The sequence below is a fragment of the Pedobacter sp. BAL39 genome, from assembly GCF_000170795.1.
In the GTDB taxonomy this organism is placed as follows: Bacteria; Bacteroidota; Bacteroidia; order Sphingobacteriales; family Sphingobacteriaceae; genus Pedobacter.
Genome location: NZ_ABCM01000017.1, coordinates 1 through 57,671, shown reverse-complemented (window position 1 = coordinate 57,671; position 57,671 = coordinate 1). Strand labels below are relative to the sequence as shown.

At 46.3% G+C, this 57,671-nt stretch carries 49 protein-coding genes and 2 tRNA genes (1 of these 51 running past the window's edge); 24 read left to right on the top strand and 27 right to left on the bottom strand.

What is annotated here, in order from left to right; translation table 11 throughout:
• Positions 1 to 258, top strand: partial view of a trimeric intracellular cation channel family protein gene (locus PBAL39_RS18765; RefSeq protein WP_008244440.1) — the 3' portion only. 354 nt of this gene lie to the left of the window's left edge; 258 of the gene's 612 nt are visible here — the last part of the coding sequence; its start codon lies beyond the left edge, outside the window; its stop codon occupies positions 256 to 258.
• Here the strand turns inward: PBAL39_RS18765 and PBAL39_RS18760 are convergent.
• From PBAL39_RS18760 to carA, 6 genes are all read right to left on the bottom strand, one after another.
• Complete coding sequence (locus tag PBAL39_RS18760) at positions 255 to 554, bottom strand: septum formation initiator family protein (RefSeq protein WP_039867122.1); 300 nt, start codon at positions 552 to 554, stop codon at positions 255 to 257. The two genes, PBAL39_RS18765 and PBAL39_RS18760, sit on opposite strands and share 4 nt — an antisense overlap.
• Positions 555 to 1,045: 491 nt before the next feature.
• Positions 1,046 to 2,308 (bottom strand): hypothetical protein, encoded by a 1,263-nt coding sequence (locus PBAL39_RS18755; protein ID WP_039867096.1) that lies wholly within the window; start codon positions 2,306 to 2,308, stop codon positions 1,046 to 1,048.
• A gap of 722 nt (positions 2,309 to 3,030) precedes the next feature.
• Positions 3,031 to 4,326: a phosphopyruvate hydratase gene (gene eno, locus PBAL39_RS18745; RefSeq protein ID WP_008244433.1), complete on the bottom strand. Its 1,296-nt coding sequence runs from the start codon at positions 4,324 to 4,326 to the stop codon at positions 3,031 to 3,033.
• Between the two features lie 144 nt (positions 4,327 to 4,470).
• The gene (locus PBAL39_RS18740) at positions 4,471 to 5,562 is read right to left on the bottom strand and encodes an ABC transporter permease (protein WP_008244432.1); all 1,092 of its coding nucleotides are present in this window, start codon (positions 5,560 to 5,562) and stop codon (positions 4,471 to 4,473) included.
• Between the two features lie 9 nt (positions 5,563 to 5,571).
• Entirely contained in the window at positions 5,572 to 6,342 is a 771-nt protein-coding gene (locus tag PBAL39_RS18735) for an ABC transporter ATP-binding protein (RefSeq protein WP_008244431.1), read from the bottom strand.
• Between the two features lie 97 nt (positions 6,343 to 6,439).
• Entirely contained in the window at positions 6,440 to 7,552 is a 1,113-nt protein-coding gene (gene carA / locus PBAL39_RS18730) for a glutamine-hydrolyzing carbamoyl-phosphate synthase small subunit (RefSeq protein ID WP_008244430.1), read from the bottom strand.
• Between the two features lie 350 nt (positions 7,553 to 7,902).
• On the opposite strand from carA, the gene panB reads away from it, so the two are divergent.
• Together panB and PBAL39_RS18715 are read left to right on the top strand one after the other, a co-directional pair.
• Entirely contained in the window at positions 7,903 to 8,718 is an 816-nt protein-coding gene (gene panB, locus PBAL39_RS18720; RefSeq protein WP_008244429.1) for a 3-methyl-2-oxobutanoate hydroxymethyltransferase, read from the top strand.
• An 82-nt stretch (positions 8,719 to 8,800) separates the two neighbouring features.
• Entirely contained in the window at positions 8,801 to 9,487 is a 687-nt protein-coding gene (locus PBAL39_RS18715; RefSeq protein WP_008244428.1) for an RluA family pseudouridine synthase, read from the top strand.
• Positions 9,488 to 9,524: 37 nt separating this feature from the next.
• Here PBAL39_RS18715 and PBAL39_RS18710 read toward each other — a convergent pair whose 3' ends face one another.
• The 9 genes from PBAL39_RS18710 to PBAL39_RS18670 form a co-directional block, all read right to left on the bottom strand.
• On the bottom strand, positions 9,525 to 10,016 hold the full coding sequence (locus tag PBAL39_RS18710; RefSeq protein ID WP_008244427.1) for a hypothetical protein: 492 nt from the start codon (positions 10,014 to 10,016) through the stop codon (positions 9,525 to 9,527).
• 148 nt (positions 10,017 to 10,164) lie between these two features.
• Positions 10,165 to 11,607: a glycoside hydrolase family 30 beta sandwich domain-containing protein gene (locus PBAL39_RS18705; RefSeq protein WP_008244426.1), complete on the bottom strand. Its 1,443-nt coding sequence runs from the start codon at positions 11,605 to 11,607 to the stop codon at positions 10,165 to 10,167.
• A gap of 82 nt (positions 11,608 to 11,689) precedes the next feature.
• Positions 11,690 to 13,990, bottom strand: a complete 2,301-nt coding sequence (locus tag PBAL39_RS18700) for a glycoside hydrolase family 3 N-terminal domain-containing protein (protein WP_008244425.1) — start codon at positions 13,988 to 13,990, stop codon at positions 11,690 to 11,692.
• Positions 13,991 to 14,052: 62 nt separating this feature from the next.
• Positions 14,053 to 15,477 carry a RagB/SusD family nutrient uptake outer membrane protein gene (locus PBAL39_RS18695; protein ID WP_008244424.1) on the bottom strand — a complete coding sequence of 475 codons (1,425 nt, stop codon included), beginning with the start codon at positions 15,475 to 15,477 and terminating at the stop codon, positions 14,053 to 14,055.
• A gap of 12 nt (positions 15,478 to 15,489) precedes the next feature.
• Positions 15,490 to 18,399, bottom strand: a complete 2,910-nt coding sequence (locus tag PBAL39_RS18690) for a TonB-dependent receptor (protein WP_008244423.1) — start codon at positions 18,397 to 18,399, stop codon at positions 15,490 to 15,492.
• Between the two features lie 325 nt (positions 18,400 to 18,724).
• The gene (locus tag PBAL39_RS18685; protein ID WP_232282982.1) at positions 18,725 to 20,611 is read right to left on the bottom strand and encodes a 7TM diverse intracellular signaling domain-containing protein; all 1,887 of its coding nucleotides are present in this window, start codon (positions 20,609 to 20,611) and stop codon (positions 18,725 to 18,727) included.
• 71 nt (positions 20,612 to 20,682) lie between these two features.
• Positions 20,683 to 21,534 carry a methylated-DNA--[protein]-cysteine S-methyltransferase gene (locus PBAL39_RS18680; protein ID WP_008244421.1) on the bottom strand — a complete coding sequence of 284 codons (852 nt, stop codon included), beginning with the start codon at positions 21,532 to 21,534 and terminating at the stop codon, positions 20,683 to 20,685.
• 132 nt (positions 21,535 to 21,666) lie between these two features.
• Complete coding sequence (locus PBAL39_RS18675; protein ID WP_008244420.1) at positions 21,667 to 23,979, bottom strand: hypothetical protein; 2,313 nt, start codon at positions 23,977 to 23,979, stop codon at positions 21,667 to 21,669.
• Entirely contained in the window at positions 23,909 to 24,952 is a 1,044-nt protein-coding gene (locus PBAL39_RS18670; RefSeq protein WP_008244419.1) for a hypothetical protein, read from the bottom strand. Before PBAL39_RS18670 ends, PBAL39_RS18675 begins: the two co-directional genes overlap by 71 nt.
• Before the next feature lie 123 nt (positions 24,953 to 25,075).
• Here PBAL39_RS18670 and PBAL39_RS18665 point away from each other — a divergent pair, with 123 nt between their 5' ends.
• Both PBAL39_RS18665 and PBAL39_RS18660 read left to right on the top strand, forming a co-directional pair.
• Positions 25,076 to 25,486: an Rrf2 family transcriptional regulator gene (locus PBAL39_RS18665; RefSeq protein WP_008244412.1), complete on the top strand. Its 411-nt coding sequence runs from the start codon at positions 25,076 to 25,078 to the stop codon at positions 25,484 to 25,486.
• 53 nt (positions 25,487 to 25,539) lie between these two features.
• Positions 25,540 to 26,190, top strand: coding sequence for an NAD(P)-dependent oxidoreductase (locus PBAL39_RS18660; protein ID WP_008244411.1), 651 nt, complete (start codon positions 25,540 to 25,542; stop codon positions 26,188 to 26,190).
• Positions 26,191 to 26,231: 41 nt separating this feature from the next.
• Here the strand turns inward: PBAL39_RS18660 and PBAL39_RS18655 are convergent, their stop codons facing one another.
• Positions 26,232 to 26,633: a hypothetical protein gene (locus tag PBAL39_RS18655; protein ID WP_039867091.1), complete on the bottom strand. Its 402-nt coding sequence runs from the start codon at positions 26,631 to 26,633 to the stop codon at positions 26,232 to 26,234.
• 234 nt (positions 26,634 to 26,867) lie between these two features.
• Here PBAL39_RS18655 and PBAL39_RS18650 point away from each other — a divergent pair, with 234 nt between their 5' ends.
• Positions 26,868 to 27,197: a single-stranded DNA-binding protein gene (locus PBAL39_RS18650; RefSeq protein WP_039867121.1), complete on the top strand. Its 330-nt coding sequence runs from the start codon at positions 26,868 to 26,870 to the stop codon at positions 27,195 to 27,197.
• A 7-nt stretch (positions 27,198 to 27,204) separates the two neighbouring features.
• Here PBAL39_RS18650 and PBAL39_RS18645 read toward each other — a convergent pair whose 3' ends face one another.
• Positions 27,205 to 29,259 (bottom strand): TonB-dependent receptor, encoded by a 2,055-nt coding sequence (locus tag PBAL39_RS18645; protein WP_050784365.1) that lies wholly within the window; start codon positions 29,257 to 29,259, stop codon positions 27,205 to 27,207.
• Between the two features lie 133 nt (positions 29,260 to 29,392).
• Complete coding sequence (locus PBAL39_RS18640; protein ID WP_008244406.1) at positions 29,393 to 30,628, bottom strand: isocitrate dehydrogenase (NADP(+)); 1,236 nt, start codon at positions 30,626 to 30,628, stop codon at positions 29,393 to 29,395.
• A 129-nt stretch (positions 30,629 to 30,757) separates the two neighbouring features.
• Between PBAL39_RS18640 and PBAL39_RS18635 the strand changes: the two genes are divergently transcribed.
• Positions 30,758 to 31,153 (top strand): hypothetical protein, encoded by a 396-nt coding sequence (locus PBAL39_RS18635; protein WP_008244404.1) that lies wholly within the window; start codon positions 30,758 to 30,760, stop codon positions 31,151 to 31,153.
• Between the two features lie 69 nt (positions 31,154 to 31,222).
• Here the strand turns inward: PBAL39_RS18635 and PBAL39_RS18630 are convergent, their stop codons facing one another.
• Entirely contained in the window at positions 31,223 to 33,097 is a 1,875-nt protein-coding gene (locus tag PBAL39_RS18630; RefSeq protein ID WP_008244400.1) for a DNA polymerase III subunit gamma/tau, read from the bottom strand.
• Positions 33,098 to 33,196: 99 nt separating this feature from the next.
• On the opposite strand from PBAL39_RS18630, the gene PBAL39_RS18625 reads away from it, so the two are divergent.
• The 4 genes from PBAL39_RS18625 to rplI all read left to right on the top strand — a co-directional run bounded on the left by PBAL39_RS18625 (position 33,197) and on the right by rplI (position 35,598).
• A complete protein-coding gene (locus PBAL39_RS18625) occupies positions 33,197 to 34,438 on the top strand; it encodes an outer membrane beta-barrel protein (RefSeq protein ID WP_008244397.1) in 1,242 nt (413 codons plus the stop codon).
• Between the two features lie 80 nt (positions 34,439 to 34,518).
• The gene (gene rpsF, locus PBAL39_RS18620; RefSeq protein WP_008244394.1) at positions 34,519 to 34,881 is read left to right on the top strand and encodes a 30S ribosomal protein S6; all 363 of its coding nucleotides are present in this window, start codon (positions 34,519 to 34,521) and stop codon (positions 34,879 to 34,881) included.
• Positions 34,881 to 35,144 carry a 30S ribosomal protein S18 gene (gene rpsR / locus PBAL39_RS18615; protein WP_008244392.1) on the top strand — a complete coding sequence of 88 codons (264 nt, stop codon included), beginning with the start codon at positions 34,881 to 34,883 and terminating at the stop codon, positions 35,142 to 35,144. The genes rpsF and rpsR overlap by 1 nt, the downstream gene beginning before the upstream one ends.
• 10 nt (positions 35,145 to 35,154) lie before the next feature.
• Complete coding sequence (gene rplI, locus PBAL39_RS18610) at positions 35,155 to 35,598, top strand: 50S ribosomal protein L9 (RefSeq protein ID WP_008244390.1); 444 nt, start codon at positions 35,155 to 35,157, stop codon at positions 35,596 to 35,598.
• Positions 35,599 to 35,734: 136 nt separating this feature from the next.
• Here rplI and PBAL39_RS18605 read toward each other — a convergent pair whose 3' ends face one another.
• Positions 35,735 to 36,028, bottom strand: a complete 294-nt coding sequence (locus PBAL39_RS18605; RefSeq protein ID WP_008244389.1) for a hypothetical protein — start codon at positions 36,026 to 36,028, stop codon at positions 35,735 to 35,737.
• Between the two features lie 118 nt (positions 36,029 to 36,146).
• Between PBAL39_RS18605 and mtgA the strand changes: the two genes are divergently transcribed.
• The 7 genes from mtgA to PBAL39_RS18570 all read left to right on the top strand — a co-directional run bounded on the left by mtgA (position 36,147) and on the right by PBAL39_RS18570 (position 45,393).
• Positions 36,147 to 36,875, top strand: coding sequence for a monofunctional biosynthetic peptidoglycan transglycosylase (mtgA, locus tag PBAL39_RS18600; protein WP_008244387.1), 729 nt, complete (start codon positions 36,147 to 36,149; stop codon positions 36,873 to 36,875).
• A gap of 49 nt (positions 36,876 to 36,924) precedes the next feature.
• Positions 36,925 to 37,476 (top strand): RNA polymerase sigma factor, encoded by a 552-nt coding sequence (locus PBAL39_RS18595; RefSeq protein WP_008244384.1) that lies wholly within the window; start codon positions 36,925 to 36,927, stop codon positions 37,474 to 37,476.
• A gap of 77 nt (positions 37,477 to 37,553) precedes the next feature.
• Complete coding sequence (locus tag PBAL39_RS18590; protein ID WP_008244383.1) at positions 37,554 to 38,642, top strand: FecR family protein; 1,089 nt, start codon at positions 37,554 to 37,556, stop codon at positions 38,640 to 38,642.
• A gap of 77 nt (positions 38,643 to 38,719) precedes the next feature.
• Positions 38,720 to 42,085 carry a TonB-dependent receptor gene (locus PBAL39_RS18585; RefSeq protein ID WP_232282981.1) on the top strand — a complete coding sequence of 1,122 codons (3,366 nt, stop codon included), beginning with the start codon at positions 38,720 to 38,722 and terminating at the stop codon, positions 42,083 to 42,085.
• Between the two features lie 11 nt (positions 42,086 to 42,096).
• Entirely contained in the window at positions 42,097 to 43,497 is a 1,401-nt protein-coding gene (locus tag PBAL39_RS18580; protein WP_008244381.1) for a RagB/SusD family nutrient uptake outer membrane protein, read from the top strand.
• A gap of 4 nt (positions 43,498 to 43,501) precedes the next feature.
• Entirely contained in the window at positions 43,502 to 44,533 is a 1,032-nt protein-coding gene (locus PBAL39_RS18575; RefSeq protein ID WP_157274108.1) for an isoaspartyl peptidase/L-asparaginase family protein, read from the top strand.
• 5 nt (positions 44,534 to 44,538) lie between these two features.
• Positions 44,539 to 45,393: a cyanophycinase gene (locus tag PBAL39_RS18570; protein WP_157274107.1), complete on the top strand. Its 855-nt coding sequence runs from the start codon at positions 44,539 to 44,541 to the stop codon at positions 45,391 to 45,393.
• Positions 45,394 to 45,415: 22 nt separating this feature from the next.
• Here the strand turns inward: PBAL39_RS18570 and PBAL39_RS18565 are convergent, their stop codons facing one another.
• The gene (locus tag PBAL39_RS18565; RefSeq protein ID WP_008244378.1) at positions 45,416 to 45,895 is read right to left on the bottom strand and encodes a hypothetical protein; all 480 of its coding nucleotides are present in this window, start codon (positions 45,893 to 45,895) and stop codon (positions 45,416 to 45,418) included.
• A gap of 111 nt (positions 45,896 to 46,006) precedes the next feature.
• Between PBAL39_RS18565 and PBAL39_RS18560 the strand changes: the two genes are divergently transcribed.
• Complete coding sequence (locus PBAL39_RS18560; protein ID WP_232282980.1) at positions 46,007 to 46,426, top strand: hypothetical protein; 420 nt, start codon at positions 46,007 to 46,009, stop codon at positions 46,424 to 46,426.
• Here PBAL39_RS18560 and PBAL39_RS18555 read toward each other — a convergent pair.
• Genes PBAL39_RS18555 through PBAL39_RS18545 form a run of 3 tightly spaced genes read right to left on the bottom strand, consistent with a single transcriptional unit; the run spans position 46,398 to position 49,305 of the window.
• A complete protein-coding gene (locus PBAL39_RS18555) occupies positions 46,398 to 47,189 on the bottom strand; it encodes an MBL fold metallo-hydrolase (protein WP_008244373.1) in 792 nt (263 codons plus the stop codon). The genes PBAL39_RS18560 and PBAL39_RS18555 overlap by 29 nt on opposite strands.
• Entirely contained in the window at positions 47,179 to 47,979 is an 801-nt protein-coding gene (locus tag PBAL39_RS18550; protein WP_008244371.1) for a (Fe-S)-binding protein, read from the bottom strand. The genes PBAL39_RS18555 and PBAL39_RS18550 overlap by 11 nt, the downstream gene beginning before the upstream one ends.
• A 30-nt stretch (positions 47,980 to 48,009) precedes the next feature.
• Complete coding sequence (locus PBAL39_RS18545) at positions 48,010 to 49,305, bottom strand: 4Fe-4S dicluster domain-containing protein (protein WP_008244369.1); 1,296 nt, start codon at positions 49,303 to 49,305, stop codon at positions 48,010 to 48,012.
• A 193-nt stretch (positions 49,306 to 49,498) separates the two neighbouring features.
• Here PBAL39_RS18545 and PBAL39_RS18540 point away from each other — a divergent pair.
• A tRNA-Phe gene (locus PBAL39_RS18540) sits at positions 49,499 to 49,574 on the top strand.
• Between the two features lie 64 nt (positions 49,575 to 49,638).
• Here the strand turns inward: PBAL39_RS18540 and PBAL39_RS18535 are convergent.
• The 3 genes from PBAL39_RS18535 to prpB are packed head-to-tail and all read right to left on the bottom strand — an operon-like array spanning position 49,639 to position 53,166.
• Positions 49,639 to 51,090, bottom strand: a complete 1,452-nt coding sequence (locus tag PBAL39_RS18535) for a bifunctional 2-methylcitrate dehydratase/aconitate hydratase (protein ID WP_008244368.1) — start codon at positions 51,088 to 51,090, stop codon at positions 49,639 to 49,641.
• Positions 51,091 to 51,119: 29 nt separating this feature from the next.
• The gene (gene prpC, locus PBAL39_RS18530) at positions 51,120 to 52,274 is read right to left on the bottom strand and encodes a 2-methylcitrate synthase (RefSeq protein ID WP_008244367.1); all 1,155 of its coding nucleotides are present in this window, start codon (positions 52,272 to 52,274) and stop codon (positions 51,120 to 51,122) included.
• Positions 52,267 to 53,166 carry a methylisocitrate lyase gene (prpB, locus tag PBAL39_RS18525; RefSeq protein ID WP_008244366.1) on the bottom strand — a complete coding sequence of 300 codons (900 nt, stop codon included), beginning with the start codon at positions 53,164 to 53,166 and terminating at the stop codon, positions 52,267 to 52,269. Before prpB ends, prpC begins: the two co-directional genes overlap by 8 nt.
• Before the next feature lie 361 nt (positions 53,167 to 53,527).
• Between prpB and PBAL39_RS18520 the strand changes: the two genes are divergently transcribed.
• The 4 genes from PBAL39_RS18520 (at position 53,528) to PBAL39_RS18505 (ending at position 57,559) form a co-directional block, all read left to right on the top strand.
• Positions 53,528 to 53,603: transfer RNA gene (locus PBAL39_RS18520), tRNA-Phe, on the top strand.
• Positions 53,604 to 53,986: 383 nt separating this feature from the next.
• Positions 53,987 to 55,285, top strand: a complete 1,299-nt coding sequence (locus tag PBAL39_RS18515; RefSeq protein WP_039867083.1) for a paraquat-inducible protein A — start codon at positions 53,987 to 53,989, stop codon at positions 55,283 to 55,285.
• A gap of 37 nt (positions 55,286 to 55,322) precedes the next feature.
• The gene (locus PBAL39_RS18510; protein WP_008244364.1) at positions 55,323 to 56,636 is read left to right on the top strand and encodes a paraquat-inducible protein A; all 1,314 of its coding nucleotides are present in this window, start codon (positions 55,323 to 55,325) and stop codon (positions 56,634 to 56,636) included.
• A gap of 77 nt (positions 56,637 to 56,713) precedes the next feature.
• Entirely contained in the window at positions 56,714 to 57,559 is an 846-nt protein-coding gene (locus tag PBAL39_RS18505; protein ID WP_008244363.1) for an alpha/beta hydrolase family protein, read from the top strand.
• Positions 57,560 to 57,671 lie beyond the last annotated feature (112 nt).

Sequence of the window (57,671 nt, the reverse complement as noted above, 5' to 3'; positions counted from 1 at the left end):
GGCATCTGCATCGCTCTGGGTACCATCACCGGGTGCTTTGGTGGTATCATCCGCGATACGCTGCTGAATACAATTCCCCTCATCTTCAGAAAGGAAATCTATGCCACGGCCTGCATCCTGGGTGGGATACTTTACTTTTTACTGAAATCGTTTAATTTGACAGAAGAGATCAATACCATTATCGTAATTGCCTTCATCTTCGTCCTGAGGATTATCGCAGTGCGCTTCAAACTGGCACTACCTAAGTTCGGATATTAGTCTTTCGGGGCTTCCTTCACGATTACGAAAACATCCTCATTGTCTTTCTTCATGAAGTATTTTTCACGCGCAAACTTCTCTGCTGTGTTGAGGTTCGAATTCAGCTCATTCAGGTCTTTTTTAACCTGGGCCGTCTCCTTCTCATAGAAGTCCTTCTCTTCCTGCAGCTTGTTCACCACAGACCTGTACTCGTATTGAGAAATCATGTCGTTCTTATCGAAGAATAACATCCATACAATAAAAGCTGCCACAGAGAGGAAGTATTTATTGCGTATGAGTTCCAGCAGACGTTCCATACCAACAAAGATATCAAAAATATCTTCCATTCGTCCCCAAATCTTTGAAGGAAAGATTTGCACGTCCTCATGTAAGATATTTTCTCATGACCAAACCCCACAGCATTTTCAATAGCGCGGCGTGAATGCAGGGTTAGTGTAATGTGAGGAAAAGATAGATACTCTCTTACTGCCAAACCCACAGCATTTTCAATAGCGCGGCGTGAATGCAGGGTTAGTGTAATGTGAGGAAAAGATAGATACTCTCTTACTGCCAAACCCACAGCATTTTCAATAGCGCGGCGTGAATGCAGGGTTAGTGTAATGTGAGGAAAAGATAGATACTCTCTTACTGCCAAACCCACATCATTTTCAACAGCGCGGTGTGAATGCAGGGTTAGAATGGTAATGTGAGATAAATAGATATTTTCTCATGACCAAACCCTAGAGCATTTTCAACAGCGCGGTGTGAACAGCATTGATGTGGAGACGTAATAACAGGTCGTCAGGTTTTAGGCGGCGGGTTTTCCGCGGTTTTTATGATTAAATGAATCCAATAATTTATCTGGAATTCGTTGTGCAGATGTAGTTACGCTTATTGTCGGCATTATTGGGAAACCGTCTGGTTTGACAATATTTAGCAGGTTGGCCTGCATTATAACGGTACAAGCTATGTTTTGAGCTGCAGAAGGTTTTATCGATGCTTTGGAGTCGCTGACGAGGTTTTTCAATTCGGCAAGTTGAACCTGTAATTCCTTTACTTGCTGCTGCAAGGCTTCGTTTTGCTGCTGCTGTATTTCCAGATACTGAAGCAGTTGATCCTGAGAGGTTAAGCAAGGAGCAGGCACCTCGTTATTAGACTTTTTCTTTGAGGTCTTCTTTTTAGCATGCGCTATTTTTTTAGTCTTGGCATTCTTTTGATCTGACTTTATAACGATGGGGTTTTGTTTCTTTTTTGTTTTCTTCTTTATCGGTGGATGCGCGCCGTCTTCAAAAGCAAAATTTGTTGTCATCCATTTTTTAGGCTTGTCCTTAAATTCACCTGGATTAATACTGAAATCACAGATCATGGCCGGACAGAAAGATTTGTTGTTCAGATATACCTGCAGATTGGAATGTTGCGTATGAAAATGTAATGCCATGCTGGTTACGCAGAAACAGCCTTCTGGAATGTCGTAAGACCATTCCGTAGATGGAAAACTCTGCTGATGTCTGTCTATATTGAAAGTCTCAGTCATGTCTCCATCCATCATACACTCGTCTTTTGTCTTTAGCGAGGCAATGTATACCGATATAATGATGGTGCAGGAATCTGCCTCACGGGGGAATTTAAGCGTTTTGTTGACCGCAAATTCCGGTATCCTGACTAGGAGTTTGCCATTCTGAAGGCTTACTTCAGGCATAGCCAGGAAGTTCTCCCTCATCGGAGAATTTTGATTCATTTCAAAGCCTTCTATTGGTTTAAAAGCATCGGGCTGAAAATGAAAGTCTCCCGTCGATGCATCCCGATGTTTTCTCAAAATTGCACAGGTTTCTTTATTCATTCGATTCACCGCTGTTCCATCCTGAATAAAATGAATCTCGCGCATGTTATCCCGCAGATTTGCACCGAACGAACTGGCTATACCAAATACCGTCGCCGCATTTTTTGTCGCATCGGTTTGCCTGATGTCGCCTTTCATTACTCGAGCCTTCACCACAGCCTTGCCTCGCCATCTACTAAAGGTGACAGGCCCCACCGCACCTACAATTGTTTTGTTCTCTAGCCTTCCCATATACTTAAGGTTTTAGATTAATATAGAGTACTCTTTGAGCGAATATACAGAGATTTTTGAATAAATCAATAGTAATTAGATTTAAAATTTATGTTGACTCCACCTTTTCTCATAAATATCTGTTCTCAACGCGTTATTAAGGTGGACTCAATGTGGACTTATCTGCTCTTTTATATAACAATGGGCTAGTTTCGGTCTTGTTCATGTCGGCTGTTTATACCTTATACCAGGTATTTAGGGTAATAATTGTTGCACCTGACGAGGTATTAGTGAATAAGATTTACATGGTCCCGGACCTTAAAATAGTGCTGGACATTGACCTCACAAAGTGGTGTGGCATAGACACCTGTAAATTCATTGAAACAGATAATACGACGCGTTTTCCGGACAACTTATGTTTAAAATGAATAAAGGAGCTGGATAGTCTGAGGTCACAACCTGTGACCTTAAAACAAGAATTTGGCGGAACATGCTATATGGCCTGAAATGCTGATGGCACATGAAGATGCTTTCATTAGGGTAGAAGAAAATGAAAAACCGTCAATGAAACATGATCATAAAAGAAGTAAAAGGTAACGCTGTCACAATATCTGACCTGTTGATACACTCGCTATTGCTGAATTTTTGGGCATAAAAAAACCAATGCTCTTTAAGGACATGCAAATCTTTCTTCAAAGATTTGAGGACGAAAAGAGTATTGGTTTTTTTAGAACTTAAACTTCTTATTTTTTGTAGAATTTGAAGTCTTTTCCAATGAAACGTGCAGCAGAACCAAGTTCTTCTTCAATACGTAACAATTGGTTGTATTTTGCGATCCTGTCAGAACGTGACGCTGAACCAGTTTTGATCTGACCACAGTTTAAAGCAACCGCTAAATCAGCAATCGTAGTATCTTCAGTCTCACCACTTCTGTGACTCATTACCGAAGTATAACCGTTAGTCTGTGCCAGGCTTACTGCGTTGATGGTTTCAGTAAGAGAACCGATCTGGTTTACTTTTACCAGGATAGAGTTTGCAGTAGCTTCGTTGATGCCTTTCTGAAGACGTGTTACGTTAGTTACGAACAAATCATCACCAACCAACTGTACTTTATCACCAACTCTGTCAGTTAATAATTTCCAGCCTTCCCAGTCGTTCTCATCCATACCATCTTCGATAGAGATGATCGGATATTTCTCAGTTAACTGAGCCAGGTATTCTGCTTGTTCAGCGCTGGTGCGGATGGCACCTTTTTCGCCTTCGAATTTAGTATAGTCGTATTTTCCGTCTTTGTAGAATTCAGAAGAAGCACAGTCAAATGCCAGACAGATTTGCTCACCTGGTTTGTAACCTGCTTTTTCAATTGCTTTCAGGATAGTTTCTACTGCATCTTCAGTACCATCAAAAGTTGGGGCAAAACCACCTTCATCACCTACAGCAGTAGAAAGACCGCGGTCATGCAGGATTGCTTTCAGGTTATGGAACACTTCGGTACCCCATCTTAATGCTTCAGAGAAGGAAGAAGCACCAACAGGCATGATCATGAATTCCTGGAATGCGATAGGGGCATCAGAGTGAGAACCACCATTTACGATGTTCATCATCGGGATAGGAAGGATGTTTGCGTTCACACCACCGATGTAGCGGTATAAAGGCTGACGGCTTTCCTGTGCTGCTGCTTTAGCTACTGCCAGTGAAACACCAAGAATGGCATTCGCACCCAGGTTTCCTTTATTTTCAGTTCCGTCAAGTTTGATCATCAATTGGTCGATTGCATTTTGTTCAAATACATCCACACCTTTCAACTCGTCAGCAATTTTATCATTTACATTGGCAACGGCTTTCAAAACACCTTTTCCCATGTATACAGATTTGTCGTTGTCGCGAAGCTCTACTGCTTCGTGCATACCTGTAGAAGCACCAGAAGGTACTGCTGCACGGCCAAGAACGCCATTCTCTGTAATTACATCTACTTCAATTGTTGGATTACCACGGGAGTCAAGGATCTGCCTTGCTTGAACATCAATTATTAAACTCATTTTAATTGGTTTTGATTTGTAAATAAGCCTTAGTGTAAAAACTACAATTACTAAGGCGATAATTCAAAGGTATAATAAATTTTAAATTATAGGGTTTGATCGTCTATTTTTTTAGCCTGTGCCTTCATTAAGAAATAGTTAAGCCTATTCCCACTTGAAAACTTTCACGGCTACGGCATATACACCTATGCCCCAGATGACCATGATCACTATTTGCTGTTTCACATCCCAAAGACCTGCGCCTTCAAAGGCAACCTTTCTCATCGCATCGTTCAGGTAGGTGAGTGGCAAAGCCCTGCTGATGGGCTGTAACCATGCCGGAAAGGCATCAATAGAGAAAAATGTGCCTGACAAAAGAAACTGGGGCAGGGTGATGATGTTGGATATCGGCGGGATGGTACTTTCACTTTTGGCAATGCCGGAGACCACAAAACCGAAGCCCATGAACACAATCAGCCCGATTGTAGAGAGAATGAGCATGTTCAGTATCGTGATGATGCCGTGGATGAGGGTAAAATGAAAGAAATAGTGACCTACGACAATAATGAATACTGCGCCCAGTAACGCAAAGCCTATTCTTGCAATTCCTTCTCCGAAAACAATGCTGGATCTTCTCACCGGAGTGGCAAAAAAGCGTTTGATGACCAGGTTCTGGCGCAGACTGAAAAAGATAAAGGCAGTTCCGAATACACCTGTGCTCAATAGGGAGAAACCAAGTTGTCCTGGTAAGATAAAATCGATCCTGCGGTAGATCCTGCCCTGCACAGTGCTTTCGTTGAGTTGAGCCACTGTTGGCATCACGTCTTTTGCATTGAGGGTGTAGAAAAGGTTGTTGAGTACTGATTTCAGGATATTGCCCTTGTCTACTGATGCTGATGTATATTTTACGCTGGTCAGGAAGGCCGGTTTTCCCGATGGATTCTTTTGTATGTCAATCTGGGCGTCGATGTTGCCCTTCTGCAGTGCTGCATTGATCTCTTCGGATGTTTTATCCCTGAGCAGGTGGATGACACTGCTGGCTTCCAGTGCTGAGATGACCGGATTCCGCAGGTCTGAACCCGGCGCAATCGCCACGTCAACCTTGATGCCGCTCCCGCCAAGAAAGCCGAATACGAGAATAAATATCAAAGGAAAGGCCAGTGTAAAAACCACTGCAGACGGACTGCGCATGATGGACCTGAAACTTGCCTTCGCAAGGGCCAGTGTGGCCTTGTTATGATTGTAGGATGTGCTCATTGCTGTTTTTTAATTGTCTTCCCGCCATTCCTTCCCGGTGAGGTTGATGAATACATCTTCCAGGTTGGCTTTCTTTACTTCTTTTTTTCTCTCAAAACCGCTGCTGACCAGTTGGTCAATGAGGTTATCCGGTGTATCCAGTGCGATGATCTGTCCGCGCTCTACGAAGGCTACTCGGTCGCACAATTGCTCCGCTTCATCCATGTAATGGGTGGTAATCACTACGGTAGTACCTTGGTTGCGGATGTCGATGATCAGGTCCCATAGGTTGCGTCGTGCCTGAGGGTCAAGGCCAGTGGTCGGCTCGTCCAGGAAAATGATCTTTGGTGAATTGATAAGTGTGGTGGCAATGGAAAAACGTTGTTTCTGTCCGCCGGAAAGCGCTTTGTATTTTGCTTTTGCCTTGTCCTGAAGGTTTACCTTGGCCAGCATTTCCATCGGTTTGATGTCTACACCGTATAGGCCCGAGAACAGTTCCATCAGCTCTACCAGGTTGAGGTTGGGATAATAGCCCGCTGCCTGCAGCTGTACACCGATGATCCTTTTGATCTTACTGGCTTCCCTGGTCACATCGAAACCATCAACAGTAATTTCTCCGGATGTTTTCTCCCTCAGGGTTTCAATAATTTCGAGAGTGGTCGTTTTTCCGGCACCATTTGGCCCGAGGAGGCCAAATATTTCATTTTTATATACATCAAAACTGATGCCCTGCACCGCCGTAAAGTCGTCGTAGCTCTTGACCAGGTTCTTTACGCTGATAATGGCGTTGGTATTGTCCATACTATAAATGTAAGAAGGTTTAGAAGAATAGAAAACTAATCCTTGCTAAACCTTCGAAAATGTCGTTTAAATGATTTGTCCGACAGGACAATTGATATTACCAGGCCAGTTCGCCTTTGATCATCTCAATGAAGTCATCAAAAAGATAACGTGAATCGTGAGGACCTGGAGAAGATTCCGGGTGATACTGTACGGAAAATGCTTTTTTACCTTTTACGCGGATGCCTTCGATCGACTGGTCGTTGAGGTTGATGTGGGTAATCTCTACCTTATCGGAGTTTCTCACTTCATCAGGCACGACACCGAAACCATGGTTCTGAGAAGTTACTTCGCAGTGGTCTTTGATGATGTTTTTTACAGGATGGTTCAATCCCCTGTGGCCGTTGAACATTTTCATCGTACCGATTCCGTTGGCTTCAGCAAGGAGCTGGTGGCCTAAGCAGATTCCGAAAAGTGGCTTGTCGGCTGCCAGAACCTGTTTTACTGTTTCGATGGCATACGGCATTGCTGATGGATCACCAGGGCCATTGGAAATGAAATAACCATCAGCACCCCATTTGTCCATTTCCTCAAAGCTGGTCTTTGCAGGGAACACCTGTACATAGATGTCTCTGTCGTCAAAGTTGCGCAGGATGTTTTTCTTGATGCCCAGGTCTAATGCAGCAATTTTATAGGTCGCATCCGGAGATCCATAGAAATAAGCTGTTTTGGTAGACACTTGTGAAGAAAGCTCCAGTCCGTCCATGGAAGGTACTTCTGCAAGTTTCTTTTTCAACTCTTCCAGGTCAGTGATCTCTGAAGAGATGATGGCGTTCATGGCGCCTTTATGTCTGATGTGACGTACCAGCGCACGGGTGTCAATATCGGAGATACCAACAATGTTTTCATTTTGAAAATAATCCTGAATAGATTCAGAGGCTTCCTTGCGGCTGAAACCGATATTGTAATTTTTACAAACCAGTCCGGCAATTTTAATGCTCTCTGACTCAATCTCTTCTTTATGGATGCCATAATTTCCAATGTGCGCATTGGTGGTAACCATAATCTGTCCGAAGTAAGAAGGATCAGTGAAAATTTCCTGATAGCCTGTCATACCAGTGTTGAAGCAGATTTCTCCGGTAGTTGTGCCGATTTTTCCAGCAGCTTTACCGTAATAAACGGTGCCATCAGCCAATAACAAGATTGCAGGTAACTTGGTGTAGTTAGTCATTGTTTAAGTAAAAATGAAAAATTATGGTGAAAAAAGAGAAAAATGATGGTTTGTGTGTGATTTTGATATCACTTCTGTAGTTAACAAATGTGCTGTTAAGTGTCCCCTTCATTTCGGGATACAAAGATACGTTTTACATGATGGATATCAATATTTTTTTTTAAATTTAGCTATGCAGAAAACCTTGAAAGTTAGAATTGTCCCTGGGCTGCTGTTAGGCTCTTTCCCTAGTTCGGTCTTTTCTCCTCGCCAACACCTGTTGGCAAAACTGATGTGTGTCACAAAAAAGATAAAACTCATCATATTTCCAATGTAAAAAGTAATTTTGCGGCAACTAAACATAAAAAACGATGTCTGTAAATAAAGAAGTAAAGCGGATCACTACGCGTAGTTTACAAGAAATGAAAAACCGTAAAGAGAAGATCGCCATGCTCACTGCATATGATTATTCTATGGCTACCATTCTTGATGACGCTGGTCTGGACGTTTTGCTGGTTGGAGACTCTGCTTCAAATGTGATGGCAGGTCATGAGACTACATTGCCGATTACATTAGATCAGATGATCTACCACGCACAGTCGGTAGTAAGAGGGGCTTCACGCGCCCTGGTGTTGGTCGACCTTCCTTTCGGGACCTACCAGGGAAATTCAAAGGAAGCGCTGAGCTCAGCCATCCGCATCATGAAAGAATCCGGTGCCCATGGAGTAAAACTCGAAGGAGGAACGGAAATCGTGGAGTCTGTACAAAGGATCATTACTGCAGGTATCCCTGTGATGGGGCACCTCGGACTGACGCCGCAGTCGATTTATAAATTTGGTACTTATACTGTTCGTGCCAAGGAGGAAGCGGAAGCTTTCAAATTGAGAACTGATGCCAAGGCTTTGCAGGAAGCAGGATGTTTTGGCGTGGTGCTGGAGAAAATCCCAGCTGCATTGGCTAAGGAAGTCTCTGAGGAGTTATTCATCCCTACCATCGGCATTGGTGCCGGCCCGCATTGTGACGGACAGGTGTTGGTCGTGAACGACATGATCGGCTTGACCAAAGGCTTTAAGCCACGGTTCCTGCGTCAGTATGTCAACCTTTATGAAGGTATACTGGGTGCAGCACAGTCTTATATCAAGGATGTGAAGTCTAACGACTTTCCGAATGAGAAAGAGCAATATTAAATAGATTGATCATTTCAATTAACAGAACACATATTCACATTTAACGCATAGGCAAGCTACCTTGCAGCCGTAACCCATAAGAATGCCCGTAACCGCTAAAGATATATTATACGAAGACAATCACCTGATCGCCATCTGTAAGCGCGCCGGGGATATTGTGCAGGTGGATGAAACAGGGGATGAGCCCCTGGATGAGCAGGTAAAGAAATATCTGGCGAAAACCTACAACAAACCTAATAGTGCTTTCCTTGGGGTTGTGCACAGGCTGGACAGGCCAGTGAGCGGCGTGATCCTCTTTGCCAAAACCAGTAAGGCTTTAGAACGCATGAATGCGGTATTTAAGAACAGGGAGGTGAAGAAAACCTATTGGGCCATTGTACGTAACAAACCGGCAAAACCTTCGGGTACGCTGGTACACTGGCTGGTAAAAAACCCGCAGAAGAATGTAGTTACCCCGCACCAATCGGAAGTGCCCGGAAGCCAGCGTGCGGAACTGAGTTATCGGCTGATCGGGGAACTGAACGGTTATTACCTGATTGAAGTGGATCCACTGACGGGCAGGTCACATCAGATCCGTGTACAACTGTCCACATTGGGCTGTCCTATTGTGGGCGACAATAAATATGGATATCCAAGAGGAAGCCGGAAAGGCAGCATTTGCCTGCATGCCCGCCGGCTCCAGTTTGTACATCCTGTAAAAAAAGAACCGGTGAATATCTTTGCCAAACTTCCCGTAGATGGTTTCTGGGAGAAGTTTGAACATATGTAGACGACGGGAGTACTACGGTTTACAGGTGCTTACCGATCTATTTGCAGGTTACAGGTGAATAGATGATGGAGCCATCAAATTTTAGTTCCGCACGGTTCTTGAAAGAGATTTTTCCCTTTTTGTCTATCACGTCTCCAAAACCTTCATAATACTGTTCTCCTTTTTTCAGGAGTACCAATTCACGGGTGGAACGCACACCTTCCGAATCAAACAGATATTCGGCGATAATGGTGTCTCCTTTGATTTCTCCACTGATCGTTCCCTTGTTTTTATCTTTTTCAAACAGGTTATAGGCCAGATCGCCTGTCACCTCCTGCCCTTCAATGTTCAGCTTCAGCAGGATGCTGTCTTTGTCTTTAATGTAGGCATAACAGTTTTCCGACTTGCCCGCGATGGGATTGGTAGGCATAGCCGTAGTGTCCGGCGATTTCATCGCAGAACTGTCGCCGGTTTGATGTTCTGAGTTATTGCTGGTGCAGGCGGCAAAGATGCCGAGTGCCATTCCTAATGATAAAAGTGTCTTTTTCATAAAGCAGGTATATTGATCTTTTTTTGATGCTGAACTACTTGCAATTATGCTGCCATTTGTGACGGCGTGTTGTGATCCGCTGAAAACAAAAACCGTCCCGCTTCATGAATCATGATGCCGGGACGGTTTTTGTTTGCCTTAGCAAAGATTACTTCCAAATGTAGGTTCCCGCTGATCCTGCCGGTAGGGTAGTGGTCACCACCTTTCCCTTATAGCCGATGTTGAACGTCTGGTTGCTGGAGCTGGTGTTCATGGCTACCATCACCAGTTCTCCGTCCGGAGTTTTGAATGCTGTATTCTGTATGTTGTTGTTTTGCGTTGAGGATATGCGCTGTGAGCCTGGTCTCACAAATTTCGACGCGTGTCCGATGATGTAGTAAGCTACGTTCCTGCTGACCTCTGTGCCACCAATGGTGATGGCACCAAGGCATGAAGTACATCCTCCATCAGGAGTAAAAGGACGATAGTTAGGATCTGCCGCCAGGTTCCACTCCAGAACCGTCCTGCTCCAGTTGCGTGTAGCTCCTATGATGAGGGTGGAAACATGCCACTTCAGGTCTTCATTGAACTTACCCGGACCGCCTACCCATTGCTCGGTAAAGTACAGGTTCTTGTCGGGATGAGCCTCATGAACTTTCGACAGCGCATCGATTTGTCCGCCGTACAGGTGGAAGGCCGAGCCGTCTACGTATTGCTTTGCATCGGCATCATTAAGGATCGTGATTGGATAGTCCGGGCGATCTGCATTGTGGTCGTAAATGATAATTTTCGTTTTGATGCCAGCGCTGCGGAACACGGGGCCTAGGGCAGACTTTACAAATACCGCCTGGTCTTCAGCCTTCATGTACATGCTGGGATTATTACCGGGGTGCAGGGGTTCGTTCTGTATCGTCAGTGCATCGATGATGATCCCCTCGGCCTGCATGGTTTCAATATATTTCTGCAGATATTTTGCGTACACCTGATAATATTCTGGTTTCAGGCTGCCGCCTTTGAAAGCTTCGTTGTCTTTCATCCAGGTCGGTGCCGTCCATGGCGAACCCATGATTTTGATCTTAGGGTTGATGGCAATGATTTCCTTAAGTACCGGCACCAGGTCTGTCATTTCTTTCGCGATAGAGAAATTTTTGAGCTCCGGGTCGGTTTGTCCCTTCGGCATCTCATCATAGGTGAAGGTTTCAGCGCTGAGGTCGGATGCGCCTACGCTCAGGCGCAGGTAGCTTACCCCGATACCATTTCCCTCGGTACTGAAGAGTTCTTTCAGCAGCGCCGCTCTTTTTGCGTCAGGCAGCGCCTTGATCAGGCTGGCACTGCCGCCGGTAAGGGTATAGCCAAATCCATCAATGAACTGGAAGGTCTGCTGGTCATCGATCACGATGGTCGGGTTGCTGTTGCTGGCCTGACCGAAGTTAAGTGAGACGTTTTGCTTTTGAAGCAGTGCAGATTTATCGCCATTGGTGAGCCATAGGGCTACATCTGAGGGACCGGCAGCACCTGCTGGCGTGATCGCCGGACCGGTTTCTGCATTTTTCTTATACGCGCAGGAGCCCAGGGCAACTGCAAACAATAAGCTGAGCTGTAATAATTTCATTTGCGTGTTTTTCGGTAGCATCCGGATGGGCTTGCAATGACTCACCCGGATGGTATGTATAGTTATATAAATTGTTATTCTGTTACAGGCTGTAGTTAAAGTTGGCCTTCTGATCGCCGATCTGAACAGTAAACTCACCCGGTTCAGTCACCTTTTTATTGTCGGTACCCACAAAAGCAAGGTCTTGCGGACTGATCCTGAAGGTTACTGTTTTTGTCTCACCGGCTTTCAGCTCCAGTTTGTCAAAGCCGCGCAGGCGTTTGATGTCCGGGCTGATCATGCTGGCCACGAGGTCAGATGTGAACAATAACACCGTTTCTTTTCCAGTTACCTTGCCGGTATTGCTGATGTTGACGCTGATGGTCATGCTTTCGCCAGCTTTCAGTGTATTGCTGCTGAGCTTCAGCTGGTCATATTTAAATGAAGTATAGCTGAGGCCGTGCCCGAAAACGTATTGAGGGTTATAGTCTGCATCGTAGTTGTAAACTCCTTCAGTAGTTTCTCTTGATTCCGAAGGTTTGTGGTAATAGGTAAATAAGGCATTTGGAAACTGAGGGTAAGTGTATGGCAGCTTCCCAGAGGGGTTGACATCACCATAAAGCACATCTGCAAGTGCATCGCCACCAAAGTTACCTGGCAGGTAGCTCTGTATCACAGCACTCATCTTTTTCTCAAACTTGCTGATGATGCGCGGCCTTCCTTCATTCAGCACCAGGATGATTTTTTTTCCTGTTGCCGCCAGTCGCTGTGCCAGTTCTGTTTGCAGGTCTGATAAGTACAGATCGTTCAGGTTACCTGGAGTTTCTGTGTAGGTGTTTTCGCCAAGGCATAGTACAATCACATCTGCGGTCTGCGCCGCGGCAATGGTTTCTTCAAGTTTGTCGGCATATTCTTCATAATATTTGCCATCCATTTTATAGCTTACTCCAGGCAGATACGTCACCTTGTCCTTCCCAGCTTTTAGCTGTAATGCCTCCAGAATGGTGTTGTATTTTCCGGCAAACTCCTCTACCTTTTCTCCCTGCCAGGAGTACGTCCAGGCGCCGTTTAGGGTACGCATGGAATTGGCATTTGGTCCTGTCACGAGGATCTTCGCGGATTTTGACAATGGCAATGCCGCATCGGTGTTTTTCAATAACGTAATCGACTCTGCAGCGGTCTGATAAGCCGCATTTTCGAAGGCCTTGCTGCCAAACTTAGGATAGTCTTTAGGGTTAGTCGTCGGTTTGTCAAAAAGATTCAGCTCATATTTAACCCAGAGAATCCTCCTTACTGCGTCATCGATTCTAGATTCTTTTACTTTGCCTTCTTTAACAAGGGCAATCAGGTTGTCACAGAATGTTTCGTAGTTGTAGGCGATCATCGACATGTCGATACCTGCATTTATGGCCAGCATGATGGCCTCTTTATCGTCCTTGGCAATGTGGTCCCTTTTGTAGAGGTTTTCAATATCGCCCCAGTCGGTCACCACCAGGCCCTTGAAACCAAGCTCTTCTTTCAGCAGCTCTGTGAGGATGTGATGGTTTGCATGTACAGGTACGCCATTGATGATGCCCGAGTTGATCATGATCGTTTTTGCTCCTGCATCAATAGCAGCCTTAAACGGGGGTAGGTGGTATTCCCGCAGTGCCTGATCAGAGATGTAGGCAGGAGTCCTGTCTTTTCCCGATACGGGCACCTGGTAACCCAGAAAATGTTTCAGGGAGGTTGCCACCTTCTCAGGGTGTGCCACACGGCCATCTTCACCTTCATAACCTTTTACGGCAGCAAGTCCCAGCTCACTGATCACATAAGGATCTTCACCGAAGCTCTCCCATTGTCTTGGGAAACGCGGGTCAGCACCCAGGTCGAGCAAGGGTGCAAAGTTCCATGGAATGGAGCTTGCACGGGTTTCATAGGCCGTGATGGAAGCGCCGTTCTTAACCAGGGCACGGTTGAACGTTGCAGCCTGACCGATCTGCTGCGGGAACATCGTTGCACCAGCGGTATAGGTAGCGCCATGCATCTCATCTACACCATAGATCACGGGGATGCCATGTTTCGATTGTTTCATGGCCACGTTCTGAATTTTGCTGATGATGCCATACCATACCTGCGGGGTTCTTGCCCTGTTGTTGGAGGTGTTCAGCACTGAGCCTACATGATACTGCAGCAGGGTCTTTTTCAGGGCGGCATCATCGAGGCTGAAAGGCTCATCGCTTTCAAAGCGTCCTTTTCCTTTGCCAATGACATCAAGGGTCACCTGTGCCATCTGTCCGACCTTTTCTTCGATGGACATTTTTTTGATCAGGCTTTCAATTTTCGCCTGGTTGCCACTCTGGGCAAATGCTGTCGAAAAACAGCCGGAGAGTAGTAATAACGAAAGGCTTCTTCTAAATTTCATGTTGTGTGTATTAAAAAAAGGGGAGAGGTTGTGTTAGCGCCTCTCCCCGGTTATTAATTTTGTTACCTCACATTTGGGTTTCTGTCGATTTCCTTTTGTGGAATAGGGGCAAGCAACTCTTCTGTCGTTATATTGTAGTTTAAGGAGGCTCCCTGACCGTTTTTCTGCGCATTCATGACGGCAATTGCCCGGTTATTGCGGAGAAGGTCAAACCAACGCTGGCCTTCAAAGGCAAGTTCCAGGCGGCGTTCTTTTTCTATTGCAAGACGCATGGATGCCTGGTCGTTAGCCGGCGTAGGCAGCAGGTCTACGCGGTCCCTGATCTGGTCTACCAATGGTTTTGCCTGAGCAAATCCACCAGCACCTGCCTCGTTCAATGCTTCCGCCTTTAGCAGGATAATGTCTGCCAGACGAATGATGTAATTGTTGGCCTTATCGTCTGTTCTATGTTTGTACACATATGGATAGTTGCTTTTTGGCCAGTAGATGTCCGACCAATCTTCGGAGCTGGCATTACGGAAGGTAATGCTGGAGTTCTTGCGGATGGCATCACCTTCGGCATCAAAAGCTGCTACCAGGTCGTTGGTTGGTGTTGTGAAGCGTTTCCATCCATTACCAATGTGTAATCCTGGCATCCAGTTTCCACGTCCTTCCGGGCCACCCCAACCGTCGAACTGCATTTCCCATACCGATTCAGTATTATTTTCATGGGCACCGTCAAACAGCTGATCATAGCTACCCACCAAAGTGTATCCTCCGTTAATTACCGCATCACTATACTGAATTACTTTTGCATAGTCTGGGTTAGGCTTGGTCGCATATACTTTCGCCAGTAGGGCATTCACGATGCCTTTCGTAATGATGCCTTTATTTGGTGCAGTGGTACGTACGTTAGCAAGTGCGTACTCCAGATCCGTAATGATTTGTGCGTACACAGCATCTAAAGGTGCGCTCGAAGGTTTCATTTCTTCAAGTGTAGCAGGCGATTTTAGTACCAGTGGTACAGAGCCAAATACACGGGCAAGGTAAAAGTAATGGTAAGCCCTCAATGCAGAGGCTTCTCCGAGGATCTGCGCACGTCTGCCGTTGGCATCCAGTGCGGGATCCTGAATGTTGGGCACATTTTCCAACACTTCATTTGCATCCTTGATATTGGTATATAGTTGTGCCCAGTCGCGGTCAATGTTTCCATTGGTTGCATTTACCGTAAACAGGTCCATGGCAATGTTATTCGGGTTGTCGCCACCTGCATATGCATTGTCAGATGTTACGTCACCGTGTAGGATCAGGTCCCATATGTGTACATCTGTATACATGCTGCCATAAGCTCCGGCAAGTAGTTTTTCTGCACCTGCGAGGTCAACGAAGGCAACATCTCCTGTCACCTGGTTGAAAGGCGTCTTTTCCAGGAAGTCTTTTTTACAACCGCCCATCACACCAATTACAAAGGCTGATGCGGCTATAATGGAATATAATTTAATTTTCATCGCTATTTCTTATTAAAATCCAACATTAACACCAAAAAGGAAACTTCTGCTTTGCGGATAAGTTCCATAGTCAACACCCATTGATGGACCATTTGCATTGTCGCGGTTTACCTCAGGATCCAAACCTTTATAGTCTGTGAAAGTAAATATGTTATATCCTGTAGCAAAAACGGTCAGTTTGCTCATGTTCCATTTACCAAGTGCAGCAGGGCCGAAGTTGTAAGACAAGGTTGCTGTTTTCAGACGCAGGTACGAAGCGTTTTCTACGAATCTGCTGGAGGTGAGGGAATTATCGATCGACTGGTAGGAAGCACGCGGGATGTTTGTATTGGTGTTTTGCGGCGTCCACCTGTTTAATACAGCGGTCGACTGATTTTTGGAGTCGCTCATTGATTCAAGGTCTATCCTCGAAGCGTTGAACAGCTGGCTGCCCTGTACGCCCTGAAAGAAGAAGTTGAAACCCCAATTGCCATAAGACAGGTTGTTGGTCAAACCATAGGTGAAGTCAGGCTGCGCAGATCCAATATATGTCCTGTCGCCTGGGTCAACCTGATTGTTGCCGTTAAGATCGGCATATGTGGCGTCTCCCGTTGCAGGGTTTACACCTGTAAACTGGTATCCATAAAAGCTGCCCAAAGGCTGGCCAACTTCAATCCTTATCGCATCTGTACGTCCGTTGATGCCACCGAAGGTCAGGTTTTGAGTGGTTTCACCAAGACTGGTCACCTTATTTTTGTTGAAGGAAATGTTGAAGTCAGTACTCCATCTGAATTTTTCCCTATCAAAATTTTTGGTAGACAATACGAACTCAAGTCCCTTATTCTCCATGGAGCCAACATTGTAAGCTTGTGAGCCAAAACCGGAGCTTGGAGCCAACTGTACGTTGATCAACAGGTCATTGGTTTTCTTGATGTACGCATCTGCAGTAAACGTTACCCTGTTGTTGAACATAGTCAGGTCCAGACCGACATTGGTCTGTGTCGTTCTTTCCCATGACAGGTCATTGTTTGCCGGGTTGCTCAGCGTATATTGTCCTTGTGCGTTGATCTGATAGAGTTTCATGTATGCGTAATCTCCGATACCCTCATCATTTCCTACAATACCCCAGCTACCACGTATTTTCAGGTCATTGATGGCTTTCACGTCTTTCATAAAGTTTTCACCAGAGATTCTCCATCCTGCAGATGCAGAAGGGAAATATCCAAAGCGGTTGTCCTTAGCAAAGCGAGAGGAACCGTCGGCCCTGAAGTTGGTGCTGAACAGATATTTACCATCATACGCATAGGTTACGCGGGCCAGGTATGATTGTTTTGACCACTGTGCACGTTGAGGAATGGTAAGCCCAACGGAAGGTGTTTGGGGAATGGTACCGGTTGGGATATCGTAAAAACGTGTTTCACGATAATCGCGGTATTGCCAGTCGGACTCCTGAATGGTATAACCACCGGTAGCAGTGAAAGCATTCTTGCCGATGTTTTTGGTGAAATTCAGGATATTCTCATTTAACCATACATGTTCATTAGTACGGTTGTTATCTAAAATACCTCTTTCCTGGCGACCGTAGGACGTCATGAACGGATCCTGGTATCCCGAGTAGAAGTTTCTGTTGATGTTGGTGCTGATGGTAGACTTAAAGGTAAGGTCCGGAGAGAATTTGATCTCACCGCCAAATGCACCAATGAACCTGAAGTTTCTTGTTTTGTTATCTTTACCGTAGGCCAGTGCAATTGGGTTATCCCATCCGCCCGCATTTGGTACCGAAGTATAAATACCTGAAGGGGTATAGATGCCAATTGTGGAGGGAGTGGTTAAGGTCGATAGGATGACACCACCGCGGTCAATACCATTGTTATCAGGCACGTCAATAGAATTTCTTGCCGTTAATGCTGCTGTTCCGTTGAATTTCAGCCATTTGGTTACTTGCTGAGTTCCATTGAAGTTCATGGTGTATTTGTCCAGTTTGGCAGGAGCAACTACCCCTTTGTCCTGTTGGTAACCGGTGGAGAAGTAATACTGCCCGCCTTTTACACCACCAGAGAGGGATACCTGATACTGGTTCTGTGTACCTGTTCCGAAAGTTTCTTTTTGCCAGTCGGTATTTGCACCTGTCCCGAAGCTGGTATAACCCAGTTCCGTCATCAACGCCGTGTATTGTGTACTGTTTAGCACATCCTGTTTCCTCCAGAAGTTGGAGAATCCAGTGAAAGCATTGAATTCTACTTTCACCTTACCCTCAACGCCTTTTTTGGTGGTGATGAGTACCACACCATTGGCACCGCTGGATCCGTATATCGCTGCTGCTGACGCATCCTTTAAGATGGTCATCGACTCAATATCATTTGGGTTCAGGAAGCCGGCGTTTCTTGAAGTCACCCCATCGATAACATATAGAGGGCTGTTGGAAGCTGTGATAGAAGTATTACCACGGATACTGATGGCCATTTCTGAACCTGGCTTTCCGGACTGGGAGCTGATCTGCACCCCGGCCGCTCTACCTTGTACCGCCTGCAATGCATTCGTTACGGGTTGGTTTTTCAGGTCTTTGGAAGAGATCGACACGACTGCTGTGGTCAGGTCTTTTTTTGTTTGTGTACCATAACCTACAACGACGATCTCATTGAGCTGGTTATTCTCTTCTGAAAGACTCACATTAATTGCTGTTCTGTTGTTGATGGATTCTTCAATGCTGACAAATCCAATGAAAGAAAATACAAGCGTTCCATTAGCGGGAGCACTGACGGAGTAACTTCCGTTGGCTTCGCTGATGGCGCCTTTACTGGTGCCTTTAACTTTCACGGATACTCCGGGAATAGGCTGGCCTTGCTGGTCCTTCACCTGGCCTTTGATGTTGATCTCCTGAGCCATACTCACGGAGATACTGCAGAGCAGACAGATGATGAAAAGAGTAAACTTTTTTCTCATGATTTTTGCTTTTGTTTAATTTATTTGATGAGGTAAAGTTAACACGGATTTAATGTGAATTCCTAGTGTTTCGATGAATATATTTTTGGTAATTAGTTGATATTTAGTTAGTTGTGTTGATTGTGATACGCTTCGGTACCCTAGGCCTAAACCGGCATAAGTGCTGATTTTCAATGTGTAGGGATGGATACTGCAGGTCTTTGTCTGCCTGAACTGATACGCTTAAATACCCTATAAAAAAAGCATAAAAAAATAGGTTTTAAGGTGACGAAAATGAGCTTCTGAAACCTGAAAACCTGTTTTATGGGGATAAGAATACATGTTTTTATTCGAGCACCAGCAAGCTCCAGCCGTTTTTGTTGGCCTTTTTGAGCATAGCTTTTCGCTCTTCCATGACCTCCTTAATGCGGGAACCATAAGTCCAGCAGGTACTCTGCCGGATGCCCAGGATTTCTGATAGTTTATGGGAGGAGATCTTACCCTTGGTAGAGTAGATGAGGAAGATCATATAGAAGGCTTTGACAATAGGAATCCTGGTGTTGTGGAAGATGGTGTAAGTGGTAACAGACTCTTCGTAGCTGCATTTGCTGCACCTCCTGCTATAGGCGATGTGGCCTGCATAGTAGTGGTTGTTTTTACACTTTCTGCAAGTATATCCGTTTTTCCATTTCAGCTCAGAAAGAAAAAGGTTACAGTGCTCCTTGTCCGGATAAATGCGGCTGAACTCCTCGAAGTCCACATCTGCCGACATCACCCTGTCTCGGGTTACCTTCTCCACATTGGTCTGCAGCTCCTGGTTGTCCTGTTCGAGCAGCACATTCATTCTGGAGATCTCCTCGGCCTGCTGTTTCAGCATATCGTTGGCTTCCTGCAGCTCGCTGTTTTTGGATTCAATGATCAGCGACTTATGGTATACCTCCCGGGTGCGCTCTTCTACCTGCCGCTCCAGTTCCTGATTCAGGTTGTCTTTTAACTTCGCATTGACGGCCATCTGCTGGATCATCTGCCGCTGTACCTTATCCTTTTTGTTTTTGAGGATGCGGACTTTATCGCCGATGGCGAGGGAAAGAAATACCATTTCCAGGATGAAACAGAAACTCAGGCTGTAATAACTGATGGCACCGAAGTTCAGCCATGCAAAGCCCAGCATGATCAGGAACTTCAGGAGAAAGCCAGTAAAGAGAAAGCTGTAACCCAGCACAAAAAAACGTGCTGGAAGGTAACCTTTCCTGTAGATGTAAATGCCGGTATAAAAGGCAACAGCCAGTGGAATGGCGTCAATGAACTTGTAGTTGAAGAGTGTCTGGTCAAAAAGAAAGGCGTAGACGAAAAACAGGCTCCTGATGGCAATGATGGCGATGATCAGCTGATTTAACTTTGGCGCTTTAGCCTTTACGAAGAGCAGCTTCCTGGTGAAGAGCAGGGCGAAAATGCTGACAGAATACAGGGAGAAAGCGTAGGCAATCTGGTTCCATTCCGGCAATCCTGGCCATAGGTACTGGTAGGCAATACCATCGGTGCTCATCTCAAAAAAGCCCACGCTCAGGTTGTACAGCACATAATAAAGGTATTGCTGCTGCCGCATGGAGAGGTACATGATCAGGTTGTACAGGCTGAAGACAAGGATCATCCCATAGAAAATGCCGAAGTAAAAGTATTCATCCAGGGCGTAGGAGATGAACCAGTCCACAGACCTCAGGACAATTATGGCATCACCGATCTGGGAAGTCCTGATCTTAAAGTAATAGGTTTCCACCTCGTCGTGGTCGTTGTTGAGCAGGAGCTCGAAGTTTTTATGGTGCAGGTCGCGGTGGTCAAACTTGTAGTTGTCACCGAACTCCTTTACCGTATATTTTCCTCCTTTATGTGGGATGTAGGCGACAATATGGTCCAGCGTCTGGTCGAAAAATTCAAGGAGAAATGTCTTCTGTGCTTTGGAGTTGTGCCTGATCCTGATGCGGAACCAGTAGGTGCTATTGATCTGGCTGGTTTGGGGTGTACTCTTGATGCTGGCTTTGAAGGCGCCTTCTTCTGCCTTGCGGAGTACCTGCTGGAAGTTCAGCTGGTTAGAAGGGTCATGAAATTCTTCTATCTGCGCAAAGGAGAAGATGTGTTGATTGGTCTGATCGTCTACTGCAACCGTTTCTTGTGCCTGTGTACGGTTACTCAGCACAGCCATCAGCCATAATACCAGGATGACAATCCGTCTCACATAAGAAAAGTTGAGGGGCATAGTTATTACAGGATCTTATATTTAGTATTGAGCCTGCAAAGTTGCGATTATTATTCCGTAAATTCTAAGGCTGCAGCCTCCCAGCCAATCATTGCTGCCTTTCGGTCGGGCCCCCAATGGTATTGTCCGATGTCGCCGGTGGAGCGGATGACACGGTGACAGGGGATGAGGTAGGCAATGGGATTGTCGGCAACAGCAGATGCTACGGCCCTGCAGGCCTTACTTTGGTTGGCGGCATTTGCCAGCCCGGAATAGCTGACGAGGTCGCCGCTGGGCACTTTCAGCAGTGTTTCCCATATTTTCAGTTGAAAGGGGGTGCCTTTCAGGTGTAGTTTTACCTGCTGAAGGTTATTGAAGTCTTTTCTGAAGATGCCTAAAGCATTTTCTTGTAGGGTATCAGTTGCTTGCCTGTAGCTGGCATTTGGCAGGCGCAGCCGGAGTTCCTGTAATGGCACCTCCGGATCATCAGCAAAAGCCATATAACAGATGCCCTTGTCTGTGCTTGCGATGAACAGCGGGCCAAAGGTGCTTTCCTGATAGCTGTAGTTGATCTGCAGGTTGATGCCACCATTTTTATATTCCCCCGGGGTCATGCCCTCCAGCTTAATGAAAAGGTCATGCAGGCGCCCCGTGCCAGATAAACCGGTGTCATGGGCAAGATCAAATAACGTAATTTCTGTGGCACTGCTGATCTTCGACTTTGCGTACTGGATGTTGAGGTATTGCAGGAACTTTTTCGGACTGACGCCGGCCCATTCCGTAAACATCCGCTGAAAGTGGAAGCTGCTCAGGTGAACATAAGCGGCAACTTCTTCCAGCGTGGGCTGCATTCTGAAGTTTGACTTCAGGTAGCCGATGGCTTTTTCAATTCTCTGGTAGTCGATCTGAACTTCTGTTTCCATTTATGCTGATGTCTTTAGGTGGATATCCTGAATGCGGTGATGTCTTTCAAAGATAGCGGAACCGGCATCACTGTAAAACCCGAAAGTTGCTGTTTTTATTTTCGGGTTTTACAGAGGATAGGTGTTTGATGACTACCGGCCGTCAAAGCTGCGGAAGTAGCCGCATTCCTGCAGAATCTCCTGGTAGAACTTTGTGTTGGCATACTGCTGTTTCAATGCACCAAAGTACTTGCCGAAGAACAGCTCCTTCACATCGGCATCCCACATATTGGAACTTTCAGGCAGGTCATAGGCTTCTGTATAACTTTCATTGCGTTCACATTTGCTGGCCATGAACACCGCACGGGCACGTTGTTCATTGGTGGCGGCGGCATCACGTGCAATCTGGTAGTACTTTTCTGCGGGCTTGCAGGAAAGTATCATGTTCCTGAAAGCAGAGGGGATGCTGGTAGGATAGGTGACGTCAGCATTGGTAACGGCCGACTGGTAGAAGGTTCTTCCATTTCCATAATAGGTGATGTTGTAAAAGGCGTTGGCCAGCAGGTAAGCGTTATTATGAACATTTCTTCCCGCTTTAATTTCTGTGCTCAGGTTGTTCATCATCCGGAGCATCTTGGATACCGTGAACTTTGTCGACTGTGCCATCTGGTGGTCACAGTCATGGCAGTCGTTGATCCTGATGTTGAAAGGGTTGCCCAGGAGAGGGGTACTTTCACCATTGCTCTTTTCCAGCATGGCCAGTGCCTGCGGCAGCTTGTCCTGGTACACGAGTACCATGGCCTGGTAGTAGTTCAGGTCTTCAGTTTTAAGCGGATAGTACCTCAGCATGGCTTGCTCGAAGGCCGTTTTATTGGGTTTATTGAGCAGCGCCTTGAGCTGTTCGATCTGTGCATTGCTGCGGTAGAAGTCGCTGTAAGATTTGAATGCCGCTGCCTTTACCGGGTTGCCCGCTTTCTTGTAGAGCTCAGAGAGAAGGTCTATGGTCTGGTCAACCGCCAGGTAATAGCGGAGGTAAGGAACATCCTGCTTTTGTGTTCTGAGGTCGGCGAACCAATTCAGCGGTTCAATGAGTTTATTTTCTGTGGCCGCATCAATGGATTTTAGCTGTCTGACGTACAAGGACCAGTCGAGCAGTTTATATTGGGCCAGCACACGCTGATCATCTTTTGGTAGTTGACCTTTTGCCTGATCATAGAATTGCTTAGCTATAGGGTAGTCGCCATTCAGACTATGCAGGTAGCCGGCGGCGAGGTTCCAGAAATAAGGTTTCGCGGTGTTGTTCTTTTTCGCGATGCCACCGATGAGCACAAGATTCTTACGAAGTGTTGTCTTTGCAGCTGTGTCTTTGTCGTTGTAATAATAGGCACCGTTGAGGTCACTTTCTGCAGAGTTGACTATCCTGCTGAGCAGGAGGTCAAGTTTTTCCGACTGTGGGTCGAGGGCAACGATCTCCGTAATGGCACGTTCTGCATCGAAGTAAGTACCGAGCATTTGCCAGAGGGTGATCTTCTCTTCTTTGGTTTTGGCCATGTCCAGGGTCTGCTTCCAGTCGGACTCTTCCTGAGGATGGAAGCTCCATTTTGCGGGGATCTTCATCTCATAGGAATAGTTGTAACAGAGGCTGTTCAGGTAGTTTGAGGTTGCGTAATCATTTTTGCTGTAATATAGACCTGCCAGGTAACCCAGGGTTCGGTAATAGATCGTGTTTTTCGGGAAACTTTCTTTGGAGGCATTAAAGGTCTTCAGCGTGCGTGATGTTGCAACGGTTGCCGACTGGTCGGCACGTTCCAGGAAGTAATAATACCGCAGCAGCTGGAACCATAAACGTTGTTTTACAAAAGTGTCCTTTGCCTGTTTAAAGGCCGTGCTGAGTGAAATCTCTAATTGTTGCGGCACTTCAACTTTCGGCTGGTCATCTCCCCAGTAATAAGGCTGATAATTTGCGGCGAACTTTTCACAGGCTTTGGCTAGCAGGAGGTAGTCCATGAAGATGGTCAGTTGTTTTTTGTTGACCTGTAAGGTTTTCAGCTGGGGGAGCTTTGCAGGGAGGCTGGCAATGGTGCCTTTATAGTTTTTGTACACGGAATCAACGCCACTGTAGCTGGCTTCCAGCAGCAGGTATTGAAGGGTGGCAGCCGGAACTGTTTTCTGGAAATAAGCATCCCAGTCGGCCAGTACCTCCTTATTATATCTGGTGTTGCTGTTGTCGTCCTTATAAGTCTCGTCGCCATAATAGGAACGATAGGGAGTGTAAAAAAACGGAGTATATGCTTCGGACACGAATGCTTCCGGCGTGAAGCTGGAATACTGGCTGTCGTCCCAGCCCGCATCGGCACATGCCCATACGATACCTCCCAGGGAAAGACTGCAGAGGCTAAAAGTAAGCAGAAGTTTTTTGGAGATCTTTTGCCTTAAATGATGATAAGTCGAGGTTGCCAAGTTCATAGTAGATGATGTTTCGTTTTTCGTTTTTATGGAGTTGTGGAGCGAGCTGTTTTGCTGCTGTAGTCAGCAGCTTGGAGTCAACGGCTTCCAGTTTAAAAAGGTCGTTTGTTTTTACATATACGCCGGAGAGGAAAAAGCTCTTCCTGGCCCTGTATACATTTTTATGTTCTGTAGGTTCAAAATTTTCCTGGTTGTTCAAGGCCGTTTTTCCAATTTTGCCATAGATCTGTATGAGCTTTCCGTGTCTGATGTGCAGCGACCACGAAAAGAGGGGCAGGGCAATGTCAAGTGGTAACTTATAGCTGGAAAGGTAGGAGATGTAAGGTGCTGCGTCTTCCTTATTGTAGATGGAGTTACGCGCAGATAGGTCTGCGGAAAGTTTGCCCATGTTATAGAACATGAGGATCCCCCGGTCTACGGGAGGAATACCTGTGCGGAAATGGTATTTTACCTGGTGTAACCTAATGGTAGCTTCTAGTTTTTTATGACTGAACTTTTTGAGCTGTGAGAGGAAGCGAAAGTATTTCTCGCGGGTAGACACGGTCCAGTCGCAATCAATCTGCATGGACTCGTAGTTCAGGTGTTGCGCTGCGGCAAGCTGCTGACTGATTTTATTGAGGTAGAAGGCGAGGCTGTCCGTCTCCTCAATTTTGATTTTTTCAAAACTCTGGTTGGTGATAAAGATGACGGGGGTGACTGCCGTTTTGCCAATGGAATCACGAAAGCGGATGACGGCTTCAGGGGCCAGCTGTTTGGTACTGCTGTTCCATTTTACATCCATGAAACGAAGGTATAGCCGTCTGCTGTCGGTCTGCTGTAGCAGCTCGCTTTGCTCAGGGCTCTGCTCATAAGTACCTTTCCAATAATAAAAAGCGCTGCTGGCGTTCGACTGATGCTGGCAGGCCTGCAGACAGCATGCCGTGAACAGGAGCAAGAGCACACATAGCCGAAGATAGATCGCTTTTTTTAACATATTAATGGAATCGGGGCGGTTGTAAAGTTAAACTAGATTTGCAGCATCTGCGAATACATTTAGTTTTTTTTGGAATTCTGGAATAATGGCTTACTTTTGTACTGTAATAAAATTAATTACAGAATGAACAATGCCCGGTTTGCCATTTCCTTACATATCCTGACTTTGCTGGAGAAAGCGAATGGGGAACTCATGTCTTCAGATTACATGGCCGGGAGCATTAACATCAATCCGGTGATTGTGAGAAAAGAACTGATCAATCTTAGGAATAAGGGTTTTGTAACGAGCAAAGAGGGTAAAAATGGAGGTAGTATGCTTGCAAAGGCGGCAAGCCAGATTTCGCTTGATGAGGTGTACCTTGCGGTGAGGCAGAACAATCTGCTGGGCAGCTCTAAAAATTCACCTAATCCTTTATGTCCGGTCGGGCGACAAATCAATACCCATCTGGATACACTTTATGAAACTACAGAACAGGTTCTTGTGCGTGAACTGGCAAAGAAAACACTGGCTGATTTCAGCAGGGAATTTGACTGATTTTTTTTAACTATAACTGTAACAAATAAAATTACAATATAAAATAAAACCATATGAAAGTATCATTAATCGGAGCAAGTGGCTTCGTAGGATCAAGCATCCTTAAAGAATTAACAGACCGGGGGCATGAAGTGGTGGCTATTGCGCGTGATGCGCAGAAAGTGAATGCCGGTCAGGGATCGGTAACGCTAAAATCTGTAGACGTATCGGATGTAGATGCCCTGGCTTCTGCAATGGAAGGCACAGATGCAGTCATCAGTGCGTATAATGCGGGCTGGACAAACCCTAACATTTATGACGATTTTATTGCCGGTTCAAAAGCAATTCAGGAAGGTGTAAAAAAATCAGGTGTAAAACGCCTGATTGTGATTGGTGGTGCCGGAAGTTTGTTCATCGACGGTAAACAACTGGTGGATGGTCCCGATTTTCCTGCGGAGATCAAACCGGGTGCTACGGCAGCGCGTGACTACCTGGATATCCTTAAGTCGGAAAAAGATTTGCAATGGACATTTTTTAGTCCGGCGATAGAAATGCACCAGGGCATTACCACTGGCCGCACGGGACATTACCGTCTGGGTACAGAGAGTCCGGTATTTAATGAAGAAGGCAGGGCGATTCTTTCTGTGGAAGATCTTGCGCTGGTAATTGTGGATGAGTTGGAAAACCACAAATATCCTCAGCAAAGATTTACCGCGGCTTATTAGGCCAGGTCAGCGTAGTAAAAAAGCCATCATCCCCCGCGTGATCAGGATGATGGCTTTTTGCGTTTCAGGTCCTGCTCCTTTTTTGCTTCTATTTCCTGGACCACAAGTAGCAACTGGCCTGTCCCCAGGTCGAGAAATCCCTGGTCATAACAGAAGTGGTAATTGGTGCCATTTTTTGTGGTGTAGATGTGGGTATGGTAATTCTGGTTAAAACCCATCTTCAGCACTTCGGTCTGCCTGACCATTGTTTTTCCCGTTGGGTTTAATTGTTTCAGTATACCCCTGTTTTTCTTCAGAATTTTATTGATGACCACAATGGAGGCGGTAGTGATGTGGTGGTGGTTGTAGTAATGGCTACGGCACTGGGGGTCACAGAATTTTTTGTCTGAACGTCCCTGAACAGGCTGGCCGCAATCTAAACATCGTTGAGTCTTTGTCGTCATCTTCCTGGAGTTTGAGTAACGGTGAATCTATAGCCATTTAAAATATTTTACATCACCTTTTGTTGAATTTTCGTTCAGAAAGTATTGCAGTGCCCATTAAACGTTTAGATACGTTTATAAGCGTATCTAAACGTTTAACAAACGACTATGCCGGATCCGAATGTGGAGCTTTGTATTGTCGGTGGCCATGGAGGCTGCTGTTCAATAAACGGTAAACAACTAAATATTATGGAGATGGAAAAGTTAAGAAACAGCGTGTATTTAATGGGAAATGCAGGAACGGACCTGATTGTAGTCAATTTTTCTGAAGGACGGAAGATGGCCCGTGTGAGCCTGGCGGTAAATGAGTTTTATAAGAATAGTGCGGGGGAAGCCATTAGTCATACCCAATGGTTCAACCTGGTGTTCTGGGGGAAAACAGTTGCGATAGCGGAGGCGCTGGTAAAAAAAGGAAAGATGCTCTGTGTGGCAGGCAGGCTGAACACACAGAGTTACGTTGATAAAAAGGGAAATCAGCGCTTTACTACTGAGATCTTTGTCAACAACCTCCAGGAGGACGAATAAAGGGCGTTTATTGAAAATGAATGCTGAGGCCTCCGTAGAAGTTTCTGCCGGCGGCGGCATTGAAATACCGGTTTCCAGCAGCATTCAGGTCATTGCCAAGGCTGTATTTTTCATCCAGCAGGTTGTCGGCGCCCATAAAAATTTCCATTGGAAACCTGCCGATCCGCATGGAGGTCATGCCAACCTTGGCCTGGACCAGGTGGTAACGGCGGGCATAGACGGTATTGGCATCATTAAGGGGGATGCTGGAAGTGTAGTTGTGCTGCAGGAAGAAGTAGAATCCTGCAGGCAGCTGTGCATCTCCACTGGTGACGATCATCTGTTTGGGCACGCCGGTCAGGTCATTGCCGGAGAAGTTGTTGCCACGGTCTGTATAGTCTTCGAACTTAAACCGGCTCAAGGTGATGGCAGTATTCAGTTTCAGGGCCCTGAGCCATCCGCTGTGTTTCGGCTGGAGGAGAGAGAGGGATACCGAGCTTTCCAGTCCCCATTGTTTGGTGCCCCCGGCGTTGACAAAAAACTCGCTGTCGTTTTCATTGAGGCGTCTGACAATTGCATCTTTCAGGTGAAAATAGAAAGCGTTCAGATCAGCGGAGATCCTGCCGCTAGGGTCCTGAAAGCGGAGGCCTGTCTCGTAGTTCCAGCCGTACTCTGGCTGGAGTGTGGTATTGATGATGTTGTCTGAGGCCCTTACCTCTGCAGCTGCCGGTGCTGAATAACCTCTGCTTGCGGTGGCCCTGGCAGAAAACGCCGGATTGAACATATAGGATAATGCCAGGCGTGGCATAAACTGTGGATCAAAGGTGTTGCTGCGTTCAGCGATGGCTTGTGGCGCAATGCTTTCATAAATGTACCTGTTGAGGTTAAGGCTTCCGGAGAGTTCCAGCAGCCACTGGTTCCAGTCGGCACTGACGTTGATGAAGGCGAAGTTGGTCCTTGTTTTTAGTCGGTCGGAAGCCTGTACAGCAGCGGGGCGGCCGAGGTTATTGTCGTAGTTGTCAATATCGCTTCGGGTCTGCATAGTTTCAAGGCCAATCTGTGTGGCCCAGTTCAGGTCGGCTGTCCTTTGTTCGTACTGCAGGTAGGAGCGCAGGCCGAGACTCAGTTCTTTTCTTTTCTCGTAGTTGAGAATGAAGGGGTTCTTAAAGTCGGTATAAGTAGAAAAAACTGACACCAGATGTTTGACCCGCTCAGAGATGCGCCAGTCGTGGGTAATGCCGGCATATCCGGTTTTGCTGTAGATGCCGGCCTGCTGCTCGATGGCACTTTTGATATTCCCGGCGGCCGGACGTGAAGCCCTTGGATTGTTTAGGTACTGTGCTGCGGTAAGTCCTCCGGGTGTCTGGTAGTGAATGTCGGAGTAGAAAAGCAATGCCTTCAGACTGCTGTTGGAGGCATAGTCCCACTTTTGCAATGTCTGGATGTATTTCCTGTTCATGGCACTGTGGTCTCTGTAACCATCGCTCCGTTGATAGGCCTGAGTGATGTTGAACTGGTAGTTGCGGTAGATCTGCTGAAGGCTGAGCTGCTGGCGAAAAGTACCGTAGGCACCTGCCTGTAGTTTGAGGTCGGCGCTGCTGCTGTCGGCACTCTGCTGGGGGCTGATCAGCACCACGCCTCCGGAGTTTGCGCCAAAGATACTGCTCTGCGGGCCTTTCAATATCTGAAGGTTACTGGCGGCGGCTACATCGAGTGCATTCAGGTAGCTGTTTCCTCCTGCGTCGGTCAGAGGGAAGTCGTCGAAGTAGATTTTTACATTTCTAACACCAAAAGGTGAGCGGAGGAGGCTGCCCCTGATGGAGAGGCGGTAGCTGCCCGGAGAGCGTTCTTCCATGCGTAGGCCGGGGATGGTGTTCATCGCCGCCACGAATGAGGTTGCGGGTTGTGTATTCAATGTGGAAGAGTCCAAAAGGCCGACGGCTCCCGTAGCCCTCAGCATAGGTTGTGTGCTGAAGTATGGCCGGATTTGTACTTCCCTTAATTTCTTTGTGGTATCCAATTGCTGGGAAAAGGTAAGGAATGGGATCATACAGCAAAAAGCGCAAAAAAATGTTTTGGTCATGAATGGAGTGATATGGAACATAAGATACAAAGAAAGCGCAGAATGGTTTGCGCTGGCGGGTAAAAAGACGATAGAGACAGGCATAAAAAAACCTGTTAGCATGACTAACAGGTTTTTTTAAGGTAAATGAGGATTAGCCCAATTTAGCCTGAAGGTTTTCGTCAATTGCAGCCAGGAACTCTTCAGTATACAGGTAGTGTTTACCATGTTCTACTTTATTTCCGTGGATACAAACGGCAAGATCTTTTGTCATTTTCCCGCTTTCTACAGTTTCGATACATACTTGTTCCAGAGCCTGGCAGAATTTGATCAGCTCCTGGTTGTTATCCAGAACACCGCGGAATTCAAGACCTCTGGTCCATGCGAAGATCGAAGCAATAGGGTTGGTAGAGGTTGGTTTTCCGGCCTGGTGATCACGATAGTGACGTGTAACTGTACCATGTGCAGCCTCAGCTTCCATTGTTTTTCCATCTGGGGTAACCAGCACAGAAGTCATCAGTCCCAGGGAACCAAATCCTTGAGCTACGGTATCAGACTGAACGTCACCGTCATAGTTTTTACAAGCCCAGACGAAGTTACCATTCCATTTCAATGCAGAAGCAACCATATCATCAATCAGACGGTGTTCGTAAGTGATGCCAGCTTCGTCAAATTTCGCTTTGAAGTCGTTCTCATAGATCTCCTGGAAGATGTCTTTGAAACGGCCATCGTATTTTTTAAGAATGGTATTTTTGGTAGACAGGTATAAAGGCCATTTTTTGATCAGTGCCTGGTTGAAACAAGCATTGGCAAAACCACGGATACTTTCATCTGTGTTGTACATCGCCAAAGCAACCCCATCACCTTTAAAGTTGTATACGTCGAACGACTGTACTTCACCACCATCTTCAGGAGTGAAAGTTAGCGTCAGTTTACCTTTTCCTTTAGTTACCAGATCCGTTGCACGGTATTGATCACCGAAAGCATGACGGCCGATGCAGATCGGAGCAGTCCAGTTTGGTACCAGACGTGGAACATTGCTCATCACAATAGGCTCACGGAAAACGGTACCATCTAAGATGTTACGAATGGTTCCGTTTGGTGATTTCCACATTTGCTTTAAATTAAATTCTTTCACACGCTCTTCATCAGGAGTAATGGTTGCACATTTGATACCTACACCATATTGTTTGATGGCTTCAGCAGCGTCAATCGTTACCTGATCGTTAGTTTCATCACGGTATTCTACACCCAAATCATAATATTTAATGTCAAGGTCAAGATATGGAAGGATCAGTTTATCTTTAATGAATTTCCAAATGATGCGGGTCATTTCATCCCCATCTAACTCTACAACGGGTTGGTCTACTTTAATTTTTTGTACAGACATATTTGCGGATATTATTTTGATTGTTGAAATAACAAAGATATAAATTTTGAGTTTATAGCCTCATTTTATCCAAACAAGTCCAAACAATTAAAGATTTTATAACGTTATGATGATATAAAAAATACCAATATGAGCGGCGAGAAAAAAGATAAACTACACCCGACAGACCTCGGTGAAACCAGGGATTTTGACAACCTGTCCTACGATAAAAATAAAAATAGCTTCGAGTTTGACGTAAAAGGAGAAGAAAAGGATTACGACCATCCATTGCCGTATGATACGTCCGCGCCGAATGGTGAAGACAGCATTTCCAGCTACGATGAGGCCAATGCCTACAGTGGTAAAGACTATAATGATGCCGAGGAGGTGGGGGAGAATCTTGAGGAAGCAGGCATGCACATTGATCATGGTGAAAGTGTAGAGCTGACTCCGGAGGATGAACTGCTGGCCAGGACGCCCGAAGATGACCGTAGTGATCTGGATGAGGAAGGATATCCGGTGGATGATACACCTAAAAGGAAATAATTTATAACCACTTGGATTGGATTCCAGCTACTTCGCTAAGGATTCAAATAAGGTGAGGAAATGATGTTATTAAGGATTGACGTCCAGGTTGAACCTGCGGCGGAATTCTTCAAGCTTCGGATTTTTCTCTACCAGGTACTGGTATTTTTCGGTGCTGGTGTACAACCTGTTGACCACCTCCCTTGCTACTTGTTTGGTGACAATAGAGATGTTAAAGTTTTTAAGCTGCGGTCTGAGGAAGTTCATGAGGTCTACCATTTCTTCCTGCAGCAGATGTTCCTGTAGTTTGTGCTCCACATTTACAGAGATCACTTCCGGTCCTTCCAGAGAAGGGTCGGCACCCGACATCAATGTATAAATGTTGATCCTGCCCATTTCTTTAGCCCTCTCGGCATACTGGTTCCAGAGCAGGATCAGCTGTTCTATTGTGAATTGCTCGCGAGCATCCCCTTTAATGTATTTCGGTTCACCATTGTCTTCCTCCTCTGCGGCCCGGTCAAGGTTTGTCAGGGAAGGGATCATCGTGGCCGGTTTGGTATTTCCAATGCTGATTTTGCCATTGCCCAGGGGAATCCTGGTGGTAGGAATGGGTATTTTCGCTACAGGTGGGGTATTGCCGCCGGGCATTGTCGGTACTGAAGCGGCTGTATGCTGAACGGGTGTGGTGGGCTCCGGGGCTGCTGAAGGTTGTTTTTGTGGAAACTCCTGCGGCACGGAAGGCTGCTGAACAGGGGACGCTGGCGGGCCGGGAACATCCGCTGGTGCTGCAGCGACAGTAGAACTTACATTAGTTTTTTTTTTAATCTGATCGTTGTCAGTTGCTGCTTGAGGCTGTCTGGCGAGTTGAATCACCGAAGGGATGTGGCACATCTTGATGAGGGCCAGCTCCACCTGAAGGCGTTGGTTTTTGCTGTTCTTATAACTAAGGTCGCATTGGTTGGCCAGGTTCAGGGCGGTAAGGATAAATCCTACTGCGGTCTGCTGACTTTGGCTGATGTATTTCTGCTTGATATTTTCGCTGACTTCCAGCAGCTTGGTCGTCTGAGGATCCTTGGCTACCAATAGGTTCCGAAGATGACTCGCCAGCCCGTTGATGAAGTTGTTGCCGTCAAACCCGTTGTTGAGGATTTCGTCAAACAAGACAAGTGAGTTGCTTACATCAGCAGCAGTGAGGAAAGTGGTCAGCTTGAAATAATAATCGTAATCAAGGATGTTCAGGTTGTCGATGACAGATTTATAGGTGAGGTTCTTATTGGTGTAACTCACAATCTGGTCGAACATAGAAAGGGCATCTCTCAGCCCGCCATCGGCTTTCTGAGCGATAATATGCAGGCCATCTGCTTCAACACTGATGTTTTCACGTATGGCAATCCTGTTCAGGTGACTGGAGATATCGTCCACCTGGATCCTGTTGAAATCAAAAATCTGGCATCGCGATAAGATCGTGGGCAGGATTTTATGTTTCTCGGTAGTGGCCAGAATAAAAATGGCATATGAAGGCGGTTCTTCCAGGGTTTTCAGAAAAGCATTGAATGCATTTGCAGAAAGCATGTGCACCTCATCAATGATGTAGATCTTATATTTTCCTGCTTGTGGCGGAATGCGTACCTGGTCAATCAGGCTGCGGATGTCGTCCACGGAGTTGTTGGAGGCCGCATCAAGCTCATGGAAATTAAAGGAATGCCCCGTCTGAAAAGATATGCAGGACTCACAGGTACCGCATGCTTCCTGCTCAGCAGTGAGGTTGGTACAGTTGATGGTCTTGGCAAGGATCCTTGCACAGGTAGTCTTACCCACACCACGAGGCCCGCAAAATAAAAAGGCCTGTGCCAGCTGGTTGTTCCTTATAGCATTTTTTAAGGTGCCTGTAATGTGCTGCTGTCCAACAACGGTTTCAAACGTTGCCGGGCGGTACTTACGTGCTGATACTATAAAGTTCTCCATTCGGGTACGAAATTATAAATTTTTTACTGAGCATAATAGATTTGTTGGAAAATAAAGCTGGAAAATGATATTTTTGGTGTTAATCTAAACACTCATAAAATGATGAAACGCTTTCTTTCAGGTCTCCTGTTCCTGGCTACGATTTCCATGTACGCCCATGCGCAAAAAAACTTTCAACGCGGATATATTATTACAAACAACAATGATACCCTTAAAGGCTATGTCAATTATAAAGAAAAAGGATACAATTCTGCTACCATAGATTTTAAACATACGCTAGCGGATAAATTCCGAAAATACACGCTTAAGGAGTGTGCTGGCTGGGGAGTGGAAGATCTGGCAGTATACCGACGTTATGTGGTTGATGTAAGTCAGGCTACAATATCCTTATCTGCACTTTCGGATAAGATAGATTCCAGCTCAAAAAGAGATACCGTCTTTCTTCATGTCGTACAGGATGGGCAGAATGCTGTGTTATTCTCATATGTAGACGCTAATAAGAGGAGGTACTATGCATTGGAACGCGGGAAGTCGGAGCCTGAGGAGCTGACACGTTATGTTTACAAGCGGGATGGCCGTGTACTGACTGCGGGGAATTACATTTCGAAGGTGCAGCAGCTGCTGTGGAAGTATAATCCTGATGCGGAGGAGAGGAGGCTTGAAGGGTTACATTATGTAAACGCCGATATGATTTCGGTATTTTCTAAAATTAATAGGACAGAGCGGCGCCGGAAAAGAAATGTGAGTACCCGTTTCTTCGCGGGGCCTGCTTTGCAGGTCAGCGGGGTTTCCTACACTGGTGATGATGAGCTTGCCGGCGCTGATGTGAAATCAAAATCCGGGTTCGGGCCGGCGTTCAATGCAGGAATGGATTTATTCGCCAATGGTGCCGCAGGAAAATTGTTTTTCCGTGCTGAGCTCTCTGTGATGATGAGCAAAAACGAACTGACAAGACACACTTCTTCGTTCATCAGCAATAAGGACATCAAACACAATATTGAGCAGCTCAATATCGCAGTAACACCACAGGCATTATACAATATATGGAACAAGGACCTCCTGAAACTGTATGTAGGCGTAGGGGCTGCGTTGAATTTTACCAGTTATCCAAAAAATGAAAGATCAGAATACGAGTACCAACGGAACAGAACACTGACACGTGATGTTGAGCTCAAGAGTTTTAATGTGTCATTTCCGTTCCGGGCCGGGGCGGTGCTGAGCAAACATCTGGAGCTTTCTGCTAGTTACACCCTGCCTATGGGGATCACGGATTATGCCTTCTACACGGTAAAAGTTGACCGTTACCAGATCGGGATTAACTATCTGTTTGGTAAACGCTAAATGATTTGATTAATAGATTTTTATTACTACATTTGCATCCCCGTAGTCATGCGGGAATAAACATAAATTAATAAATAACAATGAATCAGTACGAAACTGTTATCGTTCTAACCCCGTTGTTGTCAGAAGAAGTTGCGAAAGAAGCGATTGCTAAATTCAGCAAGATCATCACTGACAGCGGAGCCGAGATTGTTCAAGAGGACAATTGGGGTTTGAGAAAATTAGCGTATCCGATTGAGAAAAAAGCAAGCGGATTCTTCCACCTTACAGAGTACAAATCTTCAGGTGAATTAATTACTAAATTGGAATTGGCATTAAAACGCGATGAGCGTGTTCTTCGTTTCCTTACCATTAGATTAGACCGTCACGCGGTTGCTTATAATGAGAAAAAACGTAGCGGTGCTTTTAACAAAAAACCTAAGAAAGAGGAGGCTGCAGGATAATGGCTAAAGATCAAATACAATATGTTACTGCTCCAAAAGTGGACGATAACAGAAAAAAATATTGCCGTTTCAAAAAGAATGGTATTAAATATATTGATTACAAAGACGCAAACTTCCTGTTGAAATTCATCAATGATCAAGGTAAGATTTTACCTCGCCGTTTGACTGGTACTTCATTGAAATTCCAACGTAAAGTGGCTCAGGCGGTAAAACGCTCACGTCATATTGGTTTGTTACCTTTTGTTGCTGACCAATTAAAATAGGAGCTGAGAGATGGAAATTATTTTAAAACAAGATATCAAATCCCTAGGGGAAAAAGATGATATCGTGAATGTAAAGCCAGGATACGGCCGTAACTACCTGATCCCTCAAGGATTTGCACAGTTGGCTACTCCTTCAGCAAAGAAAGTTTTAGCAGAAAACCTGAAACAAGCGGCTTTCAAACAAGATAAAATTAAGAAAGATGCTGATGGTATCGCTGAGCGTTTAGCAGATGTTAAACTGACTATCGGTGCTAAAGCTGGTGAGACAGGAAAAATCTTCGGTGCAGTAAACACCATCATGATTTCTGACGCACTGAAACAACAAGGTTTTGATGTTGACCGTCGTCGCATCACTTTCGAAACTGAACCTAAATTTGTTGGTGAATATGTAGCCAACTTAAACTTACACAAAGAAGTGAAAGTTAAAGTTCCTTTCGAAGTTGTAGCTGAGTAATCTTAATCTACAGATATAAAAAAAGGGCCTGAGTGATCAGTGCCCTTTTTTTATGCCTCTCTGGGTTCGTACGCTCAGGGATGTTGTGGTTTCTTCAGTCTTTTTTTCTAATCCTGTTTCTTCCAGTTTTTGCGGCCTATCGGCTTCTTCTTTTAGCCCTGTTCTCCTCTATGATCTTCCGGATTTCCTTGATGTCCTTTTTAGAGAAACCGTGGATCTCTACTTTCGTTCCGTTTACAAAAAGGCGGAGTGTTGAAAAACCAATCATCGGAGAATCCACTTCTATGGAAGTGATGTCTTCATAAGTCAGGAATTTGGAATCCCCACTGAACAGTCCGGGGATCTTTACCTCAATATTGTTTTCTTCCAAATGGATCTCTGCCGGGAAAACCTTATTTCCCTCAGAGAGTCTTGATGCTGTGAACTTCATGTTTTGACTTGTATATTAACGTGTTGCAAAGCTAGTTATTCTTTAGGATGCTTTTTCTGCATTCTAATTAAATTCTTGCCCTATTGAAATTAGCTGTGGATGTTTACCTTTGTGAACAATGGCAACAAAACCACGCAGCAACACTCCCAAATCAAAAAAAACACCCCTTCGTAAACGGATCAGCAGCATCGTGACCAAGGTCTTTCTCTGGTTTCTAATGGTCACGGTCTTGTGGGTACTGGTCTATCGCTTTGTCAATCCCCCAATTACCATCCTGATGATCCAGCGTAACATGGAGCGGAGCAGCGACGACCTTCCCCATAAGATGGAAAAGAAATGGGTGGACTTTGAGGACATCTCTGATAACATGAAACGTGCTGCTGTTTCTGCCGAAGACCAGCTCTTCCTGAAGCATATCGGGTTTGATGTGAAGGCCATTGAAAAAGCATTTGCAACCAATAAAAAGGGAAAAAAGATTAAAGGAGGAAGTACGATTTCGCAGCAAACCGCAAAGAATGTATTCCTATGGCCCGGGAGGTCGTGGATCCGTAAGGGATTTGAGGCTTATTTTACAGTGCTCATCGAGTTGTTGTGGAGTAAGGAGCGCATCCTGGAGGTTTACCTGAACGTCATTGAAATGGGCGATGGCATCTATGGCGCTGAGGCAGCTACGCAGGCTTATTACGGGAAGTCCTGCACAAAGATGAGCCGCTCCCAGGCTGCCCTGATTGCCGCTTGTTTTCCGAATCCACGACGGTGGACACCTAAAAAGGCGACCACCTACATCCGCCACAGGCAGTACCTCATCATGAAAAATATGAGAAGACTGGGGCCGCTGGATTTTTAAGTGGCATCACCGGATTCCTGTCTGGAAATCACTATCTTCATCAACAGATATGACGTTTTTGCAAGATGACCGTAAGTACTGGGAACAGATGCGCCAGGGCGACCAGAAGGCCCTATTTGAGCTGTACCACCTGATGTATTTCCACCTCATCCGCTTTGGACTGAAAGTCTGTGGTGATGATGAACTTGTCAAAGATTGCGTCAATCAACTCTTCCTGAATTTATGGGATAAAAGAGCTGCACTTCCGCCTGTAGAACAGGTGAAGTCCTACCTGATGACCTCACTGAAGCACAATATCCTGGATCAGCTGAGCGATCTTGATAAAACCAATGCAGCCCTGCTGAACATGGTTGCCGAAGAGGCGCATGCTGAGCTTTCTTATGAAGACATCATCATTAATGTCCAGCATGATGATCAGCTGAAAAGAAAACTGGAGCTGGCGATTGCGCAACTTACTCCACGACAGATGGAATTGATCCGACTCAAGTTTTTTGAAGACTTGAGCTATGAACAAATTGCTGGAGTAACTTCTCAGACGGTAAAAACTGCCTACAATACCATTTATGATGCGATAAAATCATTGAGGAAATTGTTAAAATGATTATTTGCGATAAATAATTCAATTTTTCTTAGGAAAAAACAGCTGGTTTTCTGTCTGTATAGTAAAACCAAAACATTATGTTGTTTCCTAACCCTGATTTTTGTGTAGAAGACCTGATTTGTGATGAAGGTTTTCAGCGGTACTGCCTTGGATATGATCCTGAGTTACAGGTTTCCTGGGACAACTGGATCGTTAGTCTTCCACACAGAGCTGATGATATTCGGGAAGCGACCAGGTTGCTGGATATCCTCCATGCGAAACGGGGAGGGAGAGTCCTGCAGTTCCGGGAGTTGGAAAGTGGATTGAGACAAAGGGAGCTTTTTGCAGCCTCCATTGCTCCGGTAGCAGAGGGCATACTGGGCCGCCCTAAAAGAGCGGCACTTGCCTATTACGGCTTTGCCGCTGTGGCAGCAAGTGTCCTGATTATGTTGGTTTTCTTTTTGAAAAAACAAGTCGCTCCAATACTGGAGAGTTCTGCAGCAACTGAATTTTCATCGGGCATTGTTCCACGGAAGACCATCATCCTTGAAGATGGTACCATTGTCACCTTATCGAAAGAAACTGTAGTCAGACTGAAAACCGGATTTAATCATGCCTCACGCGAGCTTTGGCTGGAAGGGGAAGCTTTCTTTGATGTTCATCATAATGCCTCCCTGCCTTTTATTGTTCATACTGCCTATAACGACATTCAGGTGTTGGGTACCACTTTTAATGTTAAAGCCTACTCACAAGATCCGACGATGGAAACAGCGCTGCTCAGGGGGAGTGTGCGTGTGGTCCCGAAAAGCCATCCTGAGCTAACGGTAGTTTTAAAGCCGAATGAGAAGCTGATTGCCGAACAAGACTCCAAATTCCGGAATGATAAACCGAACATAGCATATAAGGTTGTCATTTTCAGAGACAGCACCACAAGTGTTGCCCCCAAGGAACTCATGTGGTTGCGAAAGCGGCTCGAAATTGATGACCAACCCTTGTCGGCAATTGCAAAACAGCTCGAAAACTGGTATGGCATCAAGATAATGATTGAAGATGACGCCCTGAAGCATTACCGTTACTCTGGCGTATTTGAAAATGAAACCATTGTCAAAACGCTGGAAGCATTGCAACTGTCGTACCCCTTTAAGTTTATCATCCGGCAGGACGAGATCATACTTAAAAAACCATAATACGTACCAACCGACACTACCCGAATACAGCAATCAACCTACATCAACCAACTTTACCCAACCTTAACCAAACTAATATGAGAGAAAACGTACTCAGCAAACCCTCCGTTAGCGCTCGCCGGAGCTATTGTTCCGGCAATGGCTTGTTGCTGCGGATGAAAATTACAGGATTTATTCTGCTGGTCATCAGTCTGCAAACGACTTTTGCCGGATTTGCGCAGGAGAAGATTACCCTGCAGCTCCGCGATGCCAGCATCAGGACCTTGTTAAAAGCCATTGAAAAGCAAACTGCCTACCGCTTTGTCTACAGCCACAACATCATCTCCCAGGATGCAAAGACAACCCTGAACGTTCATGAAGCTTCTCTTGATGAGACCATGTTGCTCATCCTGAAAGGGACGCAGCTCAGTTATCAACAGAAAGAAGACCATCTCGTAGTGATCTATTCCTCGACATCTGCCCCGGAGAAAGCCATCGGCATCAGGGGGAGGGTTGTCGATGCCGGAGGGTTGCCTATGCCCGGGGTATCCGTTAAGGTCTCGGGAACGAACACCGCGGTAGTGACGGACGCAAATGGCAGCTATACCATCGAAGTGCCGGATCGCACTGCCAGCCTGGAGTTTACATTTGTAGGGTATGCACGTCAGGTTATTTCCGTCGGATCACAAACCACGCTGAATGTGACTATGACTGCCGGAAGCCAGGACCTGAAAGAAGTGACTGTAACAGGGTATACCAATTACAGCAGAAGCCAGTCTGCCAGCGCTTCCTCGGTAGTGCAGGGGAAAGACATGACACAGGCTTCCCTATCTACATTTGATCAGGTGCTCCAGGGACGCGTTGCCGGTTTACAGGTATCCTCAGGCTCTGGTCAGCCTGGAACAAATGCCCAGGTAATCCTCCGTGGTATTGGTACCATCAGCGGAAATACTGCTCCTTTATATGTACTGGATGGGATTCCCATTGAAAATTCTTACTTTCAAACGCTCAATTCGGCAGATTTTGAGAGCGTGACGGTTTTAAAAGATGCCACCTCAAAGGCTCAGTATGGTGCCAGGGGTGCGAACGGTGTCATTGTCATCACCACCAAAAAGGGAAAAACCGGAAAGGTGCAGTTCAGCTATAGATCACAATATGGCATCTCCAAACTGAGCTCGCCGAAGTTCAACATGATGAATACGGCAGAACGGCTGCGATTTGAAGAAGAGATCGGTCTGGAAACAGGATCCGAGATTGGCCCCGGATGGACATTCTCCAGGAATAACCCTGAATATTCGGACATGACCACGGTGGAACAGCAGCGTGCCGACTTCATCCTCGACAGCATCAGCAGGATCAATACCGACTGGAAAGACATCTTTTTCGGGACAGGCAAGTTTGTAGAACAGCAGGTGGATGCCAGTGGTGGGAACGATAATGTCCGTTTTTACAGCTCTGTGAATTATTATAAACAGGATGGTATTGCCAGAAGGTCTGGTCTTGAGCGGTACTCCATGAGGAATAATGTCGACTTTACGGCCGGACGGTTGTCGGCAAGCCTCAATACCAGTCTCGGTTATTCTGAGTCCAGCTTCATTGAGCGTGAAGGCTCCAGTAGTGGCAACAATCCTTTGTCGGCAGTGTATTATGCGCTTCCTTATGAGGCACCTTACGCTTCGGATGGTACACTTGTCCACTATGGCAACTCTGATGAATATGAGATTTATGACTTGCGCGAGGGTAGCAATGCTTTGGAGCGGATGTTGAACACCACCAACAAAACGAATCAGTATAAAACTATCCTGAGTGGATCGTTAAACTATAAACTCACCAACGACCTCACCGTAAAAACAAGGCTGGGGATAGACTTCAGGGAATCTACTGATGAACGTTTCATCAGGCCTGATTCTTATTCAGGGTCAAATGAAAATGGCGAGCAGGGAAGCTTCGGCGAGAACCTGCGCCGCAATTTTTCTATCATCTCCACTTCAGGGCTGACTTATAACAAAGTCGTCGACAAGCATAATTTTGAGCTTACCGGTTTGTACGAGATCACCAAACAGCGTTACAGAAGTTTCGGCTACAACGCTTATGGCATTGATCCACGCCTTCCGGAGACGCCTGCAGGTGCTACACCGGGTACGGATGAGAACTCATTTATCCCGGAGTTCAACGGCGGCAGGACCCGCAATGCATTGATCTCCTACATTGCCCTGGGCCGTTACACTTATAATGACAAGTATACCCTCAATGCCAGCTACCGTTATGATGGTTCTTCTACGCTGCCAGCAAAAAACAGATGGCATGGGTTTTATTCTGTAGGTCTGGCCTGGGACGTTAAAAAAGAAGAGTTCCTCTCGGAATCCTCATTTGTTGACGGCCTCAGGCTGCGTGCCAGTTATGGCACCACAGCGAGTCCCTTTGCGGGCAACTTCACCTACCTGCCAACGTATGCCACTACATCCTACGGCGGTAACAGCGGGATTTATCCTGCTTCGTACGGGAGTGCCGACTACGACTGGGAGTATGCGAAGGACCTGAACATCGGTTTTGATCTGGATATCTGGAACAACAGGGTTCATCTCGTAACGGATTTCTATCATAAAGAAACGGCAAACCTTTTCCTGGACCTGCCGGTGTCGCTCACCTCCGGGATTTCTTCAATGCCGCTGAATGCGGGCGCTATGCGCAACAGGGGTGTTGAGGTATCGCTTGGACTGGATGTCATCCGCAGTGCTGACTTCAAATGGAACCTCGGACTGAACTTTGCCTACAACCAAAACCGCGTGACCTCACTTGCCGGGGCGGGTGAGTTTGAACAGAATACCACGGAGATTGTGAGGGAAGGGCTGGCCTATGGATCTCATTATGCGCCAAAATGGGCTGGTGTGGACCGTGCAACCGGTGATCCCCTGTATTACAACAGGGATGGTTCCATTACTACGGATTACAACGCTACGGAAATGAGTGTTGCCGAGTTCGGCAGCCTGTACCCGCCATTCACAGGAGGGTTCAATACAGCCTTTAGCTACCGTTCTTTCAGTCTCTCGGCGCTGTTCAGCTTTGCGAACAACGTATACCGGTATAACAATGAGGATTATTACAATGAGAACCCGAGCTTTGGATCCAGCGGGCAGTCGGTCAGGATGTTGTACAACCGCTGGAAACAGCCGAATGATGACGCTATTCTGCCGAGGTATGATGCCGACAGGAGTTACTCATCTAAAGATATCCAGAATGCTTCCTACTTGAGACTGAGAAATGTAAACCTGAGTTACGCACTTCCGAAGTCGGTAATTGACCGGGCGAAATTCCTGACCGCGGTCAGCGTTTTTGTGCAGGGCAGCAACCTGGTCACCTGGACCAAATGGAAAGGTTTTGATCCTGAAGATAACAACGGTGAAGCGATGTTTGATTATCCAAACTCCAGGACTTACACCTTTGGTTTAAATGTTAACTTCTAACCCGTACAGACATGTCAAAATATTATAACAGACTTTTTCTTCCTGCAGTATTTGCACTTTCTCTGCTGGGAGCATCATGCAGCAAACAGCTGGACTTGCAGCCCACGGATACAATTGATGACAGCAAGGCTTTTCAGACCGTATCGGACCTGAATGGTGGACTACTGGGTGCCTATGCTTCATTAAATGCCACCACCATTACGAACGTATCGCTGACTTCCGATGAATGTATGCTGCCGAGTGAAAATGGTACCGGCCGTGGTGTGTCTACCTATCGCTGGCAATATGATGGCAGCAACTCGACCATTACGGCAGGCTGGGGCAGTAACTACGTTACCATAGATATCGTAAACAGGGTTCTTAATTTTGTGGACCGCGTGAAATCGAAACCTGCAGAGGAGACTTTAAGACAGCAATATAAAGGAGAGCTGCTGGCCATGCGTGCCTACTGCCACTTTGAGTTGCTGAGAAACTTTGCTGCCGCTTATGAAACTTCGGCCCTTGGCATTCCTTACATGGAAGAATCAAAAGTATCCAAGCCCTCACGGTTGCTGTTTGGGGAGAGCATTGCCAAGGTGAAAGCCGATCTGATTGCTGCGAAGGCGCTAATTCCTGCATCATTTGACGACAACACGAGGATTACGCTTCCTGCCATTTCGGCGATGCAGGCAAGGGTAGCACTTTATGAACGCAACTGGACGGATGCCATCACCTTTAGCACAGAGGCAATCAATGCCGTCCCGTTGGCAAGTATCAGCGAATTTCCGGATATCTGGAAAGACGAGTCGGAGGCCGAGGTCATCTGGAAGCTGAAAAGGGTCACTGGAGATAGCCGCATTGGAGATTTTTATTACGATACACGTAATATTGTTCTGTATGCACCGGCATTTGAGCTGATCAATACTTTCGATCAGGTGAACGATGTCAGATATGGTGCGTATGTTAAATTTGATGACACGAGAGGGCAGGGAAAGTCGCTATACAGTGTCAATAAGTACCTGGAGGGCAGCTCCGGACTGCCCAACCTGACGGATGTTAAACTCTACAGAACTGCTGAGCTGTACCTGATACGTGCGGAAGCTTATGCCGAGCAGAACAATCCTGGACTGGCAACACAGGCGCTGAACGAACTGCGTGCTGAACGCATTGAAGGGTATACGGATGCGGCATTCGGAGATAAGGCGGAACTGATCACAGCCATTACCCTTGAGCGTTATAAGGAGCTGGCGTTTGAAGGACACCGCTTTTTTGACCTGAGGAGGCTTGGCCTGCCCATCACGAGGATTCCTGCCGATGCGATAAACACATTAGGGGCAATCACACTGACATCGGATGAGAAACAATATGCATACCCAATCCCAAATGCGGAAATCACAGCCAATCGTAATGTACGTCAAAATCCTTTATATTGAACTTATGAACTTTAATCTGAAACATCCCCTGTGTTTCTTGCTAATCCTCTTTTCGGCACAACTGCAGGCGCAGGCACAGAAAAAATATGTAATGGTGATCCACGGTGGGGCAGGCACCATCCTGAAGAAAAATATGACCCCTGAAAAGGAGGCTGCTTATGTGGCGGTGCTCAAACAAGCGCTGCAGGTAGGTTACGATCAGATCCATTCTGGGAAGAGCAGCCTGGACGCCGTGGAGGCTAGCATCCATGTGATGGAAGATTCGCCCTTATTTAATGCCGGCAAAGGTGCTGTTTTTACCCATGATGGCAGAAACGAGATGGATGCAGCCATTATGGATGGCAGTAATATGGCGGCCGGGGCTGTAGCAGGGGTGACAGTGATCCGCAATCCCATCAGTGCTGCCCGGGCAGTAATGGAAAAATCTGAACATGTCATGATGGTGGGGCCAGGAGCTGAAGCCTTTGCCAGGCAGGCCCACCTGGAAATTGTTGATCCCAAATATTTCTACACCAGGGAACGTTGGGATGGGCTGCAGCAGGCGATAAAGGAAGATTCCCTGAAGGCTGTGCTGGACCATGGCAGTAAGAAGTCGATGAAGCTCGGTACCATCACTAAGGATTACAAATTCGGTACAGTGGGTGCCGTGGCGCTCGACCAGGCTGGAAACCTGGCGGCGGGGACTTCTACCGGAGGCATGACCAACAAAAAATATGGCCGCGTTGGTGATGCGCCGATCATCGGTGCAGGAACCTATGCCAACAATGCTACTGCAGGTATTTCCTGCACAGGCTGGGGTGAGTTCTACATACGTAATGTGGTGGCACACGACATTTCAGCGATGATGGAATATAAAAAGGTGTCACTTGCCGTTGCCGCTAAGGCGGTGCTCGAAAAGGTAGGCAAGATGGGTGGTGATGGCGGGCTGATTGCGCTGGACAGGCGCGGCAATGTAACCATGCCTTTCAATACCGAAGGGATGTACCGCGGAACGGTCACTGCAGATGGTAAGATTGAGGTGCTGATTTATAAATAAAGCTAATGATGAAGTATAGATTTTTCTTTCTGTGTTTCTTTTTATTAGTGATGACACAGGCAGAAGCACAGCGAAATGCACCGAAACCGAAGGGCAACTTGTTTATCATTGGTGGGGGATCGCGATCACCTGAACTGATCAGAGAACTGCTGCGCACTGCTGATCTGCGTCCAAAAGACCATATCGTTGTGCTGCCCATGTCCAGTGCAGAGCCCGAGGCTTCTTTTGCCTCCATTGCCAAAGAGTTTTCGACTGCCTCCACTCAGGTCATTGGTAATTTGAATTTTGACGCCGAGAAAGTGAAGGATAAGGTCTGGCTGGATTCTCTCAGGACGGCGCGACTGATTTTTATTACCGGGGGCGACCAAAGCCGGTTCATGAAGGCGGTGTTGCATACACCTGTATACGAGGTGATCCATGAGGCTTACCGTAATGGCGCCACCATTGCCGGTACCAGCGCCGGGGCTGCGGTGATGAGCAAATACATGATTACCGGAGAACAGCTCCTGGGGGATACGTCTTACAGGGCTACCTTTGATAAGTTATTGAAGGGAAACATCGTGTTTGAGGAGGGCATGGGCCTGCTTGATTCCGTGATCATCGATCAGCATTTTGTGAAGCGCAGCCGCTACAACCGATTGCTTTCGGCACTGGCGGCGCATCCTACATTTGACTGTATCGGCATTGATGAGGGAACCGCGATTGTGGTGAGTGGCAAGAAGGTCCGGGTGGCAGGGGTAAGTCAGGTGCTCAGTATTTCCGACCCCAAAGAGCTGAAAGTTACAGAAACGGGACACCTAAAAATGAAAAATCTCCGTTTCAGCATCTATACTGACGGAGATTCCTTTATGATTAAATAATCTTTAGTAGGGACTGGTATGGTTACAGCAGGTGTGCAAACACCTTGCTGTGCCAGCTTTCCTCAAATGGAAGTTCCCATTTCGTCTCAAACTCTTCAAGGGTTTGCACCAGGTTGTTGAAAACGATGGTTTTAGGTCCAATGGTCTTGATGTTGACCAGGGTTTCAAAATCTTCTTTATTGCTGACGATCACCTTACCGTCAATCTTGTAAGCCATATTGAACCTGTCGAACAGATCGACCTGGTATTCCTGTTCAATTTCCTTGATGATGCGTACTGAGGCATCAATAGAACATCCGGTGGCACCGGCCGTTGCTTCATCCACCGTGAACACGATGAAAAAGTGGTGCAATACTTCTGCTTTTGCACTCAGCTGATGCCCATGAGCTTTCCATTGCGAAGTGAACGCATTCAGCTTTTTGTCGATGGCCGAAACCTCGCTGTCGCTGAATGCCCTATTGCTCTGGTAGATCCAAATTCTTGATTGTGGAGAAAAAGTCATACTTCAAATTTACTAAAATATTTAAATTGATTTTTCTAAATTTTTGACGTGATGGAAAAGTTTACATTAAACTTGAAAACAGGCCTCTGTATTTTGATTTGCCTTGTTTTTATGGCTTTTTCAGCCTATATCCCCCTCGATGAGCAGTTTGTGTACCTGCAGAAAAAGCTCGTTGACCATTACGACAATACCCAGGAAAGTAAGGAGGTGAAACGTTATGAGCTAAATGTTACCAACAGTGGCTTTTGTCGGTATAAGCGTTATTTCAACAATGGGAAGGTTGAGTATTTCTCCTTCAACCTGATGAAATTCGCGTCCATGGATTACTACGGAACCGACAAAAATGGCAAACTCCTGCTGCGGACGAAGGGAGAAGATGTGATCGTCCAGACGCACAATGACAAAAAGGGTGATGTAGACAGCATGGCGACTTATCTGTCCATTCCGATGAAGGATATGGAGCCTGAAGATCTGGTAGATCTTTCCGAAAGGTTAACGAAACTTAACGGGCAGGTACTGGTTCAAAAATAGTATATACTGCAGTTTCCTCATATCTGGAGGCCACGATAATCTCCGTTCCATTTGAATGCACATTGAATAAGTCCTGTACCAGCTGCGGGTTGTTGTTGTCCTTACTCAGGTGGGAGAGCAACAGGTGGCTCATAAATGCCGGTCTGTGGGTGGTGAAAAGCTCAAGGGCCTGTTTGTTGGACAGGTGGCCCCGCCCGCCGCTGATCCTTTTTTTCAGGAAATAGGGATAGGCACTTTTGCTGAGCAGCTCGTCATCGTAATTCGCTTCAAGGAAGGCCGCATGGCATTGACGGAAGTGATCTACCAGCTGTTCACATGCTGCACCAAGGTCTGTGAAGACACCCACCTTGGTTTCACCGCAGCTCACCATGAAACTGTGGGGTTCTATGGCATCATGGATCTTGGGGAATACCTTAACACGAAGTGCGCCGATTTGAATAGTCTGATGACTGCTGATGGGTCTGAACAAATCCTCTCTGATGCTGAATTTGCAATTGAGCATGGTGCCCCTGGTGATGTAGACCGGCAGGTTAAACTTTGCGGATAAAGTACAAAGCCCTTTGATGTGATCAGTATGTTCGTGGGAGATGAAGATGGCTTTTACTTTGCCCATATCCAGTCCTAGTCTGGTCATGCGTTTCTCCGTCTCACGGCAGGATATTCCCGCATCGATAAGAACGGCTTCCTCTTCGTTGCCCACGTAATAGCAATTACCATTGCTACCCGAGTTTAATGATGCTATGAACAGATCGTTACAAGCCATTTGCTTTCGCTGTAATTTCTGCGATGTCGAGCACCGTTACATTCTGATCTTCGTCTTTCATTTTCACCCCATCACGCAGCATGGTCATGCAGAAAGGGCAGGAGGCAGCAATGATCTGTGGTTTTGTTTCCAGTGCTTCTTCAATCCTTTCGATGTTGATGTCCTTATTGCCTTTTTCAGGTTCCTTGAACATCTGTGCGCCACCAGCACCACAGCACAGTCCGCCGGACTTGCAGCGTTTCATCTCCACCAGTTGCGCATCGAGTGCTTCCAATGCCTTTCTAGGCGCTTCATAAACGTCGTTTCCGCGTCCCAGGTAACAAGGGTCGTGGTAGGTGATCTTTTTACCCTTAAAGCTCTCGCCGCCTTCGGCCTTGAGTTTTCCTTCGTCAATCAGCTGTTGGATGAGTTGTGTATGGTGGATGACCTCGTAGGAGCCACCCAGTCCGGGGTATTCATTTTTGATGGTATTGAAACAATGCGGGCATCCGGTAACAATCTTTTTAATGTTATAGGCGTTGAGCACTTCGATATTGGTCATAGCCTGCATCTGGAAGAGAAACTCATTTCCAGCACGTTTTGCAGGGTCGCCGGTGCAGCTTTCTTCCGTGCCAAGTACCGCATATTTCAGGCCTACATGGTGCAGTATCTTGCAGATGTCGCGTGTGGTCTTCTGTGCCCGTTCATCATAACTTCCGGCACATCCTACCCAAAATAAGATTTCAGGTTCTTCGCCCTTAGCCATTAGCTCTGCCATGGTAGGCACTTCAAAATTTAGTTGCTCGCTCATCTTCTGTAATAGTCGATTTAATAATTTGGATTAACTTTCTTTTGCCCAGTTGAAACGATCTGCCGGAGAATATTTCCATGGGGCGCCATTGTTTTCAATGTTACCAAGCATGGCGTTGATGCTGGCCGGCGACTGTGACTCTTCCATCACGGCAAACCTGCGCAGTTCTATAATGATGGCCAGCGGATCAATATTGATCGGGCAGGCCTGCGTACAGGCGTTACAGCTGGTACATGCCCATATCTCCTCGCGACTGATATAGGTGTCGATGAGGGACTTGCCGTCATCGAAACCATTGCCGGTCTTGTCTATGTTTTTGCCCACTTCTTCAAGCCTGTCCCTCGTGTCCATCATGATCTTGCGCGGGGACAACAGTTTTCCGGTGATGTTTGCCGGGCATACAGAGGTGCATCTTCCACACTCGGTGCAAGTATACGCATTCATCAGGTTAACCCAACTCAGGTCATTGACATCTTTTGCGCCAAACCTCCCGACTTCCCCCTCAGGGGGCGTAAATGAAGGATCCAACATCGCTTTTACTTCATTTGTGACACTCAGCATATTTGTGAATTCACCTTTTGGCTCCAGGTTGGAGAAGTAAGTATTCGGGAAGGCAAACAGGATATGAAAATGTTTGGAGTAGGGCAGGTAATTTAAAAATCCGAAGATCCCGATGATGTGGAACCACCAGCAGCCTCTTTCAATGGCCACAAGGCTGACCTCGGTATCAGGAAGGAGGCCTGTCAGGTACTGGCTTACGGGAAACGCTCCGGCGCTGATGTAGTGTGCGGCACCCAATGACTGCAGTTTTGCATCGGCAGCATTCATCAGCAGGAAGGCACTCATCAGTAAGATCTCTGTAATGAGGATGTAGTTGGCGTCAGACTTCGGCCAGCTGGTCATCTCGACTCCGCTGAAACGCTTCAGCCTGATGATGTTCCTCCGGATGAGGAAAATGGCACATCCCAGCCATACACCCAGGGCAAGGAGCTCAAAGGAGCCAATCAGGAAATTATAAAAAATACCCAGTCCGCCGAAAACGCGGTGGCTGCCAAAGATCCCATCGATCATGATCTCCAGGACTTCAAGGTTGATGATGACAAATCCTGCATAAACGATCAGGTGTAATACAGCAGGAACAGGACGGAAGAACATCTTGGTTTGTCCGAATGCAACTTTGAGCATTGTCATCAGCCTTTTCTTCGGCTGATCATCTCTATTTGCTGGTTTTCCCAGCCTGATATTACGGATTACCTTCTTTACATTATAGCTGAACCATGCTACGGCAGCCAGTGTAAGGACAATAAACAGGATTTGTGATACCATTTTCGAAGATAGTTTAGTTGATGCTAAGTTAAAACAAATCTCAGAAAACCACTTACTATGCATGCATAAAGTCTACAGTTTTTAGGGTTTCTAAATAAAACTGAGGGATTTTGAACTTTTTTCAAATAAAAGATGGTTTTACAAAAAAAGACTCTACATTTGCATTCCCAAACAATGGGAACAATATACAAACGGTGCCATAGCTCAGTCGGTAGAGCAAAGGACTGAAAATCCTTGTGTCGCTGGTTCGATTCCAGCTGGCACCACCAGTAAAAAAGCCTTATTTCAATCAGAAATAAGGCTTTTTTACTTTTAAAGGCATTTTTCTTTTTTTTATATCACCAACAAATCTACAAACTCATGTACCTGCATATTCGAAAGCTTGTCATGATCCAGTGAAGCATCCAGAATTACCTGTTGTTGTTTTTCAGGGAATTTCCTTGCAAGGTTGATTTTGAATTTATCGAGCAATTCAGGAATCCCTTCTGTTCTCCGGCGCTGGTGGCCGATCGGGTATTCTACCACTACCTCTTCCAGAATGGTTCCGTCATTCAATTCTATTGTCAATGCATTTGCAATCGAGCGTTTTGCAGGATCATGATAGTCGATGGTAAACCGAGGATCTTCAATACATTCCATTTTGTCCCTGAGTACGTCAATTCTCGGGTCAACAGCGATGTTGTCTTCGTAGTCTGCTGCTGTCAATCGTCCGTAGATCAGCGGTACTGCGACCATATACTGGATGCAATGGTCTCTATCGGCGGGATTGTCCAGCGGCCCTTTTTTGTCGATGATGCGGATTGCCGCTTCATGTGTACGGATCGTGATCTTTTTGATTTCTGTCGCTGCTCTGCCCAGTATTTTTAACTCCCCATGCAGGGTCATAGCCGCTTCTACTGCTGTTTGGGAATGGAATTCTGCAGGGAAGGATATTTTAAACAGGATGTTTTCCATTACATAAGAGCCGTATTCACGCTGGAACTTAAATTCGTTGCCTTTGAAGGAAACATCATAAAATCCCCAGGTTTTGGCCGTCAGCACCGATGGATACCCCATTTCTCCGGTTTTTGCAATCAGTGCCAGGCGAACAGCACGGGAAGTTGCATCTCCGGCCGCCCAGGATTTCCGGCTTCCGGTATTCGGGGAGTGCCGGTATGTCCTCAATGACTGCCCGTCTACGAAAGCCAATGAAACCGCATTGATGAGTTCGTCGCGTGTCAGCCCGATTAGCTTTCCGACCACAGCAGTTGAAGCAATCTTTACCAGGATTACATGATCCAGACCTACTTTGTTAAAAGAGTTTTCCAATGCCAGTACGCCCTGAATTTCATGCGCCTTGATCATGCCTTCCAGTACATCTTTCACCAGCAATGCAGGTTTGCCATTTGCAATGGCAGTTCTCGAAAGCCAGTCGGCGGTAGCAAGGATGCCACCCAGGTTATCTGAAGGGTGGCCCCATTCTGCAGCCAGCCAGGTATCATTAAAATCCAGCCAGCGGATGATGGTCCCGATATTAAATGCAGCCTGCACAGGGTCAAGCTGAAACTGAGTTCCGGGGACTTTTGCGCCATTGGGAACGACAGTTCCCTGTACAATAGGTCCCAGTAATTTGGTGCAAGCGGGGTAGGTTAAGGCTTCCAGTCCACATCCCAGAGTATCCAGCAGGCAGTAATGTGCAGTTTGCCAGGCCAGGGTGTTTGTGATTTCATAGTTTAAGACATAATCGACAATGTCTGTTAAGACCTTGTCAGGCTGCGGCCTTTCGTTAGAGATATATGTTGACATTTTATAATTCTTTTGATAAATATTGTTTCTTAGCGGTTTTCCATCGGGACAAAATCCCTGTTTTCCGGACCGGTGTAGTTGGCACTTGGGCGGATGATCTTTCCATCCTGCCGTTGTTCAATGATGTGGGCACTCCATCCCGTCACCCTTGAGATTACAAAGAGGGGAGTAAACATGAGGGTCGGTATTCCCATCAGGTGATAGGAAACTGCAGAGAACCAGTCGAGGTTGGCGAACATTTTCTTTTCCTCCCACATGAGGCTTTCTAAACGATCGGCGATGGTATAGAGCATCATGTCGCCGGCTTCTTCGGATAAATGCCCGGCAACCTTTTTGATAACGATGTTACGGGGATCTGAAATGGTGTAAACAGGGTGTCCGAAGCCGATGATGACTTCCTTGTTTTCCAGGCGCCTGTGAATGTCTGCTTCTGCTTCTTCCGGAGAGCCGTATCTGCTTTGAATATCATAGGCCACCTCATTGGCGCCCCCATGTTTCGGACCGCGCAATGCACCTATGGCCCCTGTTATGGCAGAATAGATGTCAGATCCTGTCCCTGCAATCACCCTGGCGGTAAAGGTGGAAGCATTGAATTCATGTTCAGCGTATAGGTTAAGCGAGATCTGCATGGCCTTTACCCAGGATTCCGGAGGTTTCCGTCCATGTAACAAGTGAAGGAAATGTCCGCCAATTGAATCGTCATCCGTTTCTACCTCTATTGTTTTTCCGTTGTGGGCATAGTGATACCAGTACAACAACGCTGAGCTGAAACAGGCTAGTAGCTTGTCGGCGATGTCCCTTGCTCCGGAAACATTGTGGTCGTCCCTTTCCGGCTGGATGCTGCCAATGGCAGAAACCGTGGAGCGCATGACATCCATTGGATGTGCCGCTGCAGGAATTTGCTGTAAGATATTTTTAACCGAATTGGGGAGCCCCCGTAACGACTTCAATTTGGTTTTATAGTTGATCAGCTGCGACCTGGTGGGAAGCGCGCCGTAAATCAGCAGATAGGCAACCTCTTCAAACTCGGCTTTTTCTGCCAGGTCCAGGATGTTGTAACCCCTGTAATGGAGGTCATTGCCACTCTTTCCTACGCTGCATAATGCGGTGTTCCCTGCGGGGACACCAGAAAGCGCTACACTTTTTTTAGGCCTGAAAGCCGGGGTTTCCTGATGCTCAGTCATGCTTGTCTGCTTTAAAAAGGTGATCTAATTTTTGCTCGTAGTCGTGATAGCCAATGCTTTTATAAAGCTCTTCCCTTGTTTGCATGGTATCCAGCACATGCTGCTGTGTACCATCTTTGCGGATGTGCTGATAGACATTTTCTGCCGCTTTATTGGCCGCACGAAAGGCCGAAAGCGGGTATAATACCAGACCGACGCCAGCATCTCGGAGCTCATCAACAGTATACATCCTGATCATTCCAAACTCAGTAATGTTGGCGAGTACGGGAATTCCTGTGGCGTCGACGAATTTCTGATAGTGGGAGAGGTCCGCGATGGCTTCCGCGAAGATAAAGTCGGCCCCTGCTGCGGCGTAAGCAACCGCTCTTTCCAGTGTTTTGTCCAGACCCTCCGCCTGGAAAGCATCTGTACGTGCGCCTATGACAAAATGTTCATCGGTTCTGGCATCTACAGCGGCCTTGAGTCGGTCAGCCATTTCTTCTTTGCTCACAACTTCCTTTCCCGGGCGGTGACCGCAACGTTTGGCGGCTACCTGATCCTCAATGTGCAGTGCCGCCGCGCCTGCTTTGATCAATGATTTTACGGTACGGGCAATGTTAAATGCCGAAGGGCCGAAACCCGTATCCACATCCACCATGAGGGGCAGGTCACACACACCTGTGATGCGCTGGATGTCAATCAGGACATCTTCAAGTGTGGTAATTCCGAGGTCTGGGATGCCCAATGATCCTGCAGCTACACCTCCTCCTGAAAGGTAAATGGCATTGAAGCCCGCTTGCTGTGCCAGTAGGGCATGATTGGCGTTGATGGCGCCTACAATCTGGAGCGGACTTTCCTTTTTTAAAGCCTCCCGGAATTTCTCACCGGGGGATTTAAGAATTCTTGTTTGCATTGTCAGTTTTTTACAGATTTATATTGGTTAGCAGTTCTTTGATGTTGACACCATGCGAAACTGATACCCATAGAACTATGGGTAGCCGAGGTGTAGATTTTTTTCGATTGATGTAATATGCAAAAGAACCTGACTGCAATTTAAAGAAAATAAAGCCAATAAGGTGAGCTCTTTTAGCAAACTGCCGGGAGGAATCGAGTAAATGTTCTGATCAGAACGTATACCAGCAGAAAACACATTTTTTAAATCCCATAAAATTAAATGGTTACGAGTTTGCAGTCGATTATTGGTAAATATTCATTGATGTCTGGTTTGGATTTTCGAAAAAAGATTTTACATTTGCAACCCCGATACGGGAGATGGTGCCATAGCTCAGTCGGTAGAGCAAAGGACTGAAAATCCTTGTGTCGCTGGTTCGATTCCAGCTGGCACCACCAGTAAAAAGCCTTATTTCAAATGAAATAAGGCTTTTTTGGTTTTAAGGGTTTTTTCTGCAGTAGTGGGCTATAATCTTATTCATGGCTCCTGCCGATCTAATTTGGGGTCTAACCGCTACTAAAAATGCGTCCAGGATGTATTTCGAAGCGATTTCATGGGGCTTAGCCTATCAAATTGCGAACCAATGGCTACGTGGTGGCTACGCAACCCCTTTGCAGCAGCGAACAAGGTACGTTCGCAATGTTTGTATACACGATTTGGGCTATTATAAATCTTAATCTGCTATTTCTATCACACTCTCTTAATTTTTGTCGGTTCAAAAACATTTTTAGATACCATTGGTTGTATGACAAATTAAACCTTCTACTATCCAGATACGAGCGTGAAAAAGTTAAACGGCCCCAGACTCCTATTGATTTTAGGTCTCGGCATCCTGCTGTTCGTTGAGGGCTTTTCGGCTTACAGGCTTCATCAGCTCTCAGGGGAACAGCACCAGATCAAAACCGATTACTCTAATGTGAACAACATTAGCTTCGGTTTATTTTCTGTGGATCAGTGGAGGGATAAGGTTTCAGGTATCCTGCATCATCAGGTGCGCAATTTTGAACTGACGCCACAACAGAAAAAGCAGCTGCGCACAGAAGTGGAACAGGTGATGCTGGCCCTGATCGATAAGGCCGAGGCACTGGTCAACAAAAAGAAAAAGACACTTGACGGAAAGATCAAGAAGTTTGTCATCAAAACTTTCGTGAATACCGATAAGATCAGGGAGAAAGTCCCTGGTTTTGCCGACCAGGTGATGGCTGAGCTTGATGACCCCGCCAACAAAAAGAAAATGAGCAGGCTTGCTATGGAGAAATTCGATAACCTACAGCACACCGACTATGTAGACAGCACGCTGGCCGTAAGACAAGCGGAGACAGGTGAAGTGTTCAAAAGGTATAAGGTGACTTCCACAGAAAAGCTGAATGAATTGCTGAAAAAACGCCTGGCGAAGATCAAGACCGAAACCTATACGCATTCTTTCATTATGATGGCCTGTATCGCCTTGGTATTGATTACCTGGTGGCTGCTGAGGAAAAAGAAAGAGCTGCATGCGACCTTATTTATCCTATCCTTGTGTTTTGCGTTCATCTTATTGGTAGTGGGACTTATGGCCTCCATGATTGAAGTTGATGCACGTGTCAGGTCCTTCGATTTTGTCTTGTTGGGGGAGCATGTGCTGTTTGAAAACCAGGTGTTGTTTTTCCAGAGTAAGAGCATTCTCGATGTCGTGCGTATCTTGATGAAACAGCCGGCGATTGATTCTATTCTGGTTGGCGCTTTGATTTTCATGTTCAGTGTGGCTTTTCCTGTGATCAAGCTAGCCTCAACAGGCATTCACCTGCTTGGAAAAAAGAAGATCGCCGAGAACAGGTTCATCAGGTTCTTTGCGTTCCGCTCGGGCAAATGGAGCATGGCCGATGTGATTGTGATCGCTATATTGATGGTATATATTGGCTTAAACGGACTGCTGGATAGTCAGTTGAAGGGATTGAACATTAAGAGCGACCTGCTGACGGTCATTACCACCAACAATACGGCACTGCAGCCGGGATATATCATCTTTATCTGTTTTGTGCTGTTTGGGCTGACACTTTCTACTATACTAAAATACATCAGCCCACACGACGCGCATTAATCATACCTTAATCTCTAACCTTATTAGCTTATAAACGATGAATTCAGCAACAACAAAAGATAAAATCGGCCTTCCAGGAATACTGGTCATGCTTGCGCTGGTGGCACTTTTGGTCGCAGAATGCTGGGCGGGCTTCAGGGTATATCAGCTTTCCAGGGAACGTGAGCAGATTAAGATCGATTATAGCGTATCTAATAACATTACTTTCGGCGTGTTCTCGGTGGACATGTGGAGGGAAAAGATCACTGGGATTGTAGAAGATAAAATCGGCGATTTCAAGGTTACTGCTCAGCAAAAGAAAGCGTTGCAGAAAAAGATAGAAGTCCAGTTGAATGGGCTCGTCACCAAGGTTGTTAAGGACATCAAAAAACCGCAAAAAAGTATTGGTGGTAAACTCAAGAAGTTCGCTTTTAAAACATTTGTCGATGAAGATGAATTGCGGCAGCCCATACCTGAGTTCGCGCGGACGATTGTTAACAAAGTGAGCAGTCCGGCAAGCATGAAGCGACTGAAATATGTTGCCGGCAGCAAGATAGACTCCCTGGAAAGTCAAACTTTCGACAACAGTGAGCCCGCAAGTGTAACCGTCAACAGAAATGTATATAAAAAGTATAAAGTGAACAATGCGGTGCAGTTCGACCAGACGATAGAACGTAAGCTGGATACCATCAAAAGGATGACCATGCAATATGCACTGGTGATGGCGGGGGCTGTAATCCTCGCGCTGGGGCTATGGTGGCTGGTAAGGATGCAGCCCCGGCTCTATACGCCTGCTTTTATTGTGTCCATCCTTTTTGCACTGGTGATCTTGATTGTGGGTACCAGCGCCACCATCATCGAGGTAGATGCGCGTATTGAGAGTTTGAAATTTACATTGCTTGGCGAAAAACTTTCCTTCGACAATCAGGTGTTGTTTTTTCAAAGTAAAAGCATTTTTGCAGTGGTGATGGACCTGCTGAAGGAACCTAAACCTGATGCTGTTCTGGTAGGGGTATTGTTGTTTTTGTTCGTACTCGTGTTGCCTCTACTGCGCCTCATCGGTAAAGGCATGTATGTGTGTTACAGGGAACGCAATCCCGAAGATCGTGTTGCTAAATTCCTGGCCTTTGATCTGGATAAATGGGACATGGCAGATGTGATGATCGTAGGGGTGGGGATGACCTATATCGGTCTTAATGGAATTTTAAAAAGTCAGCTATCGGGCCTGAACATCCAGGAAGACATCCTATCTACCACCACCTCAAATGCAACTTCTCTACAGGCCGGATATTTCATATTTACCGGGTTTGTTGTCTACTCAATTGTGCTGACCCTAATCTGCAAAAGGATCAAAAAAACTGTTCCGCTTTAAGCCTGTTTCTCTTACTGGCGCTGTTGATTTCATCTGGATAAAATTTGTATTTTAGTCAAACTTAATCTCAGTTATCCATGAAGATCACTTTTTTTATCCTAAAACCGATCTTATCGGTTATCGTTATCCTGCTTGCTGCGCAGCCAGGCAAAGCCGCGAAGGTGGACACCGTGCTCACCAGCAGTGAGGCCATGCACAAGAAGATAAAAGCAGCTGTCGTCACACCCGATAAATACAATAGTAACACCAAATTACCGGTGATGTATCTCTTGCATGGTGCTGGGGGAAACTATGCCGAATGGCTGGCCAAACCAGGGGATAAGGACGTGGTGAAGAAGATGTCCGATCTTTATCAGATGATTATTGTATGCCCGGATGGCGGTATCACCAGCTGGTATTATGACAGTCCTGTAGATTCTGCTTATCGCTATGAGACCTACATCAGCAAAGAACTGGTAAGTTTTGTTGACCAGCATTATGCGACAATCCAGGAACGTTCCGGCCGGGCGATCGTCGGGTTGAGCATGGGTGGACACGGTGCATTGTACCTGGCATTCCGTCATCAGGATTTATACGGTGCTTGCGGCAGCATCGCCGGAGGGGTCGATATCCGCCCTTTCCCTGAAAACTGGGACCTTGCCAAACGTCTCGGCAGTTATAGTGATTATCCTCAGCGCTGGGAAACAAACACTGTTATTAACCTGACTCACTTACTGACCCCGAACAAACTCGCAATTATCATCGACTGCGGTACCAGCGACTTCTTCTATGAGCCCAATGTGCGTTTCCATGAGAAACTTTTGGAACGTCACATTCCCCACGATTTTATCACGAGACCAGGCTCGCATAACTTTGAATACTTCGGGAAGGCATTGGTCACCCAGGCTTTATTTATCAGTCGTTTTTTTGATAAAACGCTGTAACAGGAACTGCCCAATTCATTTATCACATCTATCTCAAGCATCCTGATCAATCTCAGCCCGGGAGACTGTCAATGAATGTCACACAATGATCTGGTTATTCCATAGGAGGTTT

What these genes read in the sequence shown, in the direction of transcription:
- PBAL39_RS18590 (WP_008244383.1), top strand. Translation starts at nt 37,554, where the DNA reads ATGTTGTTTCCTAACCCTGATTTTTGTGTAGAAGACCTGATTTGTGAT.
- PBAL39_RS18580 (WP_008244381.1), top strand. Translation starts at nt 42,097, where the DNA reads ATGTCAAAATATTATAACAGACTTTTTCTTCCTGCAGTATTTGCACTT.
- PBAL39_RS18660 (WP_008244411.1), top strand. Translation starts at nt 25,540, where the DNA reads ATGAAAGTATCATTAATCGGAGCAAGTGGCTTCGTAGGATCAAGCATC.
- PBAL39_RS18550 (WP_008244371.1), bottom strand. Translation starts at nt 47,979, where the DNA reads ATGAGCGAGCAACTAAATTTTGAAGTGCCTACCATGGCAGAGCTAATG.
- PBAL39_RS18605 (WP_008244389.1), bottom strand. Translation starts at nt 36,028, where the DNA reads ATGAAGTTCACAGCATCAAGACTCTCTGAGGGAAATAAGGTTTTCCCG.
- PBAL39_RS18735 (WP_008244431.1), bottom strand. Translation starts at nt 6,342, where the DNA reads ATGGACAATACCAACGCCATTATCAGCGTAAAGAACCTGGTCAAGAGC.
- PBAL39_RS18695 (WP_008244424.1), bottom strand. Translation starts at nt 15,477, where the DNA reads ATGAAAATTAAATTATATTCCATTATAGCCGCATCAGCCTTTGTAATT.
- PBAL39_RS18630 (WP_008244400.1), bottom strand. Translation starts at nt 33,097, where the DNA reads ATGGAGAACTTTATAGTATCAGCACGTAAGTACCGCCCGGCAACGTTT.
- PBAL39_RS18655 (WP_039867091.1), bottom strand. Translation starts at nt 26,633, where the DNA reads ATGACGACAAAGACTCAACGATGTTTAGATTGCGGCCAGCCTGTTCAG.
- PBAL39_RS18535 (WP_008244368.1), bottom strand. Translation starts at nt 51,090, where the DNA reads ATGTCAACATATATCTCTAACGAAAGGCCGCAGCCTGACAAGGTCTTA.
- PBAL39_RS18635 (WP_008244404.1), top strand. Translation starts at nt 30,758, where the DNA reads ATGAGCGGCGAGAAAAAAGATAAACTACACCCGACAGACCTCGGTGAA.
- PBAL39_RS18575 (WP_157274108.1), top strand. Translation starts at nt 43,502, where the DNA reads ATGAACTTTAATCTGAAACATCCCCTGTGTTTCTTGCTAATCCTCTTT.
- mtgA (WP_008244387.1), top strand. Translation starts at nt 36,147, where the DNA reads ATGGCAACAAAACCACGCAGCAACACTCCCAAATCAAAAAAAACACCC.
- PBAL39_RS18505 (WP_008244363.1), top strand. Translation starts at nt 56,714, where the DNA reads ATGAAGATCACTTTTTTTATCCTAAAACCGATCTTATCGGTTATCGTT.
- rpsR (WP_008244392.1), top strand. Translation starts at nt 34,881, where the DNA reads ATGGCTAAAGATCAAATACAATATGTTACTGCTCCAAAAGTGGACGAT.
- PBAL39_RS18665 (WP_008244412.1), top strand. Translation starts at nt 25,076, where the DNA reads ATGAACAATGCCCGGTTTGCCATTTCCTTACATATCCTGACTTTGCTG.
- PBAL39_RS18560 (WP_232282980.1), top strand. Translation starts at nt 46,007, where the DNA reads ATGGCTTTTTCAGCCTATATCCCCCTCGATGAGCAGTTTGTGTACCTG.
- PBAL39_RS18595 (WP_008244384.1), top strand. Translation starts at nt 36,925, where the DNA reads ATGACGTTTTTGCAAGATGACCGTAAGTACTGGGAACAGATGCGCCAG.
- PBAL39_RS18585 (WP_232282981.1), top strand. Translation starts at nt 38,720, where the DNA reads ATGAGAGAAAACGTACTCAGCAAACCCTCCGTTAGCGCTCGCCGGAGC.
- rplI (WP_008244390.1), top strand. Translation starts at nt 35,155, where the DNA reads ATGGAAATTATTTTAAAACAAGATATCAAATCCCTAGGGGAAAAAGAT.
- PBAL39_RS18565 (WP_008244378.1), bottom strand. Translation starts at nt 45,895, where the DNA reads ATGACTTTTTCTCCACAATCAAGAATTTGGATCTACCAGAGCAATAGG.
- rpsF (WP_008244394.1), top strand. Translation starts at nt 34,519, where the DNA reads ATGAATCAGTACGAAACTGTTATCGTTCTAACCCCGTTGTTGTCAGAA.
- panB (WP_008244429.1), top strand. Translation starts at nt 7,903, where the DNA reads ATGTCTGTAAATAAAGAAGTAAAGCGGATCACTACGCGTAGTTTACAA.
- prpC (WP_008244367.1), bottom strand. Translation starts at nt 52,274, where the DNA reads ATGACTGAGCATCAGGAAACCCCGGCTTTCAGGCCTAAAAAAAGTGTA.
- PBAL39_RS18755 (WP_039867096.1), bottom strand. Translation starts at nt 2,308, where the DNA reads ATGGGAAGGCTAGAGAACAAAACAATTGTAGGTGCGGTGGGGCCTGTC.
- PBAL39_RS18645 (WP_050784365.1), bottom strand. Translation starts at nt 29,259, where the DNA reads ATGACCAAAACATTTTTTTGCGCTTTTTGCTGTATGATCCCATTCCTT.
- PBAL39_RS18680 (WP_008244421.1), bottom strand. Translation starts at nt 21,534, where the DNA reads ATGGAAACAGAAGTTCAGATCGACTACCAGAGAATTGAAAAAGCCATC.
- PBAL39_RS18510 (WP_008244364.1), top strand. Translation starts at nt 55,323, where the DNA reads ATGAATTCAGCAACAACAAAAGATAAAATCGGCCTTCCAGGAATACTG.
- PBAL39_RS18640 (WP_008244406.1), bottom strand. Translation starts at nt 30,628, where the DNA reads ATGTCTGTACAAAAAATTAAAGTAGACCAACCCGTTGTAGAGTTAGAT.
- PBAL39_RS18670 (WP_008244419.1), bottom strand. Translation starts at nt 24,952, where the DNA reads ATGTTAAAAAAAGCGATCTATCTTCGGCTATGTGTGCTCTTGCTCCTG.
- PBAL39_RS18625 (WP_008244397.1), top strand. Translation starts at nt 33,197, where the DNA reads ATGATGAAACGCTTTCTTTCAGGTCTCCTGTTCCTGGCTACGATTTCC.
- PBAL39_RS18555 (WP_008244373.1), bottom strand. Translation starts at nt 47,189, where the DNA reads ATGGCTTGTAACGATCTGTTCATAGCATCATTAAACTCGGGTAGCAAT.
- PBAL39_RS18570 (WP_157274107.1), top strand. Translation starts at nt 44,539, where the DNA reads ATGATGAAGTATAGATTTTTCTTTCTGTGTTTCTTTTTATTAGTGATG.
- PBAL39_RS18710 (WP_008244427.1), bottom strand. Translation starts at nt 10,016, where the DNA reads ATGAAAAAGACACTTTTATCATTAGGAATGGCACTCGGCATCTTTGCC.
- carA (WP_008244430.1), bottom strand. Translation starts at nt 7,552, where the DNA reads ATGACTAACTACACCAAGTTACCTGCAATCTTGTTATTGGCTGATGGC.
- PBAL39_RS18690 (WP_008244423.1), bottom strand. Translation starts at nt 18,399, where the DNA reads ATGAGAAAAAAGTTTACTCTTTTCATCATCTGTCTGCTCTGCAGTATC.
- prpB (WP_008244366.1), bottom strand. Translation starts at nt 53,166, where the DNA reads ATGCAAACAAGAATTCTTAAATCCCCCGGTGAGAAATTCCGGGAGGCT.
- eno (WP_008244433.1), bottom strand. Translation starts at nt 4,326, where the DNA reads ATGAGTTTAATAATTGATGTTCAAGCAAGGCAGATCCTTGACTCCCGT.
- PBAL39_RS18675 (WP_008244420.1), bottom strand. Translation starts at nt 23,979, where the DNA reads ATGAACTTGGCAACCTCGACTTATCATCATTTAAGGCAAAAGATCTCC.
- PBAL39_RS18705 (WP_008244426.1), bottom strand. Translation starts at nt 11,607, where the DNA reads ATGAAATTATTACAGCTCAGCTTATTGTTTGCAGTTGCCCTGGGCTCC.
- PBAL39_RS18740 (WP_008244432.1), bottom strand. Translation starts at nt 5,562, where the DNA reads ATGAGCACATCCTACAATCATAACAAGGCCACACTGGCCCTTGCGAAG.
- PBAL39_RS18715 (WP_008244428.1), top strand. Translation starts at nt 8,801, where the DNA reads ATGCCCGTAACCGCTAAAGATATATTATACGAAGACAATCACCTGATC.
- PBAL39_RS18545 (WP_008244369.1), bottom strand. Translation starts at nt 49,305, where the DNA reads ATGGTATCACAAATCCTGTTTATTGTCCTTACACTGGCTGCCGTAGCA.
- PBAL39_RS18650 (WP_039867121.1), top strand. Translation starts at nt 26,868, where the DNA reads ATGGAAAAGTTAAGAAACAGCGTGTATTTAATGGGAAATGCAGGAACG.
- PBAL39_RS18700 (WP_008244425.1), bottom strand. Translation starts at nt 13,990, where the DNA reads ATGAAATTTAGAAGAAGCCTTTCGTTATTACTACTCTCCGGCTGTTTT.
- PBAL39_RS18760 (WP_039867122.1), bottom strand. Translation starts at nt 554, where the DNA reads ATGGAACGTCTGCTGGAACTCATACGCAATAAATACTTCCTCTCTGTG.